Source organism: Edwardsiella sp. A.80236, assembly GCF_044540725.1.
GTDB lineage: Bacteria > Pseudomonadota > Gammaproteobacteria > Enterobacterales > Enterobacteriaceae > Edwardsiella > Edwardsiella tarda.
In genome coordinates, this window is record NZ_JBIUCY010000001.1 from 345,572 (window position 1) to 402,487 (window position 56,916).

51 protein-coding genes, 3 tRNA genes and 1 riboswitch (2 of these 55 only partly in view) are annotated in these 56,916 nt (G+C 58.0%); of the genes, 20 read left to right on the forward strand and 34 right to left on the reverse strand.

Annotated elements, in window-relative coordinates:
- From ACEQFP_RS01540 to phoP, 3 genes are all read right to left on the reverse strand, one after another.
- A protein-coding gene (locus tag ACEQFP_RS01540) for a cupin domain-containing protein (protein WP_109728278.1) crosses the window boundary here: on the reverse strand, positions 1-788 show its 5' portion. It extends 334 nt beyond the left edge of the window; 788 of the gene's 1,122 nt are visible here — the first part of the coding sequence; its start codon is at positions 786-788; its stop codon lies off the left edge, out of view.
- 101 nt (positions 789-889) lie between these two features.
- On the reverse strand, positions 890-2,356 hold the full coding sequence (gene phoQ, locus ACEQFP_RS01545) for a two-component system sensor histidine kinase PhoQ (protein WP_068870855.1): 1,467 nt from the start codon (positions 2,354-2,356) through the stop codon (positions 890-892).
- The gene (gene phoP, locus ACEQFP_RS01550) at positions 2,353-3,027 is read right to left on the reverse strand and encodes a two-component system response regulator PhoP (protein ID WP_005287166.1); all 675 of its coding nucleotides are present in this window, start codon (positions 3,025-3,027) and stop codon (positions 2,353-2,355) included. The genes phoQ and phoP overlap by 4 nt, the downstream gene beginning before the upstream one ends.
- A gap of 334 nt (positions 3,028-3,361) precedes the next feature.
- On the opposite strand from phoP, the gene ACEQFP_RS01555 reads away from it, so the two are divergent.
- Positions 3,362-4,414 (forward strand): ADP-ribosylglycohydrolase family protein, encoded by a 1,053-nt coding sequence (locus tag ACEQFP_RS01555; RefSeq protein WP_047059618.1) that lies wholly within the window; start codon positions 3,362-3,364, stop codon positions 4,412-4,414.
- Positions 4,415-4,454: 40 nt separating this feature from the next.
- Here ACEQFP_RS01555 and ACEQFP_RS01560 read toward each other — a convergent pair whose 3' ends face one another.
- The 7 genes from ACEQFP_RS01560 to rluE form a co-directional block, all read right to left on the reverse strand.
- Positions 4,455-5,213, reverse strand: coding sequence for a GntR family transcriptional regulator (locus tag ACEQFP_RS01560; RefSeq protein ID WP_005293897.1), 759 nt, complete (start codon positions 5,211-5,213; stop codon positions 4,455-4,457).
- A gap of 168 nt (positions 5,214-5,381) precedes the next feature.
- Positions 5,382-6,752, reverse strand: a complete 1,371-nt coding sequence (purB, locus tag ACEQFP_RS01565) for an adenylosuccinate lyase (protein ID WP_005287154.1) — start codon at positions 6,750-6,752, stop codon at positions 5,382-5,384.
- Positions 6,753-6,780: 28 nt separating this feature from the next.
- The gene (gene hflD / locus ACEQFP_RS01570) at positions 6,781-7,407 is read right to left on the reverse strand and encodes a high frequency lysogenization protein HflD (protein ID WP_005287152.1); all 627 of its coding nucleotides are present in this window, start codon (positions 7,405-7,407) and stop codon (positions 6,781-6,783) included.
- A gap of 163 nt (positions 7,408-7,570) precedes the next feature.
- Positions 7,571-8,626, reverse strand: a complete 1,056-nt coding sequence (locus tag ACEQFP_RS01575) for a GGDEF domain-containing protein (RefSeq protein WP_005287150.1) — start codon at positions 8,624-8,626, stop codon at positions 7,571-7,573.
- A gap of 155 nt (positions 8,627-8,781) precedes the next feature.
- Positions 8,782-9,885 carry a tRNA 2-thiouridine(34) synthase MnmA gene (gene mnmA, locus ACEQFP_RS01580; RefSeq protein WP_005293901.1) on the reverse strand — a complete coding sequence of 368 codons (1,104 nt, stop codon included), beginning with the start codon at positions 9,883-9,885 and terminating at the stop codon, positions 8,782-8,784.
- A gap of 89 nt (positions 9,886-9,974) precedes the next feature.
- A complete protein-coding gene (locus ACEQFP_RS01585) occupies positions 9,975-10,421 on the reverse strand; it encodes an NUDIX hydrolase (protein WP_370547376.1) in 447 nt (148 codons plus the stop codon).
- A 34-nt stretch (positions 10,422-10,455) separates the two neighbouring features.
- Positions 10,456-11,085, reverse strand: a complete 630-nt coding sequence (gene rluE / locus ACEQFP_RS01590) for a 23S rRNA pseudouridine(2457) synthase RluE (RefSeq protein WP_370547377.1) — start codon at positions 11,083-11,085, stop codon at positions 10,456-10,458.
- Between the two features lie 242 nt (positions 11,086-11,327).
- On the opposite strand from rluE, the gene icd reads away from it, so the two are divergent.
- Positions 11,328-12,581, forward strand: a complete 1,254-nt coding sequence (gene icd, locus ACEQFP_RS01595) for an NADP-dependent isocitrate dehydrogenase (protein WP_098143090.1) — start codon at positions 11,328-11,330, stop codon at positions 12,579-12,581.
- 152 nt (positions 12,582-12,733) lie between these two features.
- On the opposite strand, the gene ACEQFP_RS01600 is transcribed toward icd, so the two are convergent.
- Together ACEQFP_RS01600 and ACEQFP_RS01605 are read right to left on the reverse strand one after the other, a co-directional pair.
- Positions 12,734-13,063, reverse strand: coding sequence for a GlpM family protein (locus ACEQFP_RS01600; protein ID WP_035596397.1), 330 nt, complete (start codon positions 13,061-13,063; stop codon positions 12,734-12,736).
- A gap of 112 nt (positions 13,064-13,175) precedes the next feature.
- Positions 13,176-13,400 (reverse strand): DUF2594 family protein, encoded by a 225-nt coding sequence (locus tag ACEQFP_RS01605; RefSeq protein WP_005287130.1) that lies wholly within the window; start codon positions 13,398-13,400, stop codon positions 13,176-13,178.
- 556 nt (positions 13,401-13,956) lie between these two features.
- Between ACEQFP_RS01605 and uvrY the strand changes: the two genes are divergently transcribed.
- From uvrY to ACEQFP_RS01635, 6 genes are all read left to right on the forward strand, one after another.
- Entirely contained in the window at positions 13,957-14,613 is a 657-nt protein-coding gene (gene uvrY, locus ACEQFP_RS01610) for a UvrY/SirA/GacA family response regulator transcription factor (RefSeq protein WP_005287125.1), read from the forward strand.
- Positions 14,606-16,438 carry an excinuclease ABC subunit UvrC gene (uvrC, locus tag ACEQFP_RS01615; RefSeq protein WP_005287122.1) on the forward strand — a complete coding sequence of 611 codons (1,833 nt, stop codon included), beginning with the start codon at positions 14,606-14,608 and terminating at the stop codon, positions 16,436-16,438. Before uvrY ends, uvrC begins: the two co-directional genes overlap by 8 nt.
- A gap of 55 nt (positions 16,439-16,493) precedes the next feature.
- Positions 16,494-17,042 carry a CDP-diacylglycerol--glycerol-3-phosphate 3-phosphatidyltransferase gene (gene pgsA, locus ACEQFP_RS01620; RefSeq protein WP_005287119.1) on the forward strand — a complete coding sequence of 183 codons (549 nt, stop codon included), beginning with the start codon at positions 16,494-16,496 and terminating at the stop codon, positions 17,040-17,042.
- Positions 17,043-17,179: 137 nt separating this feature from the next.
- Positions 17,180-17,255, forward strand: a tRNA-Gly gene (locus tag ACEQFP_RS01625).
- Positions 17,256-17,295: 40 nt separating this feature from the next.
- Positions 17,296-17,369, forward strand: a tRNA-Cys gene (locus ACEQFP_RS01630).
- A 14-nt stretch (positions 17,370-17,383) separates the two neighbouring features.
- Positions 17,384-17,470, forward strand: a tRNA-Leu gene (locus ACEQFP_RS01635).
- A gap of 115 nt (positions 17,471-17,585) precedes the next feature.
- On the opposite strand, the gene ACEQFP_RS01640 is transcribed toward ACEQFP_RS01635, so the two are convergent.
- From ACEQFP_RS01640 to ptsP, 5 genes are all read right to left on the reverse strand, one after another.
- A complete protein-coding gene (locus ACEQFP_RS01640) occupies positions 17,586-17,906 on the reverse strand; it encodes a tyrosine-type recombinase/integrase (protein WP_396463769.1) in 321 nt (106 codons plus the stop codon).
- A 72-nt stretch (positions 17,907-17,978) separates the two neighbouring features.
- Positions 17,979-18,179, reverse strand: a complete 201-nt coding sequence (locus tag ACEQFP_RS01645; RefSeq protein ID WP_223931141.1) for a hypothetical protein — start codon at positions 18,177-18,179, stop codon at positions 17,979-17,981.
- Positions 18,180-18,640: 461 nt separating this feature from the next.
- Positions 18,641-19,276, reverse strand: a complete 636-nt coding sequence (locus tag ACEQFP_RS01650; RefSeq protein WP_005287110.1) for a hypothetical protein — start codon at positions 19,274-19,276, stop codon at positions 18,641-18,643.
- Between the two features lie 462 nt (positions 19,277-19,738).
- Positions 19,739-20,401, reverse strand: coding sequence for a fructose-6-phosphate aldolase (fsa, locus tag ACEQFP_RS01655; protein WP_068870864.1), 663 nt, complete (start codon positions 20,399-20,401; stop codon positions 19,739-19,741).
- 10 nt (positions 20,402-20,411) lie between these two features.
- On the reverse strand, positions 20,412-22,913 hold the full coding sequence (ptsP, locus tag ACEQFP_RS01660) for a phosphoenolpyruvate--protein phosphotransferase (protein WP_370547378.1): 2,502 nt from the start codon (positions 22,911-22,913) through the stop codon (positions 20,412-20,414).
- Between the two features lie 310 nt (positions 22,914-23,223).
- Between ptsP and ACEQFP_RS01665 the strand changes: the two genes are divergently transcribed.
- From ACEQFP_RS01665 to ACEQFP_RS01685, 5 genes are all read left to right on the forward strand, one after another.
- On the forward strand, positions 23,224-24,303 hold the full coding sequence (locus tag ACEQFP_RS01665; protein ID WP_068870868.1) for a PTS fructose transporter subunit EIIC: 1,080 nt from the start codon (positions 23,224-23,226) through the stop codon (positions 24,301-24,303).
- A gap of 14 nt (positions 24,304-24,317) precedes the next feature.
- Positions 24,318-24,638 carry a PTS fructose-like transporter subunit IIB gene (locus ACEQFP_RS01670; RefSeq protein ID WP_005293916.1) on the forward strand — a complete coding sequence of 107 codons (321 nt, stop codon included), beginning with the start codon at positions 24,318-24,320 and terminating at the stop codon, positions 24,636-24,638.
- A 113-nt stretch (positions 24,639-24,751) separates the two neighbouring features.
- Positions 24,752-27,049 (forward strand): formate C-acetyltransferase, encoded by a 2,298-nt coding sequence (locus ACEQFP_RS01675; protein WP_370547379.1) that lies wholly within the window; start codon positions 24,752-24,754, stop codon positions 27,047-27,049.
- Positions 27,015-27,893 carry a [formate-C-acetyltransferase]-activating enzyme gene (locus ACEQFP_RS01680; protein ID WP_005293922.1) on the forward strand — a complete coding sequence of 293 codons (879 nt, stop codon included), beginning with the start codon at positions 27,015-27,017 and terminating at the stop codon, positions 27,891-27,893. The genes ACEQFP_RS01675 and ACEQFP_RS01680 overlap by 35 nt, the downstream gene beginning before the upstream one ends.
- A gap of 1 nt (position 27,894) precedes the next feature.
- Positions 27,895-28,251 (forward strand): PTS fructose-like transporter subunit IIB, encoded by a 357-nt coding sequence (locus ACEQFP_RS01685; protein WP_005287086.1) that lies wholly within the window; start codon positions 27,895-27,897, stop codon positions 28,249-28,251.
- Here the strand turns inward: ACEQFP_RS01685 and ACEQFP_RS01690 are convergent.
- The 9 genes from ACEQFP_RS01690 to ACEQFP_RS01730 form a co-directional block, all read right to left on the reverse strand.
- Positions 28,238-29,098, reverse strand: coding sequence for an AraC family transcriptional regulator (locus tag ACEQFP_RS01690; protein ID WP_005287083.1), 861 nt, complete (start codon positions 29,096-29,098; stop codon positions 28,238-28,240). The two genes, ACEQFP_RS01685 and ACEQFP_RS01690, sit on opposite strands and share 14 nt — an antisense overlap.
- 319 nt (positions 29,099-29,417) lie before the next feature.
- On the reverse strand, positions 29,418-29,762 hold the full coding sequence (locus ACEQFP_RS01695) for an McrBC 5-methylcytosine restriction system component (protein WP_005287077.1): 345 nt from the start codon (positions 29,760-29,762) through the stop codon (positions 29,418-29,420).
- 133 nt (positions 29,763-29,895) lie between these two features.
- Positions 29,896-31,080 carry an acetyl-CoA C-acetyltransferase gene (locus ACEQFP_RS01700; protein WP_005293926.1) on the reverse strand — a complete coding sequence of 395 codons (1,185 nt, stop codon included), beginning with the start codon at positions 31,078-31,080 and terminating at the stop codon, positions 29,896-29,898.
- Positions 31,081-31,113: 33 nt separating this feature from the next.
- Positions 31,114-32,436 (reverse strand): TIGR00366 family protein, encoded by a 1,323-nt coding sequence (locus ACEQFP_RS01705; RefSeq protein WP_047059644.1) that lies wholly within the window; start codon positions 32,434-32,436, stop codon positions 31,114-31,116.
- Positions 32,433-33,083 carry a 3-oxoacid CoA-transferase subunit B gene (locus ACEQFP_RS01710; RefSeq protein WP_005287068.1) on the reverse strand — a complete coding sequence of 217 codons (651 nt, stop codon included), beginning with the start codon at positions 33,081-33,083 and terminating at the stop codon, positions 32,433-32,435. The genes ACEQFP_RS01705 and ACEQFP_RS01710 overlap by 4 nt, the downstream gene beginning before the upstream one ends.
- Positions 33,083-33,745, reverse strand: a complete 663-nt coding sequence (gene atoD, locus ACEQFP_RS01715; RefSeq protein ID WP_005287065.1) for an acetate CoA-transferase subunit alpha — start codon at positions 33,743-33,745, stop codon at positions 33,083-33,085. The genes ACEQFP_RS01710 and atoD overlap by 1 nt, the downstream gene beginning before the upstream one ends.
- Before the next feature lie 290 nt (positions 33,746-34,035).
- Positions 34,036-35,418, reverse strand: coding sequence for an acetoacetate metabolism transcriptional regulator AtoC (gene atoC, locus ACEQFP_RS01720; RefSeq protein ID WP_005293931.1), 1,383 nt, complete (start codon positions 35,416-35,418; stop codon positions 34,036-34,038).
- Positions 35,415-37,241 (reverse strand): two-component system sensor histidine kinase AtoS, encoded by a 1,827-nt coding sequence (gene atoS / locus ACEQFP_RS01725; RefSeq protein ID WP_370547380.1) that lies wholly within the window; start codon positions 37,239-37,241, stop codon positions 35,415-35,417. The genes atoC and atoS overlap by 4 nt, the downstream gene beginning before the upstream one ends.
- A 313-nt stretch (positions 37,242-37,554) precedes the next feature.
- On the reverse strand, positions 37,555-38,601 hold the full coding sequence (locus ACEQFP_RS01730) for a LysR family transcriptional regulator (protein WP_370555232.1): 1,047 nt from the start codon (positions 38,599-38,601) through the stop codon (positions 37,555-37,557).
- Positions 38,602-38,831: 230 nt separating this feature from the next.
- Between ACEQFP_RS01730 and xapA the strand changes: the two genes are divergently transcribed.
- The 3 genes from xapA to ACEQFP_RS01745 all read left to right on the forward strand — a co-directional run bounded on the left by xapA (position 38,832) and on the right by ACEQFP_RS01745 (position 41,581).
- Positions 38,832-39,659 carry a xanthosine phosphorylase gene (xapA, locus tag ACEQFP_RS01735; RefSeq protein WP_005287041.1) on the forward strand — a complete coding sequence of 276 codons (828 nt, stop codon included), beginning with the start codon at positions 38,832-38,834 and terminating at the stop codon, positions 39,657-39,659.
- A 25-nt stretch (positions 39,660-39,684) separates the two neighbouring features.
- A complete protein-coding gene (locus ACEQFP_RS01740) occupies positions 39,685-40,944 on the forward strand; it encodes a NupC/NupG family nucleoside CNT transporter (RefSeq protein WP_370547384.1) in 1,260 nt (419 codons plus the stop codon).
- 250 nt (positions 40,945-41,194) lie between these two features.
- Positions 41,195-41,581 (forward strand): hypothetical protein, encoded by a 387-nt coding sequence (locus ACEQFP_RS01745; RefSeq protein WP_373276819.1) that lies wholly within the window; start codon positions 41,195-41,197, stop codon positions 41,579-41,581.
- Here the strand turns inward: ACEQFP_RS01745 and dsdC are convergent.
- Positions 41,547-42,476 carry a DNA-binding transcriptional regulator DsdC gene (gene dsdC / locus ACEQFP_RS01750; protein WP_370547386.1) on the reverse strand — a complete coding sequence of 310 codons (930 nt, stop codon included), beginning with the start codon at positions 42,474-42,476 and terminating at the stop codon, positions 41,547-41,549. The two genes, ACEQFP_RS01745 and dsdC, sit on opposite strands and share 35 nt — an antisense overlap.
- Positions 42,477-42,703: 227 nt before the next feature.
- Here dsdC and dsdX point away from each other — a divergent pair, with 227 nt between their 5' ends.
- The 4 genes from dsdX (at position 42,704) to ACEQFP_RS01770 (ending at position 47,481) form a co-directional block, all read left to right on the forward strand.
- On the forward strand, positions 42,704-44,041 hold the full coding sequence (gene dsdX / locus ACEQFP_RS01755) for a D-serine transporter DsdX (protein ID WP_005287028.1): 1,338 nt from the start codon (positions 42,704-42,706) through the stop codon (positions 44,039-44,041).
- 17 nt (positions 44,042-44,058) lie between these two features.
- On the forward strand, positions 44,059-45,387 hold the full coding sequence (gene dsdA, locus ACEQFP_RS01760; RefSeq protein WP_035597702.1) for a D-serine ammonia-lyase: 1,329 nt from the start codon (positions 44,059-44,061) through the stop codon (positions 45,385-45,387).
- 322 nt (positions 45,388-45,709) lie between these two features.
- Positions 45,710-45,856 carry a hypothetical protein gene (locus ACEQFP_RS01765; RefSeq protein WP_370547387.1) on the forward strand — a complete coding sequence of 49 codons (147 nt, stop codon included), beginning with the start codon at positions 45,710-45,712 and terminating at the stop codon, positions 45,854-45,856.
- A 449-nt stretch (positions 45,857-46,305) separates the two neighbouring features.
- Positions 46,306-47,481 (forward strand): type I restriction endonuclease, encoded by a 1,176-nt coding sequence (locus ACEQFP_RS01770; RefSeq protein ID WP_370547388.1) that lies wholly within the window; start codon positions 46,306-46,308, stop codon positions 47,479-47,481.
- 222 nt (positions 47,482-47,703) lie between these two features.
- Here the strand turns inward: ACEQFP_RS01770 and ACEQFP_RS01775 are convergent, their stop codons facing one another.
- From ACEQFP_RS01775 to ACEQFP_RS01805, 7 genes are all read right to left on the reverse strand, one after another.
- Positions 47,704-49,671: a TonB-dependent siderophore receptor gene (locus ACEQFP_RS01775; RefSeq protein WP_109728262.1), complete on the reverse strand. Its 1,968-nt coding sequence runs from the start codon at positions 49,669-49,671 to the stop codon at positions 47,704-47,706.
- A 69-nt stretch (positions 49,672-49,740) separates the two neighbouring features.
- Positions 49,741-50,547 carry a class I SAM-dependent methyltransferase gene (locus ACEQFP_RS01780; RefSeq protein ID WP_370547389.1) on the reverse strand — a complete coding sequence of 269 codons (807 nt, stop codon included), beginning with the start codon at positions 50,545-50,547 and terminating at the stop codon, positions 49,741-49,743.
- Positions 50,547-51,314 carry an ABC transporter ATP-binding protein gene (locus ACEQFP_RS01785; RefSeq protein WP_370547390.1) on the reverse strand — a complete coding sequence of 256 codons (768 nt, stop codon included), beginning with the start codon at positions 51,312-51,314 and terminating at the stop codon, positions 50,547-50,549. Before ACEQFP_RS01785 ends, ACEQFP_RS01780 begins: the two co-directional genes overlap by 1 nt.
- Positions 51,311-52,303 (reverse strand): iron ABC transporter permease, encoded by a 993-nt coding sequence (locus ACEQFP_RS01790; protein ID WP_005287009.1) that lies wholly within the window; start codon positions 52,301-52,303, stop codon positions 51,311-51,313. Before ACEQFP_RS01790 ends, ACEQFP_RS01785 begins: the two co-directional genes overlap by 4 nt.
- Positions 52,300-53,334, reverse strand: a complete 1,035-nt coding sequence (locus ACEQFP_RS01795; protein ID WP_370555233.1) for an ABC transporter substrate-binding protein — start codon at positions 53,332-53,334, stop codon at positions 52,300-52,302. The genes ACEQFP_RS01790 and ACEQFP_RS01795 overlap by 4 nt, the downstream gene beginning before the upstream one ends.
- A gap of 554 nt (positions 53,335-53,888) precedes the next feature.
- On the reverse strand, positions 53,889-54,482 hold the full coding sequence (locus ACEQFP_RS01800; RefSeq protein ID WP_370547391.1) for a transporter: 594 nt from the start codon (positions 54,480-54,482) through the stop codon (positions 53,889-53,891).
- A gap of 868 nt (positions 54,483-55,350) precedes the next feature.
- Positions 55,351-56,217 carry an L-threonine kinase gene (locus ACEQFP_RS01805; protein ID WP_370547392.1) on the reverse strand — a complete coding sequence of 289 codons (867 nt, stop codon included), beginning with the start codon at positions 56,215-56,217 and terminating at the stop codon, positions 55,351-55,353.
- A gap of 669 nt (positions 56,218-56,886) precedes the next feature.
- Positions 56,887-56,916, forward strand: a riboswitch (cobalamin riboswitch) (it continues 148 nt past the right edge of the window).

Below are 56,916 nucleotides of genomic sequence, written 5' to 3' on the forward strand. Positions count from 1 at the left end.
TGTTCGCCGTCGCTCAGTTGGGCGATCATCATGGCGCGCAGCGTGTCCAGCTCCTGCGGCAGGATCTCGGCCGGATTATCGCGTGCCGCGAGCTGCGGATCGGCATAGTGATTACCGCCAAGGTCGTGCGCCAGCATATGGTCGGCGAAACCGCTGATCAGCTCGCGGGCGTTGGGGGCACGGAAACCGACGGAGTAGTTGAGTGCATTCTCCAGGGCGTAGCCCTCGTGAGGGAAGTGGGGCGGAATATAGAGAATATCGCCGGCGCTCAGCTCCACATCGATAATGGCCTCGAAGGGATCGACCTGGAGCAGATCCGGATGCGGGCAGTGCTGACGGCGTTGCCCCTTCTCCCCGACACGCCAGCGTCGGCGGCCGCTACCTTGTATGATGAAGACATCATACTGGTCGATGTGTGGGCCGACGCCACCGCCGGGAACCGAGAAAGAGATCATCAGATCGTCCACCCGCCAGTCCGGCAAGTGGCGGAACGGCCGCATCAGCGCCGCCGCCGGGGAGTGCCAGTGATCGACCGCCTGTACCAGCAGTGACCAGTTGGTCTCGCCCAGGTGGTCATAGCTGGTAAACGGACCATGGCTCACCTGCCACGCCCCCTCCTCGTGACAGACCAGGCGGCTGTCCACCTCTTGCTCCATCGCCAGCCCGGCCAGTTCGTCCGGTGAGAGCGGATCGATAAAATTCTTGAAACCGTGCCGGATAACCAACGGGCGCTTTTGCCAATACGTTTGCAGGAATTCCTGCCAGTCGAGATCGAGCTGATAGTCCATGATTGCAATCCTGTGATGGTTGGTGGCACAGCGGGAAGTATAACGGATGGCGCGCCGTCAGCCGCCAGAGGCGAGGGCATTTTGTGCCCTCGTCGACGGAATTAATCGTTTTCTAACCGCTGTTGGCCGAAGCGCACGTGCATACGTGCTCCGCCCAACGGGCTATCGTCGATGGTGACGCTCCCCTCGTACTGCGCGACCAGCTCGTCCACTAACGCCAGCCCCAGCCCCTGACCCGGGCGCAGGGTATCGGCGCGTTGGCCGCGAGCGAACACCAGTTCGCGTTTATCGTCGGGGATACCTGGACCGTCATCGTCCACCCATAGCAGCAGGGTATCGCCCTGCAGACAGGCGCTGACCTCGACGAACTCCAGGCAGTATTTGCAGGCGTTGTCCAGTAGGTTACCCATCACCTCCATCAGATCGTTTTTCTCGCCGATAAAGGTCAACTCCGGCGGGATATCCAGCGAGATATCGACCCCCTTACGCTGGTAAACCTTGTTCAGTGCCGAAGCCAAGGCGTCGAGGATCGCCGGTACCGAATGGACTTCACGATTGAGCACGCTATGCTCCGACTGGGCGCTGGCGCGGTGCAGGTAGTAGCCGATCTGCTGGGAGATGCGACTGATCTGCTCCAGCATGATCGGCTCGGCCTGCTCGATGCTCAGGCTTTTACCGTTGCGCAGGGAGCGCAGGGTACTCTGTAGCACCGCCAGCGGGGTCTTCAGGCTATGAGTCAGGTCGGAGAGGGTGGTGCGATAACGGGTGTAGCGCTGTCGTTCGTTGCTTAACAAGATGTTGAGGTTACGCACCAGCCCACGCAGCTCGAGGGGGGGATTCTCGCTCAGGCTATCCCGCTGCCCCTTCTCCAGCTCACGCACCTGACTGGCGACATCCTTGATCGGTTGCAGGCTCCAGTAGGCGGCCAGCCACAGCAGCGGCACCACTAATAGCACGTTGGCGATCAGCACATAGCTAAACCAGCCCCAGACCATATCCGAATTCTGTAGCTCCTGTGGGATGGTGTCGACCACCACGATGGTCAGCGCCGGGAGATGGTCGGTCGCGCTATACTGGCTGACGGCGACCGAGTGGGTCATGGCATCGGCGCTGTCGTCGTCGTAGTCCTTGAGTTGATCCTGCATCTGCGGGTTATCGCCCAGGACCGTGCTACTGAAGTGTTTGTTGCTGTCGATCTCATAGAAGCCGGGTTTCTCCAGCCAGGCGCGCTCGATGCGTTTCTCCAGCGCCGGTACGCGGCGCTGACTCCAAAGCAGGTGTCCCTCGCGATCGTAGATCATCACCAGGGTTGGGGTATTGAGCGCCATGTTGGGCGGTGGGGTGATGGTGAGTCGCCCATCCTGCCAGTGAGCCAGGCTAAAGAACAGATTGCTCTCGCCACGCAGCAGGCGATAGGTCGTCTTATCGAAGCTGACGGCGTAGCCGACCACGGCCACCAGGCCATAAGCCAGCGACAAGAGGAACACCATGGCGGCGGTGGCCAGCATGAAACGGGTGCGTAGCGAGAAGGGGCGAGCCTTCCAGGCCTGCCAGCGTTGGCGCATCATGCCGGGACGTCGAAGCGGTAACCCTGACCACGCACGGTAGTGATCACCTCCGCCGGAAACGCCTGCTGTAGCTTCTTGCGCAGGCGGCCCATCAGCACGTCGATAGTATGGCTTTCGCGCAGTTCGGCATCGGGATAGAGTTGCAGCATCAGCGCATCCTTACTCACCACCTTGCCGTTGTTGCGGATCAACGTCTCCATGATGGTGTACTCGAAGGCGGTAAGTTTGATCAGCGTGTCGTCCACCCGCAATTCGCGGCGCGACAGATCGACCTGGAAGGGCGGCAGGCTGATGATCTGCGAGGCCAGGCCGCTATTCCGGCGCATCAGCGCCTGCATGCGCGCCAGTACCTCCTCCAGATGGAACGGCTTGGTGACGTAGTCGTCGGCGCCGGCTTCGAGCACCGTGACCTTCTCCTGCCAACTTTCGCGCGCGGTGAGCACCAGGATCGGCAGCGTGACCTGCTCGCTCCGCCAGCGGCGGATCAGACTCAGGCCATCTTCGCCCGGTAGGCCGAGGTCGACGATCGCGATGTCTGGCGTTTGCTCACGGACGAAAAAATCGGCCTCTTTGGCATTTTCCGCCGCGTCGACCTGGTGGCCGAGTTCGCGCATTTGTACCGCCAAATGGTGGCGTAGCAGGTTGTTGTCTTCGACGACTAAGATACGCATATTCAAATCCTTCCACTATCGTGCCGGGGTTACGATTGCCCCCTGAAATGCCTGGTTTCACCCTAGCGGAAAGTGGCTAGAGCGTCCATGGGATCTTGTTGACGTTGCCCGCTTTCCTTCAGCCTGTACGCCTCGCGGCATCGCCGACGGCGTTAGATCGGCTAACCATAAACACCCTAACCTCAACGGCAGATAAACTAGGCGCTTGCCATAGAGGCGAGACGCGCCGACAGGGTGTGAGCGAGAGCGCGCCGTGAGGCGGCGGTGATTGCTGTTTTTGGTATTATTAAGGTACTATTAACGCCTAATCAGCGAACAGAATGAGAGAGCGAGTATGACAGAGTTGGCGGCGCAGGCCTGCGTCCAACGCGATAACCAAGCGGAGACGGCGCAGCATATCCTGGGGGCGTTGTACGGTCAGATGTTGGGTGATGCCTTAGCCATGCCGTCGGAGTTGTGGCCGCGCGAGCGGGTTCGTCGCCACTTCGGTTGGATCGATCGTTTCCTCGATGGACCGGCGGAGAATAGCGCCGCCTGCTATTTCCTGGCCGGGCAGTATACCGATGACACCTCGATGGCGCTGGCGTTGGCCGATGCGTTGATCGAGGCCGAGGGGGAGGTGGTGCCCGAGTTGATCGCGCGTAACATCATGCGCTGGGCCGAAGGGTTTAACGCCTTCGAGCGCAATATCCTTGGCCCCAGCTCGCGCCAGGCGCTGACGGAGCAACAGGCGGGGATGGCGATCGCCGCGCAGGAGAATAACGGGGTGACGAACGGCGCCGCGATGCGCGTCTCGCCCTTAGGCTGCCTATTGCCATCGGCACCGTTACCGGCCTTCGTCGAGCAGGTGTGGCAGGCCTCCAGCCCGACTCATAAGTCAGACATCGCGGTGGCCGGGGCGGTGGTGATCGCCTGGGCGGTCTCGCGGGCGATCGAAGGGGCGAGTTGGGCGACGATCCGCCTGGCGTTGCCGGGGGTGGCGGCCTATGCCCAACAGTATCGGCCTTCGACCTTTAGCCCATCCCTGGCGGCTCGGCTTGAACTGGCGTTAACGGTGAGTGAGACGGCATCGGGGTATGAGCAGGGCAGCGAACGGATCTATCAGTTGATCGGCGCTGGCGTCTCGACCATCGAGTCGGTACCAGCGGCCATCGCCATGGTCGATCTGGCCCAAGGCTGCCCGAACCGTTGCGCCGAGTTGTGCGCCAACTTGGGCGGCGACACCGACACCATCGGGGCGATGGCGACGGCGATTTGCGGCGCGCTTGGCGGGATTCAGGCGATCCGTCCCGATTGGTTGGCGACCCTGCAACGGGTCAACCCACAGGATATGCAGCATTACGCCACGGCGTTGCAGCGCCTACGCCATCAGCGCACGCAGCGCTGAGTGTGTGCTGGGCAGGCGCTTGAGCGCCGGCCCGCGCCACTTACTCCTCCGCCGTATATTCGTACATGTCACCCCGGCAGTAGTTGATGCTGTACTCCAATGGCCGCTGGGCCTGATCGCACAACAGCTGGCGGATTACCAGCATGGCGGTCGGCGCCGGGATAGCCAGTTTCTGCTGTAGCGAGGGATCGGCCAGACAGGCGCTGAGTTGGCTGGTGAGCCGACCGAACTGGATCTGACGGGCGCGTAGGTAGGCATAGAGCGAGTCGCCGATCTCGTTACAATTACCGATGGCTTCGCGCACCACATAGGAGATGGCCAGCGAGAGATTCTCGCCATCCACGCTGCGGATACGCTCCAGGCGATAGACCGGCGTGTCGATAGGCAGCGCCAGTTTTTCGGCGATGGTGGCGGAGGCGGGCACCAGCTCGCGCGTCAACCAACGGGTTCCGGGCGTATGACCCAGCATGGCGACCTCATCGGAGAAGCCCTTGATATTCGCGAGTGAGTAGGCCAGCGACGACATCGGCACCTGTTTGATCTGGGTACCAAAGCCGCGTCCGCGACCAATAATGTCATCTTGCTCCAGGCAGGCCAACGCCTTGCGTACCGTGATACGTGAGATCTTCAGCGCCTCGGTGAAGGCGCGCTCGCTGGGCAGGAAGTCGCCCGGTTGCAACATCCCCTGAGCGATGGCTTGGCGGATGGACTCGTTGAAGCGGAGATAGATGGGCATGGATCCAGGTTGAGCGAGGTCATCACGGAGCTTTTGTAGCAGTGGAGTTGGGTCGGCACTCATAGTGTTCGGCATCAATCATAAGCTGTATTGGATGGTTCCAGTGTAATCGCTGGCAGGGCGTGGCAGAAGTAAAAAGTCGGTATGCTGTGACGGAAGGCGCGTCGCGAAGGGAGAGGAGCACCCTCCGCCCGCCGCGGAAGGTGCAAAAGTGAACAATGGGCGGATCGATTACTTCAACTTATCGACCAACTGGACGGCGGCGCCGATGTAACTGGCCGGTGTCAACGCCTTCAGACGCTGCTTCTCCGCCTCCGGCAAGGCCAGGCCGTCGATGAAGCGCTGCATCCCGGCAGCATCGACGCGTTTGCCGCGGGTCAGCTCTTTCAGCTTCTCGTAGGGCTTCTCGATGCCATAGCGGCGCATCACCGTTTGCACCGGCTCGGCCAGCAGCTCCCAGTTATGATCCAACTCCTCCAGCAGATGGTCGTGATTGACCTCCAGCTTGCTCAAGCCCTTCATGGTCGCCGCATAGGCGATCAAGGCATAACCCAGGCCGACGCCCAGGTTGCGCAGCACGGTGGAGTCGGTCAGATCGCGCTGCCAGCGGGAGACGGGCAGCTTGGCGGCCAAGTGACCGAGCAGGGCGTTGGACAAGCCGAGGTTGCCTTCGGAGTTCTCGAAGTCGATCGGGTTGACCTTGTGCGGCATGGTCGATGAGCCGATCTCGCCGGCGATGGTCTTCTGCTTGAAGTGGTTCAGCGCGATATAGCCCCACACGTCGCGATCGAAGTCGATCAGAATAGTGTTGAAGCGGGCGACGCAGTCAAAGAGCTCGGCGATGTAGTCGTGCGGCTCGATCTGGGTAGTGTAGGGGTTCCACTGGATCCCCAGCGAGCTGACGAAGCTTGCGCTGAAGGCGTGCCAGTCGATGTCTGGGTAGGCCGCCAGATGGGCATTGTAGTTACCGACGGCGCCGTTAATCTTACCCATGATCTCGATCTGGGTGAGTTGGCGGAACTGGCGCTCCAGACGGTAGGCGACGTTGGCGAACTCCTTACCGACGGTGGTCGGCGTCGCCGGCTGGCCGTGGGTACGCGCCATCAGTGGGACGTCGCGGTAGGTGTGCGCCAGCCCCTGAAGGGTTTCGATCAGTTGGCGCCAGCTCGGCTTCAATACCTCTTCACGCGCGCTGTGCAACATCAGGGCATGAGAGAGGTTGTTGATATCTTCGGAGGTGCAGGCGAAGTGAATGAATTCGGAAACGGCGTGCAGCGCCGGTTGGGTAGCGACCTTCTCTTTCAGGAAGTATTCGACCGCCTTCACGTCGTGATTCGTGGTGCGTTCGATGCTCTTGATACGGCGGGCATCCTCTTCGTTGAACTCGCTGACGATACGATCGAGGAAAGCGTTTGCCTGGTCATCAAAAGGCGGAACTTCGCCGATCTCCTCGCAAGCAGCCAGTTTTTGCAGCCAACGTACTTCTACCTGGACACGAAACTTCAACAGACCAAACTCACTAAAGATCGGCCGCAGGGCGGTGACTTTGTCGCCATAACGGCCGTCGATCGGTGATACGGCGGTCAGAGAGGATAATTCCATCGGTAGCAACTCCTGGGGTTGGGAAAGGTTAACTATGAGTCAATAAATTCTGCGCCATCTGGAACAGGCGGTTACGCGAGAACATCAGTTGGAGGCGGCTGCCGCCGACCTGTTGCCACAGGATCCCTGCCCGGATACCCGCCAGCAAGGCGGCGCGGACTCGGGCCTGCACCAACGCGTTTTGCAAGATGCTGGGCGAGCCGGTGACCTGGATGCGCGGCCCCAACGGGCTGATGACATCGACATAGATGGCGGCTAAGGCACTGATGATGGTGTCGGATTCCAGATCGAAGTGCGCCAGTTGACGATCGAGCTCGCCGATGCGTTCGGAGAGGGTCGCCAGCGCCTGCCGGTTACCGTATAGCTTACGCTCCAGTAACATCAGGCTCAGGCAGTAGCGGGTTAACTCGGCACCCGGCCCCTGACGGTTAGCATTCAACACGTTGAGCAGTGTCTCCAGCCCCGGTTTAAGCACACGTTCATGGTCGCCGAAGACCGCGAGGGTATTGGGCGGATCGGTTTGAAGAATACTGTGCAGCGAGGTGCGTAGCGCACTGCTGTCGCATTGCCCTTCATGGGCTAACTGCTGAACCAGACGCGCTGACTGACAGATACCGGCTAATGCCAGGGTGATGTCATAGTAATTCTTCGCCACGTTGACTCCTGTTTGCGGGCCGCGAGACACCGACGATGAGGCGCCGGTGCGGGATTCTGACGCCCGATCATGCCATAAACCCGGCGCTAAACCTAGCGGCATGGGCGATCGGAACCGACAACTGGCGCACATCTGCGCAAACGATGACGTCGTCAGCGGCGGATCAGGTGACGATGATGCGGTTTTTCCCTTGGCGCTTGGCGCGATACAGCGCCTCGTCGGCCTGGGCGATGGCGTGTTCGAGATCGGAGTAGCCGTCGAAACGCGTCAGGCCGAAGGAGGCGGTGACCCAGGCGCGTTGACCGTGACCGAGATAAAGCGGGGCATGGCTGATCAGCCGGCGCAGATGTTCGCAGCGTGCGTTGGCTTGACTGAGTTCTAACTCGGCGAACAGGATGATGAACTCTTCACCGCCGAAGCGGGCGATATAGTCTTGCGGCGAGAGGGTCTGGTTGGCCATCTTCGCCAACGTGATCAAGACCTGGTCGCCACAGAGGTGGCCGTAATGATCGTTGATCTGCTTGAAATTATCGATGTCGATCATCGCGATACAGCAGGGGCGCTGCTCACGCTCCAGCGTCAGGATCTGTTGCTGCAGCCCCTGGCGATTGTAGGTTTGGGTCAATTGATCGCGCAGCGCGGATTCACGCAGGGTGAAGTAGGCGTTGATGCTGCGCTGTTTGAGGGTCAGCGTCTGGTAACAGACCAGCAGGCAACAGTAGGCGATGACCTGGTGCAACAACGCATCCAGCAGTTCGATGCGCTGGGTCAGTTCCGGGACGATGATCAGCAGGTGGAACAGTGCGACCAGCGAGATACACAGGATAAACATGCGCAGGGTGTTGCGTTGCCAGATCCGGCTCAGCAGCAGCGGCGCCAGCATCAGGCCGATAAACAGATTATCGAGCACGAATCCACCGGTGGTGATGAAGTTTAGCAGCCAGGCCGTCAGCCCGGCACACCAGCCGCCGAAGAAGGTGACCAAGATCATCGGGACGATCTCGAACGAGTAGTGGATATGCGCGCTCACGGGCATTTTGCTGCCGCTGAGATACCAGGAGAGCAGGCCGGCGATTAATCCCCACAGGATACGGCCCGGCAGCGGCGAATAGGGGCCGAGCGCCCGCTGCTTACTCAACGCGAAGTAACTGACGGAGAGCGTCGCGTAGGTGACGCAGGCGTTGATATACAGGAGATCGAGGGATTGCAGCGGACTCATGACTCACTATCGATCGGGTTCAGACTATTCTGAGTGTAACATAATCGGGACAATGAGCCGCTAGCCGCGGATAGCGTGTGTGGTGCGAAAAGCGTAAAGCCAGCCAGACAGTGGTGTATCGCGTGTCCGGCTGGCAGAGGGAGGCGTCGAGGGAATTAATCGACCAGGCGTGCCTCGATGATGCCGCCGCCCAGGCAGACTTCATCTTGGTAGAAGACAGCGGATTGCCCCGGTGTGACGGCGGCGACCGGCTGATCGAAACGCACTTCGATGCGCGTATCGTCGATCGGTATCACCCGGCAGGGGATGTCGGCTTGGCGGTAACGCGTCTTCACCGTACAACGTAGCTCCGCCGTCAGCGGGCGGCGGTCGACCCAATGCAGCTGCTGAGCGATCAAGCCATTGGAGAACAGGCGCGGATGGTCATGCCCCTGGGCGACCAGCAACACGTTATTGGCCACGTCTTTATCCACCACGTACCACGGCTCTTCATTCCCCTCCTTGGTGCCGCCGATACCCAGCCCCTTGCGCTGCCCCAGGGTGTGATACATCAGCCCCTGGTGTTCGCCGATCTCCTGGCCATCGACGGTGATGATCTTACCCGGTTGCGCCGGTAGATAGCGGCCGAGGAAGTCGCGGAACTTGCGCTCGCCGATGAAGCAGATGCCGGTGGAGTCTTTCTTCTTGGCGGTAGCCAGATCCAGCTGAGTGGCGATGCGCCGCACCTCCGGTTTCTCCAGCTCTCCGACCGGGAACAGGCTCTGCGCCACCTGCTGGTGGCTAAGGGTGTAGAGGAAATAGCTCTGATCTTTATTGGCATCCACGCCACGCAGCAGCTGGGTGGTGCCGTCGATGTCGCGACGGCGCACGTAGTGGCCGGTGGCGATGTAGTCGGCCCCCAGATCTTCCGCGGCGAACTCCAAGAAGGCCTTAAACTTGATCTCCTTGTTGCACAGGATATCCGGGTTAGGCGTGCGGCCGGCCCGGTACTCCTGCAAGAACAACTCGAAGACATTGTCCCAGTACTCGGCGGCGAAGTTGACGGTGTGCAGCTCGATGCCGAGCTTGTCGCAGACCGCCTGGGCATCGGCCAGATCGGCGGCCGCGGAACAATACTCGTCGTTATCGTCCTCTTCCCAGTTCTTCATGAACAGGCCAGCAACCTGATACCCCTGTTGTTGTAATAAATAGGCGGATACGGAGGAATCGACACCGCCGGACATCCCGACGATCACTTTTTTCTGGCTGTTATCTGACATGAGACTCTCGCAGTCTGAGTGGAACATAAACGAGCGTCTAGTTTACCACGTTGCCGCTGGACACGCACCGCCTGTGCGGTGCGCTGACGTCAGTGTGCGGGTGGGTAGGCGCACAGGAGGGCGAGGGGATAACGCTCTCCTCGCTGGTAGCAGCGCAGACTCTCCGCCACCAGCGGCGAACGTAGCTGCGACGAGGCGAGGATCTGCTCGGCGGGGAGCCACAGGCAGCGGTCGATGTCGCTATCGTGTGGTTCGGTCGCCTGGCAGTGGGCGAGGTCGATGGCAAAGGTGAAGCGCAGAAACGGGGTGGCGTCCGGCGCCACCCACTGAAAGATTTGCAGCAGAGACTGCGGTTCGGCGCGTAGGCCGCTCTCCTCCCACAACTCGCGCGCCGCCGCCTGCAATAGGGTCTCGCTCGGCTCCAGATGGCCGGCGGGTTGGTTCCAACGCACCTGACCGTCGATGGTCTCCTCGACGATCAAAAAACGCCCTTCGGCCTGCACGACACAGGCGACGGTAACATGCGGTTTCAACATAGCGGCTCCTCACTGGCCGCCTGGGCGCGGCGCCTCAGGGCCAGTCGATCTCACGCCAGCAGCCCGACGCCAGATCCTCTAGGGTAATGGAGCCCATACTATAACGGATCAGCCGTAGGGTGGGGTAACCGATATGCGCCGTCATGCGTCGGACCTGACGGTTGCGTCCCTCATAGAGGGTGATCTTGAGCCAGCTGGTGGGGATGCTCTTGCGCTCGCGAATGGGCGGGTTGCGCGGCCAGAGCCACTCTGGCTCGGTTACTCGTTCCGCCTGGGCGGGCAGCGTTGGGCCATCTTTCAGCGTCAATCCTTGACGAAAGCGGGCCAGATCGTGTTCCGTCGGCTCGCCCTCTACCTGTACATAGTACACCTTGCCGGTACGCTTGCCCGGTTGGGTCAGCTGCGCCTGGAGTTGTCCGTCGTTGGTCAACACCAGCAAGCCCTCGCTGTCGCGATCTAAGCGCCCGGCGGCGTAGATACCCGTGAGCGGAATGTACTGCTTCAGGGTGGCGCGCCCCTGCTCATCGGTGAATTGGGGCAGCACGTCGAATGGCTTATTGAAGATCACCACGCGGCGCGGTGCTGGCGGGCGTTTATCTATACTGGGACGACGGATCGGGCGTTGCGGACGGCGAACGCGGGATTTTGGGTCTGATTTTGACATTTTTCTGGCCATATAGGATGTTAGCAAGGCGCATGGGCAAAACTGTGCGTCATGACACACGGATTATACCTAAAAATGTATTCCGATTGGCGTTGGCTGTTAATTTAAGTACTATTGACATTGGTTTTACAGTAAGTTAACAAAGTCATTGAGCGTATGCTGTATAATATATATTAAATCAATCGGTTATCGTCAGCCTACGGCAGGCGAGGCCTAGGCAAGTTACGCGGAGGGAGAGGTTAATGGAAAGTAAAGTCGTGGTGCCGGCTGAAGGGCAGAAGATTAGTGTCGACGCGCAGGGCAAACTGAGCGTCCCGGCACAGCCCATTATTCCGTTTATCGAAGGGGATGGTATCGGGATCGATGTGACGCCGGCGATGATCAAGGTGGTCGATGCCGCCGTCGCCAAGGCGTATCACGGTGAGCGCAAGATCGCCTGGATGGAGATCTACACCGGTGAGAAAGCGACCCAGGTCTACGGCCCGGATGTGTGGCTGCCCGATGAGACGCTGGCGCTGATCCGTGATTACCGCGTCGCCATCAAGGGCCCCTTGACGACCCCGGTTGGCGGCGGCATCCGTTCACTTAACGTCGCCCTGCGTCAGCAGTTAGACCTGTACATCTGTCTGCGACCGGTACGCTACTACCAAGGGACGCCGAGCCCGGTGAAACAACCTGAGTTGACCGATATGGTGATCTTCCGCGAGAACGCCGAAGACATCTACGCCGGTATCGAGTGGAAGGCCGACAGCCCTGAAGCGAAGAAGGTGATTAACTTCCTGCGCGAGGAGATGGGGGTCAACAAGATCCGCTTCACCGATCACTGTGGCATCGGGGTGAAACCGTGCTCCGAGCAGGGGACGAAGCGCCTGGTGCGCGCCGCGATCGAGTATGCCATCGCCAACGATCGTGAGTCGGTGACCCTGGTGCATAAGGGCAATATCATGAAGTTCACCGAGGGCGCCTTCAAGGATTGGGGCTACCAACTGGCGCGTGACGAGTTCGGCGGCGAGCCCATCGATGGCGGCCCGTGGGTCGCGGTGAAGAACCCGCGTAACGGTAAAACCATCGTGATCAAAGATGTGATCGCCGATGCCTTCCTGCAGCAGATCTTGCTGCGCCCGGCGGAGTACGACGTCATCGCCTGTATGAACCTCAACGGCGACTACATCTCCGACGCCCTGGCCGCGCAGGTCGGCGGTATCGGTATCGCGCCGGGAGCCAACATCGGCGATGCGTGCGCGCTGTTTGAGGCGACCCACGGCACCGCGCCGAAATATGCCGGTCAGGATAAGGTGAACCCCGGCTCGATCATCCTCTCCGCCGAGATGATGCTGCGTCACATGGGCTGGACGGAAGCGGCGGACCTGATCATTAACGGCATGGAAGGGGCGATCGCCAACAAGACCGTGACCTATGACTTCGAGCGTCTGATGGAGGGCGCCACGCTGCTGAAATGCTCAGAGTTTGCCGACGCGATCATCGACAACATGTGATGCATATAAGTCAGTGAAAACGTTTAACGGGGGCGTGATCGTCCCCGTTTTTATTGGCGGCCCAGCCATGCCAACGCCACGCTGCGAGATACCTTCGGCGACGCCCCTGGGCATCGGCGGCAGCATATCCGCGATGCGCTGCTGCGGTAAAGCTAGCGCTGCCACAGGAGAATCAATACCCCGGCGGCAAGGGCCCAACAGAGGACCGCGCCTAACAGCGCCACGGGGAGCGGCAGATGCCCCGCCAACAGATAGAGGGAGAGGAGGTAGATCAGATAGGGGATAATGGCCCACAGGCCAAACAGGATGGTGTGGCGCAACGCGTCGAGGGAGCGTTCGCGGCCAACGAGGTAATGCGCGATCAGGGCGAAGGTGGGAAACATCGGCACCAGCCCAGCCAGATAGTAATTTTTACTGCGGGCGCAGAGGGCGATCAACAAAACCGCCAAGGCTCCGATTAGCGCTTTGAGCGCGAGTCCCATAGCTGGATCCTGATGCTGGCCGAGTGCCCGACCCTCCCCGGGGAAGGCGTTATTTGCTTAAAACGCCCTGGTTCGCCGGGGAAAAGCCGCCGTCGGCGCGTCAGTCGCTGACTTACTGACGATAGACGTGTTTAATTTGCGCCATGGTCTTTTTGAAGGCTTCAGATTGCTCCTGATCTTCTAACCGGCCCGCATATTTTTCCATATTGATGATCACTTTACCGGCGTCGGCCTGCCCCATGGCCTTGAGCATTTCGGTCAGGGTGGCTTTCAGACAGGTGACCTCGTGCGTCAAAGCTTCGATGGTCGCTTCGGTAGAAAAATCAGCGTTGCTCATAAGTTACCTTTTGTTGATCTGGCGCACCCGTTACCGGGTACGCGGTTGTTCGTTTGACGATCCGTGGCCGGTGCGTTGACGCGCGGCATAATCGGCGGCGAAGTATATCACAATATATCGAATATTGTGCTGTAACATTGTTAGTATTGATTTTATAGCCATGAGGGCTATTTTTCTTATTTTTGCGTAATCCTTGGTTGGCGTTGTCGCCATTCTTGCGCTTGCTGAGGTAATTGGGGTGGCATTAACTCGAATCTATTGCTACGGCTATTTTTGCAGAATGACGAGTATATTCTCGGCCGCTCTTTTCGGCCTCGCCACGGGCGTGTATCGAGACGAGGCGAGTGAGGCGTAGAAAAAGTACCTATTTAACTCGTTGAGTTTTATGATGCTCTTGTAAAAGCAGAAAAAATGTACATGGGCAAAGCCACGCTTTTTTTAGCGAATTTTCTGCATTAAGTAACATTTAATCTATTCATTCTTTCGCTAAAAAACAGTAGACTGGGAAAGTTTGTCATAAAGTATGTTGTTGTTTCCATAGCTGGGAGATTTATCTTTGATTAGCGTTCTTCTTGTTGATGACCACGAACTGGTGCGCGCAGGGATACGACGCATTCTTGAAGATATCAAAGGGATTAAAGTGGTGGGCGAGGCGCAGTGTGGCGAAGACGCGGTGAAATGGTGCCGTAGCAACTGTGCCGACATTGTGTTGATGGATATGAACATGCCGGGGATCGGCGGCCTGGAAGCGACCCGGAAGATCTTACGGGTGAAGCCCGAGGTGAAAGTCATCATGTTGACCATCCATACGGAAAATCCGCTACCGGCTAAGGTCATGCAGGCTGGCGCCTTCGGCTATCTCAGCAAGGGCGCGGCGCCACAGGAGATGATCAGTGCGATCCGTGCGGTCTACTCCGGTCAGCGTTACATCGCCTCCGATATCGCCCAGCAGATGGCGCTGAGCCAATTGGCCCCTCAGAGCGAGTCGCCGTTCGGCTGCCTATCCGAACGTGAACTACAGATCATGCTGATGATCACCAACGGCAGTAAGGTGACGGAGATTTCCGAACAGCTGAATCTGAGCCCCAAAACCGTCAACAGCTACCGTTACCGCATGTTTAGCAAGCTGAACATTAGTGGGGATGTCGAATTGACCCATCTGGCGATCCGGCACGGGCTGTGCAATGCAGAGAAAATTCTAAGCGGTGAGTGAATGCTTTGATGCGGTCGCCTTCCTCAAGACGGTGACCAGCCAACCGGGGGTATACCGGATGTACGAGGCCGGCGGCGAGGTCATTTACGTCGGCAAGGCTAAAGATCTCAAGAAACGTCTCTCCAGCTATTTTCGCCGTCAGCTCGCCAGCCGCAAGACCGAGGCCTTGGTCCGCCAGATTGCCCACATCGATGTCACCGTGACCCACACGGAGACCGAGGCGCTGCTGCTGGAGCACAATTACATCAAGCGTTACCAGCCGCGCTATAACGTCTTGTTACGCGATGATAAGTCTTACCCCCTGATCTACCTCAGCGCCGAGCGTCATCCACGCCTGACGGTGCATCGGGGCGCCAAGCGCGCCCGCGGTGACTATTTCGGCCCATTCCCCAACGCCAGCGCGGTACGCGAGACCTTGGCCCTGCTGCAAAAGCTGTTTCCCATTCGCCAGTGTGAGGATAGCGTCTACCGCAATCGCTCGCGTCCCTGCCTGCAATACCAGATCCAGCGTTGCCTGGGCCCCTGTGTCGCCGGTCTGGTGAGCGACGCGGAGTACGCGCGCCAGGTCGACTACGTACGCCTATTCCTGTCGGGCAAAGACAGCCAGGTGGTGGATGCGTTGGTCGCCCGCATGGAGGAGGCCAGCCGCGCACTGCGTTTTGAAGAGGCCGCGCGCTTGCGCGACCAGATCCAGGCGGTGCGTCGTGTGACCGAGCGCCAGTTCATCTCCGGCGATCACGATGATATCGACGTGGTGGGGGTAGCCTTCGAGGCCGGGATGGCCTGCGTCCATGTGCTATTTATCCGTCAGGGGCAGGTGCTGGGCAGTCGCAGTTACTTTCCGCGCGTCCCCGCCGGGACGGAGCTCGCCGAGGTGGTGCAGACCTTTATCGGCCAGTTTTATTTGCAGGGCAGCCAGACGCGTACCCTGCCGGGGGAGATCCTGATCGACTTCGCGCTGCCGGAGCGGCAACTGTTGGCGGAGTCGATCAGCGAACTGGCCGGGCGCCGCATCCACATTCAGTCGCAGCCTCGTGGCGATCGGGCGCGTTACCTGAAGCTGGCGCGCACCAACGCTGCCACGGCGCTGAGCAGCAAGCTCTCTCAACAGTCGACGATCCTGCAACGCCTGGTTCAGTTGGAGCAGGTACTCCAGCGTGCCGACATTCAACGCATGGAGTGTTTCGACATCAGCCACACCTTGGGCGAGGAGACGGTGGCCTCCTGCGTGGTCTTCGATCGCAACGGGCCGCTGCGTAGCGAATATCGGCGCTATAATATTAGCGGCATTACGCCTGGGGATGACTACGCCGCCATGCGCCAGGTGCTACGCCGTCGCTATGGCAAGGCGCTGAACGATGAGAAGATCCCCGACGTCATTTTTATTGACGGCGGCAAGGGGCAGCTGGCGCAAGCGAAAGAGGTCTTCGCCGAGCTGGATGTCCCCTGGGATAAGACGCGCCCGCTATTGCTGGGCATCGCCAAGGGAAGCGATCGTAAGGCGGGGCTGGAGACACTGTTCTTCGTCCCCCATGGCGAGGGCTTCTCCCTGGCGCCCGACTCGCCGGCGCTGCACCTGATCCAGCACATTCGCGACGAGTCGCACAACCACGCCATCAGCGGCCACCGTAAGAAGCGTGCCAAGGTGCGTAACACCAGCGCGTTGGAGTCCATCGAAGGCATCGGCCCGAAACGGCGCCAACAATTGCTCAAGTATATGGGGGGAATGCAATCGCTGCGCGACGCCAGTGTCGATGAGATCGCAAAAGTGCCCGGTATTTCAGCCGCATTAGCGGAAAAGATCCACTATGCGTTGAAACAATAAGGGCGTTGTAGCAACATAAACGCAATATCCACGAAAGGAAGATAGTCACCGTACTATGCGATTAAATATCCCTACGCTATTGACGCTGTTTCGCGTCATCCTGATCCCGTTTTTTGTCCTGGCCTTCTATCTTCCGTTCACCTGGGCCCCCTTCGCCTGTGCGCTGATTTTCGTGGTGGCGGCGGTGACCGACTGGTTCGATGGCTTCCTCGCTCGGCGCTGGAAGCAGACCACGCGCTTCGGCGCCTTTCTCGACCCGGTGGCCGACAAGGTGATGGTGGCGACGGCGCTGGTGCTGGTGACCGAGTATTATCACGTCTGGTGGGTGACGCTACCGGCGGCCACCATGATCGCCCGCGAGATCATCATCTCCGCACTGCGTGAGTGGATGGCGGAGATCGGCAAACGCAGCAGTGTGGCCGTCTCCTGGATCGGTAAGGTGAAGACGACGGCTCAGATGCTGGCACTGGTCGGGCTATTATGGCGCCCGGACATCTCTATTATTATCGCCGGGATTGTGGCGCTGTATATCGCCGCGGTATTGACCTTCTGGTCGATGTTCCAATACCTGAGCGCTGCACGCGGCGATCTGTTGGATTCTTGAGGCCGCTGCGTTAAAAAGCGGCAAACGCACGTCCGATGCGAAAAAGAGAGTTGACGTCGTCAGTCAGATAAGTAGAATGCATCGCATCGGACGGCAATAATGAAAAGCCAGAAGATACAACTAAATAAGTTGATTATGCGGGAATAGCTCAGTTGGTAGAGCACAACCTTGCCAAGGTTGGGGTCGCGAGTTCGAGTCTCGTTTCCCGCTCCAAATTTTATGGCTGTGCCGATAGGGCAGGGTCATCCGGTTTGGCGCGTTAACAAAGCGGTTATGTAGCGGATTGCAAATCCGTCTAGTCCGGTTCGACTCCGGAACGCGCCTCCATTTTATTTGTCGCCGCCCGGATGGTGGAATCGGTAGACACAAGGGATTTAAAATCCCTCGGCGTTCGCGCTGTGCGGGTTCAAGTCCCGCTCCGGGTACCATGACAAATAATATAAAAATCAATGCGTAAGCATTGCATCTAAACCACCGCAAGGTGGTTTTTTTGTGTCTATAGATCACCTTTCATAATATGTTTTCATAATATTCCTCCGGCTATCACTGCCCATCTACCGTCGGAACGATAGGGATCTTTCGGTTATAACGAGCTGTTTGCTCTACGTTCTTATGACCAGAAATAGCCTGCTTCTCGTCGATGTTCCCTTTCAGGTCAGCGATCCCCTTAGCGTTCAGATCGTGAAAGGTGAAGTTAACGTCCAACTCGGGGTATCGCTCTTTGGCTGTTTTCTTTGCTTGGCGCCAACGACGGTTGAACCCGTCCCGCGTGTACTTATGACCAGAAGACTGATGGATGACATATAGCGTGCTTTTAGCTGAGCTTAAGGGATGGGGACAAGAACCAGACCATTCACGCATCAAAATAATTCTGGACTGATAGCCGATCCGCGGTCGCTGACTCCGTGAATAAAGCCCCCGGAAAGGGGGCGGGGTTTAGTAATAATAGAAATACGGCTTGGTGCTATGAGGGAAGAGGATCCCGTCGGGATCGCTTCCTTTCATTATCCGTTTGATAGCGAGGAACTCTTGTGCCCGGCGTGGTCGGGTCATAAACAGACGTGTCCAGTCGGACGGGCAATGACAGGTGTTCCAGGCCGGCCAGAGTCCAGAGAGGCGATCGCGATAGTGCATCATCTTGCCGTCGAATCCAGGATAACCAACGTGGTAATGTGGTTTCGGTCGACCGTTCCGGTCACGATCTCTGCGTGTGTTAAAAACAGACATGCTAGGCTCCTATTTATAGATAGTTACCTCATAGGCCCTCCTTAGGTATTTTTTGCGCGTGCGCGGCGCTCCTGCATGCCTGGTCCATACCAGTAACGTTGGTGTCCACACATCCAGCAGGAACAGCGACACGGGGTTTTATAATGACGCCCCAGATGTTTTGGACAACCGTCGCCAACCGTATTGTCGTGTCGTCGTCTTTGTTTCATTCGACGCATATGGTGGCGTCTTTCTGCGCGAGTTCGAGCCATGGTGTTTCCTCATATTGAGCGCGGTCATTAACCGCGCGGCTATGAGGATTGCAGTTTTGTTGTTCAAGCTTCGTTCCCGTAGATGTTCAGTTTTTAGCGTTAAGTCGATCACCGCTAATCTTATCCGTATAGCGGAACGGGGGAAGGCACCTCAGAGACCCCGTTTCGCTCGCCGTGAGCAAGAAAATCCTGAATCGTTGCTTCAATTAGCGTCTGACTTAAAAGATCGGCCTCAACGATCATCCCCAAGCCAATTCCGAAAGTAAAACCCGGTAATATGCAGTAGCCACAGTAAACTGCTGGAGGCGCATCCCGAGCAATCCCCTGCGCTCGTTTCGCGATAAAATCATTGAAGGTTAATCCGTTAAATATCGAATAGGTTTGCTCTGCGCGAGGCGTCAATATATGGCCGATGATTGTGCTGTGGCTGTAATCAAAAGGTTCGACTCTCTGCTCGCCAGCGGCCTCTAGTCGCAGCATGGCTTCATTGAATGCCGCTTCTTCTACGGCATCGCTAAAAGCGAAATTAGTGGTGATGATCTCCGCATTCCAGAAGACTGCCGAGTCATGACCGAGAAAAACAATATCACTCCAGACCCAGCCCCCGCTGGCAACAGCTATTGTCCGATCGCATTCATCATAGAAGAGACCGCCCCAGCTTTCCCGCTCACGGTTGATAAGGGTTTTGATTTTGAGTGTTTTAGCCCGGCGCTTACGACGAGAGAGGAATGTGAATAGCGTATATTGGCGCTTCATGGTTATCTCTGCGAACTTCTCGCTGGGAGAAGTCCAGCCAGATAGGTTACGTGAAATCGCACCATAATAGAAGAGATTATTGCATCACCCGATGAGAGAGGCTGTGATCCGCCCGTAGTATTAGCTCCTCCTTAGCGAGTAATATCAGCTTAGTTACCATTAGTTTTTCTATTTACGGTGGTTGAAGCCATTACGGATATATCGGTGGCAGCAGGGCTAATATGCGGGGGAAATACCGCTTCCCTTCCGCTAGTCGGAGGCGGGTATCGGCTCGCGCTGGCGCGCCGTCACCGATCGCCCTAGATCTTTTGCCCGCCTCTCCAGCCGGATGACATTTCATCCGGCCGGATCTGATGTTTGTGCAGGGGGGATATTCCCTAAAGCGCGCGCAGCGTGATGACAGCCATATCTTGGATGTCCTGAACGGCGGATTGGATCAGGCGATCCCTCGCGTGCGCCGTCTTAAAGACTCAGGCTGCCAAAGGCATTCTCCCAGTCCTGTTCAAACTTCTCTGTTGCCGCGACTACCGCCGGAGTATCGAGCATTTGTTGCGCGACATCTAAAGGTAAGGTGATCGCTTGGCATCCGGCGAGTAAGCAATCGAGCGCTTGACGTGGGGTCTTAAAACTGGCCGCGAGCACCTTGCAGGTTGGCGCGTGCTGCTCCAGTAAGCGTTGTAACTCTTGCACAGTACGAATACCGTCACCGCCTTGCGCGTCGATGCGGTTCACATAGGGTGCGACATATTTCGCCCCAGCCAGCGCCGCGAGCAGTCCTTGCGAGGCACTGTACACCGCAGTCCCCAGTGTGGTGATCCCCTCTTTTTTTAGCAGTTTGATTGCCGCTAAGCCCGCCGAGGTCACGGGGATCTTGACCACGATCCCCGGCATGGCGTTGTGCAGCCGCTTGGCTTCTTCCACCATCCCCGCGCTATCGCGGCTCATGGTTTGGGCGAACAGCGTCCCCTCATCACCGATGGCTTGTTGTAACCTTGGCAATACCTCCCAGATGGACACCTTGCCGGCGGCTATGATGCTCGGATTTGTGGTGACGCCCGTAATCGGGAAGATACGTGATAGACGTTCGACCTCCGCCACGTTGGCGGTATCCAGATACAGTTCCATACTCTTTCCTTTATAGTTCCAGTTCATGTTGCAGCAGCGTGGCGATGGCGTCGGCGGAGGCGGCGTTAACCAGGGCGTTGCGGAATTCTTGGTGCATAATGCGGCGGGCGAGACGCGAGAAAATACGCATGTGTTGGTCGCCTGCGGCGTGTTTGTTGAGCGTTAACATGATGATGAACTGCGCCTCGTCCTCCCCCCAGCGTACTGGTGCCGCTAGGCGCGCTACACTGATGGTCGATTGTTCAATATGTTCGGATTTACTGTGTGGGATCGCGAAGCCGAAGCCTAGCCCGGTGGAGAAGACGGCTTCGCGCGCCCACAGGTCGGCCTCTAGCTTGCGTGGATAGCGGCAGCGGTTGGCCAGTAGGAGATTGTCCGTCATCCCTTTTATCACCTCCTCTTTGCTGCGCCAGTCGCTATCCAGCGTGATGCATTGGGCGGTGACCAGCGGCGCGTCCTGCTGGGCCATGCGGAACTGAGCCAAGAGATGCTCGACCTCGAGTGCGGTGCGGCAGGCCATCGCCTGATCCAGCAGGTGGCGGCAGGCGCGGCTATCGAGTCGCGCCATCCGTGCTTTAGCGTTGGGGATTGAGGGGGCGCTCATGCTGATCTCGTCCAGCCCCAGTCCGAGCAGTAACGGCAGGACCGACCCTTTTGCGCCGAGCTCGCCGCATAGGCCGATCCACTTACCCTGGCGATGCACCGCCTGCACGGCGAAATCCAGCGCGCGCAGGAAAGCCGGATTCAGACTGTTATAGTGCCGGGTGACCTTGGCGTTGTCGCGATCGACCGCCAGCAGATACTGCGTCAGATCATTACTGCCGATACTAAAGAAATCAATTTCTTCGCAGCATTGATCGATGATGAACATCACCGAGGGAACCTCCAGCATGATGCCGAGCGGGATTCGTTCATCAAACGGAACATGTTCATGCCGTAGCTGCTGTTTAGCCTCTGCCAGCCGCTCTTTCACCCACAAGATTTCCTCCATAGAGGAGATCATCGGGATCATGATCTTCAGGCTACCATGGGCAGAGGCGCGGAGGATGGCGCGCAACTGCGTGGTGAATAATGCGGCGTACTCCTCATAGATACGCACAGCACGGTAGCCGAGAAATGGGTTCGCTTCGGCAGGAATGTTCAGGTAATCAACGGGTTTATCGCCCCCAATATCCATGGTGCGAATAATGATGCTACGCCCCTGCGCGGACGCCAACGCCTGACAAAAGAGGTGGTACAACTCGCTCTCATCGGGGGCGCAGGCGCGGTCCATATAGAGCATTTCTGTGCGGAACAGACCCACGGCCTCGGCACCGTTAGCAAACGCCGCCGCTGCCTCTACGGGGTGGGCAATATTGGCGGCAATCTCCAGGCGAATACCGTCCGCCGAGCGAGCCTCCCGCGTCAACCAGATGCGTTGCTGTTCGCGCAGCGCAGCGTGGAGTCGAGCCTCCTGCTGATAGTAGCGGCTGACCGATTCATCGGGCGCGACGATAATCGCGCCCGCGTTGCCGTCGAGGTAAACCGTCTGATGCAGCCACGCCGCTAACTGTTCCGTCTCCACCCCAACCAGCGTCGGAATATTGAAGGAGCGGGCAAGAATGACCGTGTGTGAAGTGGTGCCGCCGCTTTTTAACAACAGGCCCTTGAGGAGGGTTTTGTCGAGCTCAAGGAACTGGCTGGGCGTGAGCTCATCCGCCATACAGATCGCGGGTTGCGTGAGTTGACCCGGTGCCGGGAAACGCTGTGCGCCATAAATTTGTTGTAGGAGCTGGCAAGCGATATCACGGACATCCAGCGCGCGCTCCTGTAGATACTGGCTAGGGGAGCGGGCGAATGTGTCGCCGAAGTGGCGGGCGCTCTCGACGATCGCCTGGGCGCAGCTTAACCCGTGTGAAACGCCGGCCATCAAGTGCTGACGGAGGGAGGTGTCTCCCACCAGCGAACGATGAGCCTCCAGAATGGTACGGGCGGAGCCGTCGCTGTCGAGTAAACGGAATTCGATACTCTTCATTAACAGCGTCAAGCCGTTATCCAGTGCGGACTGTTCGCTGTCGACATCCTTGGCCGTTGGAAGGGGACCCAGCGCGTTGAGATCCAGCGCGGCGAGCCGTGTCAGAACACCACTTGCACTACCCGAACAGACGCTACACGCGCGAAAAAATTGTGGGTTGAGATTCGTCAATGAGACAGGAAGCGGCGCCAGTTCGCTATTTTTGACTTCAGCCAACGGGGTATCACAGCGCGGAAACTCATCGCGTAGCCACTGACTGAGGCGCTGGTGGGCCGCCTGCTCGTCGGCGCCAGAGATGGATAACCGGCAGCTATCGCCGCACAGGGTGTCGGTGCCAATGAGGGCGAGTGCGCTTTTAGCGTTCCCTTTACGATCGGTACGCAGGTTATGCCACTCCATGTGCGAGTGGAAGGTATTACACAGTGTCTCAACCAAGCTTGCTGGCCGCGCATGTACCCCATTGGGTAGCTCACAAGTAAATTCCACAATTAAAGCCATCGCCTCTCTCCCATAACGGTTCTCTCGTTACAGAATAAAAGGGGATGGCCGGGGTGTGCCATGTGACAAATCTGCCAAACACTGGACAAATGTAATATAACCATCAAAGTGAGATACCCCTCACAAGTTAATCTGCAGCCATTAATTTCCGATAATTGCTAAGTTATGAGACGGGTCTCATTTTCTTATTGATATTACAAAAATCCAGTAAATGGCCTTTTTGTCCACTGTCTGCGTCGTGGTGGATTGCCTATTATTTGCCGCAACCCCCCATCATTGATGTTGGCTTTAACCAGCCCAGGAGCGACTTATGAAAGAGTTGATGCAGATCCTGAGAAACACCCGTCAGCACCTGATGACCGGTGTTTCGCATATGATCCCCTTCGTGGTGGCTGGCGGAATTTTGCTGGCGATCTCCGTGATGCTGTATGGCAAGGGCGCGGTACCCGATGCGGCAACGGATCCTAATCTCAAGAGGCTTTTTGATATCGGTGTCGCGGGACTGACGTTGATGGTTCCTTTTCTCGCGGCCTATATCGGTTACTCCATTGCCGAGCGATCTGCGCTGGCACCGTGTGCGATCGGTGCATGGGTCGGCAACAGCTTTGGCGCCGGATTCTTTGGCGCGCTGATCGCCGGGATGATCGGTGGCATTGTGGTGCACTATCTGAAGAAGATCCCGGTGCATAAGGTGTTGCGCTCGGTGATGCCTATCTTCGTCATTCCTATCGTGGGAACATTTATTACCGCCGGCATCATGATGTGGGGGCTGGGTGAACCCGTGGGCGCGTTGACCACCAGCCTAACCGCCTGGCTGCAGGGGATGCAGCAGGGCAGCATTGTGGTACTGGCCATCATTTTAGGACTGATGCTGGCCTTCGATATGGGGGGGCCGGTTAATAAGGTCGCTTATGCCTTCATGCTGATTTGTGTGTCGCAAGGCATTTATACCGTCGTGGCCATTGCCGCCGTGGGCATCTGTGTTCCGCCACTGGGATTAGGGCTAGCGACGCTGATTGGCCGTAAGAACTTTTCCTCAGAGGAGCGTGAGGCCGGTAAAGCCGCGCTGGTGATGGGGTGTGTGGGCGTCACCGAGGGTGCGATCCCGTTTGCCGCCGCCGATCCGTTGCGGGTGATCCCTTCCATCATGCTCGGTTCCGCCTGCGGTGCGGTAACGGCCGCCCTGGTGGGGGCGCAGTGTTATGCCGGTTGGGGGGGCTTAATCGTGCTCCCGGTAGTGGAAGGCAAGCTGGGGTATGTCGCAGCGGTCGCCATTGGCGCGGTGGTGACGGCGCTCTGTGTTAACGTGCTGAAAAGTCTGGCGCGTAAAAAAGAGCCTCAGATTAATGAGAAAGAAGATGATCTGGATTTAGATTTTGAAATTAATTAAATGAGGAATGAGCCATGACTAAGATTATTGCAGTGACCGCATGTCCTTCGGGGGTGGCGCACACCTATATGGCGGCCGAGGCGTTGGAAAGCGCGGCCAAAGCCAAAGGCTGGGAGGTTAAAGTGGAGACGCAGGGCTCGATTGGCCTGGAAAACGAACTGACCGCGCGCGATGTGGCGGAGGCTGATATAGTGATTTTAACTAAGGATATCGGCATCAAATTTGAGGAGCGTTTTACCGGTAAAACGGTCGTTCGCGTCAATATCAGCGATGCGGTCAAACGTGCCGACGCGATTATGAACAAGATCGGCGCGCATCTGTCGCAAACGGCTTAACGTTAACATATTCGATGGCGTCAGCTTAGCGAGTCTATGAGGCGGAAGCGTGTAGGCTCGATAAGACATTCATGGCGCCATCCGGCAATCAGTCGGCCCACCAGGGATTCCTCATGAGTAATCGCATCCAACGTTTAAAAAATGCGCTATTTCAAAACCCGCGTGAAATCTCACTTGAGCGCGCGTGCTTGTATACCGCGAGCCATCGGCAGACAGAGGGCGAGCCCGCCATTTTGCGTCGGGCGAAAGCGACCGCCTATATCCTCGATCAGGTTGAGATTTCGATTCGCGATGATGAGCTGATCGCCGGCAATCGCACCGTTAAGCCACGGGCGGGCATTATGTCGCCGGAGATGGATCCCTACTGGCTGCTGAGCGAGTTGGATCAGTTCCCGACGCGTCCGCAGGATCGTTTTGCCATCAGTGACGCCGATAAGCGCCTCTATCGCGAGGTGTTGTTCCCGTACTGGGAAAAGCGCTCGATGAAGGACTTCATCAACGGGCAGATGACCGATGAGGTGAAGGCCGCGATCAGCACCCAGATTTTTAGTATTAACCAGACAGATAAAGGGCAGGGGCATATCATCATTGATTATCCCCGCCTCGTGAATCAGGGGCTGGGGGCGCTGGTAGCGCAGATGCGGCAATACTGCCAGCAGCAGCCGGATAACCCCTTTTATCAGGCCGCGCTGTTGCTGCTTGAGGCCTCGCAGCGTCACATTCTGCGTTACGCCGTGCTCGCCGAGGCGATGGCGGAAAACTGCACGGATGCCTCGCGTCGTCAGGAGTTGCTCGCCATCGCCGCCAACTCCCGCCACACGATGCAGCACAAGCCACAGACCTTTTGGCAGGCCTGTCAGTTGTTCTGGTACATGAACATCATTTTGCAGTACGAATCGAACGCCAGCTCGCTCTCGCTGGGGCGTTTCGATCAGTATATGTTGCCGTTCTACCAGGCCTCACTGGCTCAGGGGGAGCCCCCGGCATTCTTACAAGAGATCCTGGAATCGCTGTGGGTGAAATGCAATGACATCGTTCTATTGCGCTCCACCAGCAGCGCGCGTTATTTCGCGGGTTTCCCAACAGGATATACCGCACTGTTGGGTGGGTTGACGGCGAACGGGCGTAGCGCGGTCAATGCGCTTTCGTTCCTCTGCCTTGACGCGTATCAGCACGTACAACTGCCGCAGCCGAATCTGGGTGTGCGTATCAACACGCTGATTGATACTCCTTTCTTGATGAAAACGGCGGAGACCATTCGCCTCGGTACGGGTATTCCACAAATCTTTAATGATGAGGTCGTGGTGCCCGCCTTTCTGAACCGCGGCGTGTCGCTGGAGGATGCGCGGGATTACGCCGTGGTCGGTTGCGTGGAGCTGTCGATTCCGGGTCGAACGTATGGTTTGCACGATATCGCTATGTTCAACTTGCTAAAAGTGATGGAAATTAGCCTGTATGAGAACGAAGGCAATCATGCATTGACCTACGCGGGCCTGCTGGCACATATTCGCGCCAAAATTAGCCATTTCATCAGGCTGATGGTGGAGGGCAGCAATATCTGCGATATCGGCCATCGCGACTGGGCCCCGGTGCCGTTACTCTCTTCGTTTATCAGCGATTGCTTGGATAAAGGTCGTGACATTACCGACGGCGGGGCACGCTATAACTTCTCTGGTGTACAGGGGATTGGCATCGCTAACTTGTGCGACTCCCTGCACGCCTTAAACGGGATGGTCTTTGAACAACAGCGCCTAAGTTTTGACGAACTGTTGTCGGTATTAAAGGGTAACTTTGCCACGCCGGAAGGGCAAAAGGTGCGCGCCAGGTTGATCAATCGTTTCGAAAAGTATGGCAACGATATTGATAGCGTGGATAACATCAGCGCCGAACTGCTGCGCCATTACTGTAAAGAGGTGGAGAAATACCAGAATCCGCGTGGTGGGTCATTCACCCCAGGTTCATACACCGTGTCCGCACACGTGCCGCTGGGATCCGTGGTAGGGGCCACACCGGATGGTCGTTTGGCCGGCGAGCAGCTGGCGGACGGCGGTCTGTCGCCGATGCTCGGTCAGGATAGAGAGGGGCCAACGGCGGTGCTGAAATCGGTAAGCAAGCTGGACAACACACTCCTGTCAAACGGCACCTTGCTAAACGTGAAGTTTACCCCGGCGACGCTCGAAGGGGAGGGGGGATTGCGCAAGCTGGCGGACTTCCTGCGCGCCTTTACTCAACTTAAGCTACAGCACATCCAGTTTAATGTGGTGAATGCCGAGACCTTGCGCGAGGCGCAGCGGCGTCCACACGATTTCGCCGGACTGGTGGTGCGCGTGGCGGGGTACAGCGCCTTCTTTGTCGAGCTGTCGAAGGAGATTCAGGATGACATCATTCGTCGCACCGCGCATCAGCTGTGAGGTTAGCGCGCCGTGTAGCGATGAGGTCGCGCGCATCTTCAACATTCAGCGTTACTCGCTGAATGATGGGCAAGGTATCCGTACGGTCGTCTTTTTTAAGGGCTGTCCGCACTCGTGCCCATGGTGCGCGAATCCTGAGTCGATCTCTCCGCGTCGTGAGACGGTGCGGCGGGAGAGTCAATGCCTGCACTGTACGCCGTGCCTGCGTGATGTCGATGCGTGCCCCTCCGGGGCGTTTACGCAGATCGGACGTGATATCACGCTGGATGAGCTGGAACGCGAGGTGCTGAAAGATGATATCTTCTTTCGTGTCTCCGGCGGCGGCGTCACCCTCTCCGGTGGCGAGGTGTTGATGCAGGCCGCGTTCGCCGGCCAGTTTTTACGGCGCTTGCAGCGACTCGGCATCCATTGCGCCGTCGAAACCGCCGGAGACGCCCCGATCAGCCGCCTGTTACCGCTGGCACAAGCGTGCGATGAGGTGTTGTTTGATCTCAAAATAATGAATGCGTCTCAGGCGCGCGAGGTGGTTAATATGAACCAGCCGCGGGTGCTGGAAAATTTGCGCGTGCTAGTCCGGGAAGGCATCAACGTCATCCCACGTTTGCCGTTAATTCCGGGCTATACGCTCACGACAGAGAACATGAGACAAGCGTTGACGCTGCTGACATCACTCGGCATCCAACAGGTACATCTATTACCGTTTCATCGGTATGGCGAAGCAAAATATCGCTTGCTGGGGCGGGAGTGGGCGATGGCGGCGGTCCCTGAGCCATCGGCCTCAGTGCTGGCGCAGGCGCGTGAAATGGCGGAGCGCGCGGGTTTTCAGGTAACCCTAGGAGGTTAACATGGCGATCGCACCGGTACGACATCTGGTGGCGGTGACCGCTTGCGTGAGTGGCGTCGCACATACTTATATGGCCGCGGAGCGGTTGGAGAAGCTGTGTCAGCAGGAGAAGTGGAGCGTTAAGATTGAGACTCAGGGCGCACTCGGCATCGAGAATCCGTTAACACCAGAGGAGATCAGCCGCGCAGATGGGGTGATACTACTCACCGATATTGAGCTGGTGGGGGCGGATCGTTTCACCCACTGCGGCTATGTCCGATCAGGTATCAGCGCTTTTCTGCGGGAACCTCAGCGGGTGATGGGCGCCGTGCGTAAACTCCTTGCGGCGCCGCACCAGACCCACCTTATTCTGGAGTGACCGCTTTTTCTGTCAGTTGGCTGTGATACTGGCGACGGTACTCTGACGGTGACCGCTCGGTATTTTTGCGAAACAGGCGGCAGAAGTAGTTGCTGTCAACAAAGCCGCAGGTGTGCGCGACCTCCTTCACCTTCAGGTCATATCCCTTCAGCAGCGCCTTGGCATGCTCTAGGCGCGTGGCGTTCAGGTATTCGTTGAAGCCGATGGATCCTACTTTCTGAAACAAGTGAGATAGATAGTTAGGTGAAACATAAAATACCTGTGCGACCGACTCTCGGGTGAGCGGCAAGGGGTAATTTTCGTCGATATAGTCGCGAATAGCCTCAAATAGCGCCTGACTACGCGATGCCGTCTGGATCTGGCTGCCTAGCAGATCACGGCAATGGCTCAACAGGCTGGCGACAATGAGCCTGGCGGTTTGTTGCTCCTGAGGCTGCATCTGCATCTCATTAAGCGTATGTAGCAGGAACGAACCGATGCGCGGCCCACGTCGGGCGACATGCTGTTTCGTCATATTTTGATGCCGATGGCCATCCCAGTGCACAACGCTGAAACCGAGCTGCTGCTTGCCGAATAAGATACTGAGCGTCGTGACTGGCGTTTGCCATTGCGGGAAGTTCCAATTCCCCGAGGGAATATACAGGACATCGCCCGCGGCCAGCGGCGCGTCAGCCTCGACGAGGCTGCGATCAAAAAATTCGCCCTCCAACACGATCTCCAACCGTGGGAAATTGACCCGGTAAGCCAACTCCGGCGTCGCTCCGTTGGTGTTGGCAAAATAGATCTGGTGCAGTGGCGTGGGGCCGTGAATAAGGCGAGAGAGCAGATGGCTGATGTCGTGATACATGTTAATCCTTTACTTCGCGCAGACAGGGAAACAGTAACGTTGGTTATCGGAAAAGGCCATCTTAAAAGAGTCGTTTATGCTGTATTTATAGATAGCTGAGGGTGGGTTTCATTTTAACTTATTGATTTGTTTTTAATTTAATATAAACAATCTGGTCGTGGTGTCGTGGTGTCGTGGTGTCGTGGTGTCGTGGTGTCGTGGTGTCGTGGTGTCGTGGTGTCGTGCGGTTCGGCACAGGGAAAGACGCCAGGGCGGGTACGGTTGTCCACACCCTCAGGGCGGCCTCTCCCCTCGCATCAACGAGGCGGGAGAGAAACTCTTATCCCTCAAATCCATACGACTTGGTGCAAGCTTGATACAACCGGCTCGCCTCCGGTAACGCCAGGCGAGGATTAACCTTATCGATGACAAAAGGGACCATCCATAAACGTAAAGGCTGTTTACCTGGCGTAGGGAACGCAAAGTGCTGCGCGATCGGGGCGCTAAAATTGGCATGTGCCGGGTACACCAGGAACATCTCCCGCACAGTAATCTGCTGATCAAAATAATGATGACCATAGGCAAACATCTGATAGAAATCGCTCTGTTGTAGCGCATATTGATCAGAGCCATTGGCCAAGATGGGGTCAAGCAGTTTCCACTTGGTATCCAGGACGGCGATCACCGGCTGCGGCGATGGCGGACTGGACCGTGCCCGCGCGGGGTGGGCGCCTAGGCAAAAGTGTGCCGGCTGCCTGGACACGGGGCGGGGAGGTCGGGCAGGCCTATGGGCGCGTCGACGCGCGCCCGGTTTGGTTTTAGTTGATCCTCTCCACGATCAGGGCGATCCCTTGGCCGCCGCCGATGCACAGCGTCGCCAGCCCCAGGGTTTTATCCCGGGCGGAGAGCGCGTGCAGCAGGGTGACCAGGATCCGGGCGCCGCTGGCGCCGATGGGGTGACCCAGCGCGATGGCGCCGCCGTTGACGTTCACCCTCTCGGCATCCAGCCCCAGCGTCTTGCCGACGGCCAGGAACTGCGCGGCAAAGGCTTCGTTGGCCTCAATCAGATCGATGTCGGCCATCTGCAGCCCACACTGGCGCAATGCCTTCTGGGTGGCGGGGACCGGTCCCATCCCCATCAGCGCCGGTGCGACGCCGGCGCTGGCATAGCCCTTAATCCGCGCCAGCGGCGTCAGTCCCGCCGTCCGGGCGGCGCTTTCCTCCATCACCACCAGCGCCGCCGCGCCGTCGTTGATCCCCGAAGCGTTGCCGGCGGTGACGCTGCCAGCCTTATCGAACGCCGGGCGCAGGGTGGAAAGCCCTTCTGCCGTGGAGTCGGTTTTGGGGAATTCGTCGCGCTCAAAGAGGGTGGTTTTTTTACGCGATGTCACGCTGACCGGGACGATCTCGGCCTGAAACGCGCCGCGTTGGAGGGCGCTGGCCGCCTTTTGTTGGGAGTGCAGGGCCAGCGCGTCCTGCATCTCACGGCTGATGCCGTATTCGCGGGCGATGTTTTCGGCGGTGATCCCCATCGGGTAGCCGTGGGTGGCGCACAGCAGACCATCCTGCAGGATGACGTCGGTCAGCGTGCCGTCGCCGAGGCGGTAGCCCCAGCGCGCCTTTGCACTCAGCAGGTACGGCGCCTGACTCATGTTTTCCATGCCGCCGGCGACCAGCGCCTGCGCCTGGCCCGCCTGAATGGCCTGGGCGGCCAGCGCCACGCTTTTAAGCCCCGATCCGCAGACTTTGTTGACGGTAAAACCGCAGACCGCCTCGCTGAGGCCAGCCCGTAGCAGCGCCTGACGCGCCGGGTTTTGCCCCAGACCGGCCTGTAGCACGTTGCCCATGATCACCTCATCCACCCGCTGCGGGTCGAGGCGGGCACGTTCCAGGGCGGCCCTGATGACCGTGGCGCCCAGATCGACGGCGCCCATGGCTGACAAGGCACCGTTGAAGCTGCCAATGGCGGTACGTACCGCGCTGACGATGACACAATTTTTCATCTTCTTTTCCTTCAAAAAGGGGAGAGGGCGCGGTCAGAACAGGGTCAGACCGATGACAAAAATGATCCCGGAGAACAGCAGGGCGGTGATGCAGTAGCCCATGATGTCGCGGACCCCGAGCCCGGCGATGGCCAGGGCGGGGAGCGCCCAGAAGGGCTGCGCCATGTTCATCCACTGCTCACCGTAGGCGATGGCCATCACCGATTTACCGAGATCGGCCCCCAGGGTTTGCGCGGCGGGTAGGACGAACGGCCCCTGAATGACCCAGTGGCCGCCGCCGGACGGTACGGCAAAGTTGATCAGCGCAGAGCTGAAGAAGGTCATCAGCGGGAAGGTGTCCTTATTGGCCACGTTGATGAAGAACTCGGTGATCAGGCCACCGAGGCCGGAGTGCTCCATCATCAGCTGGATCCCGGCATAGAACGGGAACTGAATCAGAATGCCGGCGGTGCTACGCGCGGCGGCGCTGATGGCGCGCATATAGGCCATCGGCGTTTTGTGCAGCAGCAGACCGGCGATCATAAACATCATGTTGACGGTGTTGATGGTGATGTTGAAGCCCTTTTCGACGAAGTAGATCCCCAGATAGGCGATGCCCAGCGCGCCGATGATCAGTGCCAGCGTCCGGCTCTCTTCCAGCTTCTCCGACGGGGGAGCATCGGCCGGTAATCTTTTTTGGAAATCGGCCTCCTCCTGCAGCAGGGCCGGATCGATGCTGACGACCTCCGACGGCCTGGGGGTCATCAGGCGGGTAATAAAGGGCATCACCACGATCAGGGCGAGGGTGATAAATAGGTTAAAGCCGGTGAAGAGGGTATCGCTGACCGGGATTAACCCGGCGATATGCTCCACCGGGTTACCCGGCGTGGCCGCCAGCAGGGGCATTGAGCCGGAAAACCCGCCGCCCCAGGTCAGGAAGCCGATGTAGGCGCAGGCGATCAGCAGTGGGTAGTCGGAACCCGGCACGCGCCGGGCGACCTCGCGGGCAAACATCGCTCCCACCACCAGCCCAAATCCCCAGTTGATGACGCAGGCGACGGAGCCAAAAAAGGTCACCAGCATCACGCCCTGGGCGGGAGTCTTGGCGGCCGACGCGGCGGTGCGCAGCAGGCTTTTCACCGGGGCGGAGCTCGCCAGCGCATGGCCCGTCACGATGATCAGCGCCATCTGCATGCCGAACGCCAGCAGGTTCCAGAAGCCGTCACCCCAGAAGCGCACCATGGTCAGCGGCGTTTGCGGCGTCAGCCACAGTGCGACGCCGAAAGTCAGCAGGGTTAGCAGCATGGCGAAAATCAGCGGATCGGGCAGCCAGCGGCTGACGAAGCGGGCCATAAAGCGTGAGATGCGGCCAATCATGCGTCACCTCGCATGATCAGCAGATCGGCAGCGACGTCAAAATGGGCCTCGGTCTTCGCGCGCAGGGTGGTCAGATCGCACTCTGCGGCGAGTTCGGTCAGCCACATTTTGCCGTCCGTAAAGCGGAATACCGCCAGTTCGGTAACCAGCACATGCACTGCATGGCGGGCGGTGAGGGGCATGGTGCAGCGGCGGAGAATTTTGGCCGATCCATCCTTTGCGCAGTGTTCCATCGCGATGATCACTCTGCGTGCCCCGGTGACCAGATCCATCGCTCCCCCCATGCCCGGCACCATTTTGCCAGGAACCACCCAGTTGGCGAGGTTGGCCTGTTCATCGACCTGCAGTCCGCCCAGTACGCAGGCGTCCACGTGGCCGCCGCGGATCAGGGCGAACGATAGCGCGCTGTCGAACATGGCTGCGCCCGGCAGGATCCCACAGGGCTGTCCCCCGGCGTTCACCAGGTCGGGGTGGGTAGTGGTGATCGGCCCCAGTCCCAGGAATCCGTTTTCCGATTGCAGGGTGATGTGGATGCCCTGCGGCAGATGGTTGGCGACCATTGTCGGCAGGCCAATGCCCAGATTGACGATGTCGCCATCGTGCAGCTCTCGCGCCACGCGGCGCGCAATACGCTGTTTCGCATCCATTATTTATTCTCCTGAGGTAGGATGATATGGTCGATGACCGCGCCGGGCGTAACGATGTGGTCGGGCAGCAGCGTGCCGGTCTCCACCAGTTCGTCCGGCTCAGCCAGGGTGATGTCGGCGGCGAGAGCAATCAGCGGGTTAAAGTTGCGGGCGCTGAGCTGATAGGTCAGGTTACCCAGGGGGTCGGCATGATGGGCGCGGATCAGCGCCAGATCGGCGCGCAACGGGCGCTCCAGCAGCCAGGTTTTTCCGTCGAGCTCTAGGGTTTGTTTGCCCTCGGCGACGACGGTGCCGACGCCGGTGGGGGTCAGGAAACCGCCGAGTCCGGCGCCGCCGCAGCGGATCTGTTCAATCAGGGTGCCCTGTGGAACCAGCTGAACCGCCATCTCCCCGGCAATCATGCGCCGCCCGGTTTCCGGGTTGGTGCCGATGTGGGAGGCGATGACACGGCTGACCCGCCCGTTGACGATCAGTGGGCCGATGCCCGTATCGACAAAGGCGGTATCGTTGGCGATCAGGGTCAGGTCCCTGACGCCGGACTCCAGCAGGGCCGAGATCAGGCGGGGTGGACTGCCTACGCCCATAAAACCGCCCACCATAATGGTCATGCCGTCGCGAAACAGTGTGGCGGCACTCTGTAAGGTAATTAGTTTGGTTTTCATTATTGTTCCCTGTTGCTTACACGAATGTGAGTACGAACAGGGAATAGCAAGCCGAATGCCAGAGTGGCCGGAGGAGAGGATTATTGAATATCTTATTGAATAATATGAATTATGTTTGATGCCGCCGCGCGGCGGTGAGCAGGCGTACTGTGCAGCGCTTTGCGCACTGTGCAAAATTCTGCATAGCAGATTCTGGTCGTGCTCGGTGCGCCGTCGCTATGGGCGGCGCCTAGGGCGAGTCCCGTAACGGGTCGTGAGCGTCGACGCCGCGCACGGTTACGGGTCACGTCCTAGCTCCCGGCCGGATCGATGCCGTACTCCTGCAGTTTGTACATCAGGGCGCGGCGGCTGATGCCTAGCATGAGGGCGGTGCGGGTGCGGTTTCCCTCCTGCTGCTCGAGCACTTCGCTGATGATGCGCCGCTCCTCGCGCTTGATCTCCTCTTTCAGATTGCGCTCGCCGGGCGGGGGAGTGTTGGTACTGCCGCCGCTGACGGGTCGCTGCAGCGGGGTCGGCAGATCGTCGGCAAAAATGACTGCGCCGGTGCTCATCACCACCGCGCGCTCAATGACGTTGGAGAGCTCGCGGATATTGCCCGGCCAGGGCCAGGCGTTGAGCAGCGACATGGCGGCAGGATCGATCTCAATCATATCGCGCTGATTCTCTGCGCTGAATTTTTGTAAGAAATGGTTGGCGAGCAGGGCGATATCCTGTCGCCGTTCGCGCAGTGGTGGCAACTGTAGATGAATGACGTTCAGGCGATAAAAGAGATCGTTACGGAAGCTTCCCTCGCGCACCATTGCCTGCAAATCTCGGTTGGTGGCGGCCACGATGCGGATATCTACCCGAATGGTTTGGTGTCCCCCGACGCGCTCGAACTCCCTTTCCTGCAGGATCCGCAGCAGCTTGGCCTGCAACAGCGGTGGCATTTCGCCGATTTCATCCAGCAGCAGGGTTCCCCGGTGGGCGCGCTCAAACAGGCCCTGGCGCAGGGCCTGTGCGCCGGTGAATGCGCCCTTCTCATGGCCGAACAGCTCGCTTTCCAGCAGCGACTCCGGCAGGGCGGCGCAGTTGATCTTGATAAACGGGCCGTTTGCACGGCGCGAGCCGTAGTGAATGGCGCGGGCAATCAGCTCTTTGCCGGTTCCACTCTCTCCGCTGATCAGTACGTTGGCTTGCGAAAGGGCAATTTTCGCGGTGTCTTTGCAAATCTCCATCATGTGCGGGCTGTTGGTCAGGATATGCCCCCACTGCCAGCTGGTGCTCAGGGCCTGATGCAGGCTGCGGATCTCCTGCTTCATCGCTTGCAGCTGCAGCGCGCGTTGGATCAATAAGTTCAGTTCATCCAGATCGAAGGGTTTGATCACATAATCGAATGCGCCGCTGCGCAGCGCCTCGATGGCGGTCTCTACCTCGGCGTAGGCGGTCATCAGAATGACGGGGGTGCGTGGACGCCGGGTGCGCATGATTTTCAGGGCATCGATCCCGTTCATGGTCGGCATGCGGATATCCATCAGCACCACGTCCGGCGGTGTGTCAGTAAAGCGTTGCAGCGCTTCGGCACCGTGGCTGGCGGTGAGTGTTTCATGTCCCTGGAGCGTCAACGCGGTGGTGAGCATGCGACGCACGTTATCTTCGTCATCCACGATGAGAATACGGTAGCGGGCTTTCATTCTGCTGGGCTCTCCGGTGGATTGCGCGGTAATGTGAGGGTAAAGGTCGAACCGCTTCCTGGCGTGCTGACCACGTCAATATCCCCCGAGTGGGCGTTGATGATGCGCTGGCTCAGCGCCAGCCCCAGGCCGGTCCCCGAGGCCTTGGTGGTGAAGAAGGGATCGAAGATTTTTTTCTGTAGCGCGATATCGATACCGCAGCCGCTGTCTTCTATCGTCACCGTCTGCTGTGTGGGAGTGCGTTGTTGGGTGCGTATGCGAATCTCGCCACGCGCGCTGATGGCCTGCACGGCATTGATTAAGATGTTCAGTAGCACCTGCTTGATCAGCTCGCGATCGGCCACGATCGCCGGCAGTGTCCTATCTAGCTCACAGTGGAAGGTGATCCGCGCCTGAACCCCGGAGGTTTGCACCAGGATCAGCGCCTCTTCGATCAGCGCATTGAGCGACACCCGCTGCCACTGGCTTTGCCGCGGCCGGGAAAAGTCGAGCAGCTGCTGAATAACTTTATTAATAGAGTCAATCTCTTTTAGTACCACGGACAGGTACTCTTGATGTGCAGGCAAGGTAGTCTGTTGGCGGATGATCTGCACGTAGCCGCGGATGGCAGTCAGCGGATTGCGCACCTCATGGGCGACGCCGGCCATCAACTCGCCCAGCGTGGCAAGCCTTTCGGTTTGTGCCAGGCGGCGCTGGGCCTCTTTGCGAGCGGTCAGGTCGGAAAAAATCACCAGTGCTCCCATTAGTTCGCCATGGGGGTTGTGGATGCGGCTGGTGGTGACGCTGAGCTCAATGGTTCGATGACGCGCCGGGAAGCTGACCTCTTGCGCCAGGTGTGCGGTACCGTGCGCCAGGGTATCCAGCACCGGACTGGCGAAATGAGAATTGGAGAACAGGGCGGCGTAGGGCTGCCCGACCAGCTCATCCAGCGTATAGCCGGTAATGGCCTCTGCCGCGGGATTGATGGTGGTGACCGCGCCCAGCCTGTCGATGGCGATTACTCCGTCGGCGGCGTTTTCAATAATCAGATCGTTAAGGGTCTTGGTCTCACGCAGCGTTTGCGCCAGCGCGTTGACACTGCGGCTGATTTGCCCCAGTTCGCCGGGCAGCTCGGGGAGCGGCGCCGACGTTTTATGCGTCAGCGTCGAGAGCCCCTCGGTGATGATGTCGATATTGGCGCTGAAACGCCGTGAAAAGAGGACGATCAGCAGCAGGCTACACAGCAGGCCCGCCGCCAGCACCGCCATGATGCGCAGATCCATTTGCCTGGCTTGGCGGTGAATATCCTGCGTCAACTCATTGGCCCAGATATAGCCCGTCACTTCACCGCCTCGCCGAATGGGGCGCATTGAGTTGAGAATATCGCCGCGCACCTGGCGGCCGGAAAAGACGAGCGGCGTATCACTGCGCATCACTTCGCGTCCAGGGTGGTCGGCGGCAATGGTCACGCCGACGTTGCTTTGATACAGCGCGAAAGGAGCATAGGTAATAATCGCATCCAGCGTTTTGCTGTAGTAGCCCGCGCCGATGCCGGGAAACGCCTGGGTGATGCGCTCGGTGATGGGGCTGAGCTCGGCATTCAGCGCCCGGATACGTTCAGCGCGCGGCAGCGCCGCGAAATGGTCTAGGCGTTCGCCCAGCGCCTGGTCGAGCAGTTGGACGATGGCGGCCAGCTTTTTCTCTTTTTCGGCCAGCACCGCGGAGCGCCCCTCGATCTCGACGATATAGCCAATCGACAACGTCGGCACGATGACCATCAGGATCGCCATGAGTATCATTTGATTACGTAATCGTCGTGGGTATAACCCTCTTAGAAAGCGCATGCAGGTATCCCGGTGGTTCGGCGCAGATAACCCTGATTATCGGCGTTTGCGCCGGCGGTTTCTCAGCGGCGCATCATGTTCCGGCAAGGACGGCGTCTCATTGTGAAGGGTCGCGTGACGGTAGGCAGAGAAGGGGCGCCCGCCGGCCTCTAGGGATTGCTGGGCGCCGAATCAAGTCTCTGTGTGATGGCTATCAGATGCTTAGGGTGGGGCCATTACACTAGAGCGTGTGCCGTAACGGGTCGTGAGCGTTGACGCCGCGCACAGTTACGGGAAATGCCTTAGGTGGCAATCGTTAGATCGCGTCCCGGCGTTACCCTTCATTGATAAGCTCATCCATGGTGTCGATGACATGTCGCAGCGCCGTTGCCGCGGGGGGCGCCTCGTCGGTGGAGGCGTAGAGCACGCAGAGGTCGGCGGGAATGGCTTGTTGGAGGCGGATAAAACGCACATGGGGCCACTTCTGGCGGCTGTAGCTGGCCGGTACCAGCGCCACCTGCTGACTGGTGGCTACCACCGCCATCAGGGTGTTGGGTTCGACCACCTCCTGATTGAGCCGGGGGTAGAAGCCCTCCATCAGGCAAGAGTTGATGATGAGGTTGGTCGAGGCGGAGTTGGTGCGACTCATCAATACGAAGGCTTCCCCCGCGAGCTCGGTCAAGGAGATGCGCTTGCGATCGCGTAGGGGATGTTCGTCCGATACTACTACTATCATCGACTCGCGATAGAGGCTCTCGGCCAATAGTGGGTGAATATTGATGGTGTCGGCGAAGCGGGCCAGGCCGAGATCGATCTCCCTGCTGAGCAGCGCCTGCTTTTGCCGTTCTGGAGAGAGCTCGGTAAAGCTGATCTGCAACTCGGGGTAGCGTTGATGGCACTGACGGATCACCTCACCAAAGCCGGCCCAGAAAACGGTGCTGATCAGCCCGATGCGGATCTGGTTGCGCTCTCTGCGTCCCGCCTGTACCACCCGGTTGAGGCTACTCTCCAGCATGTCGAACAACAGGGTGCATTCGGCCAGCAGCAGATGGCCGGTCGGGGTGAGGCTTACTTGGCGGGTATGGCGATCGAACAGCGCTACGCCCAGCAGGGATTCGAGCTCCCGGATCTGGGCGCTAAGCGGCGACTTGGAGACATTGAGCCACTCGGCGGCTCGGCTGAAGTGGCCGTGGCTGGCCACCGCGTGAAAGTAGCGTAACATCTTGAGGGAGACGCGATCGCGCCAGTGGTTGTCGAGGGACAATGGACGGATCTCCTGCTCTCGTGGATGGGAGACGCCGGTGCGATCCCGGTCAAAGATCACAGCGCCGAGGGCGCCGGTTCGCGGATCGGTGCGCGGGCGATTCCCGCGCTGCCTCACACCGTTGCCTGCATTTTTTACTTAAGTTTTTCTGCAATCTGGGGATAAATGGCCGCCAAACGGCACCCATCAACCTGACCTTAGCGTGTCAATCCCATTTTCGGCCGCTCTCCGTGGCTTTATTGTGCCGAAAATCGGGATAGTTAGACCGATTTTAGCGATTTTTATCTGCCAGTACCTCTCCTAGAGTGAGCTCAACGTCTCATTTACACCCTCAAGAGGTATAGCGTATGTCACACGATCCGGTTCTCAACGCCGTCGCCACCATTCTCGCACACAAACCCGGCTTTGCCCCCCGCGCGGCCATGATCCTTGGTTCCGGCCTCGGCGTGTTAGCCGATGCGCTAGAGGAGAAGGTCGTCATCCCCTATGAGGCGTTGGATGGCTTCCCGGTCAGTACCGTCGTTGGACATAGCGGCGAACTGGTCCTAGGTAAGCTGCACGGGGTGGAGGTGATCTGCATGAAGGGGCGCGGCCATTACTACGAACACGAAACCATGAAGGTGATGACCACCCCGGTGCGCACCTTTAAACGCCTCGGCTGCGAGTTACTGCTAGTGACCAATGCCGCCGGCTCTTTGCGGCCGGAGCGTATCGGCGTCGGTTCGCTGGTCATTTTTAATGATCATATCAATACCATGCCGGGCACTCCGATGACTGGCGCTAACGACGAGGCCTACGGTCCGCGCTTTTTCAGCCTGGCTAACGCCTATGATAAGACCTTACGCGACGAGGCCTTGGCCCTGGCCGAACGAGAGGGGATTGCCGTCAACCAGGGCGTGTTCGTCTCCTACAGTGGCCCCTGCTTCGAGACCGCCGCCGAGATCCGCATGATGCAGCGCATGGGCGGTGACGTGGTCGGCATGTCGGTGGTACCCGAGGTGGTGAGCGCTGCCCATTGCGGTTTAGCGGTATTGGCCATCTGCGCCATCACCAACATGGCGGAGGGGCTCGGCGACGTGCAGCTTTCCCATGAGCAGACCCTCAGGTGCGCCAAACTGGCGGAAACGGATTTTATTCGCCTCATCGATGCGTTTATCCGCCACCACTTCCAGTAGGTAGAGCAAGACAAGGAGGCCAGTTATGTTTGCAGCAGGATTTCTCGGTATTGCGGCGTTAATCCTCATCGCCGTGCTCGCATCGACCAACCGCCGGGCCATTCGCCTGCGTACGGTGGGACTGGCCCTGCTCTTGCAGGTCGCCATCGGTGCCCTAGTGCTGTACGTGCCGCTGGGGCGGCGGGCGCTGGAGGGGATGGCGCATGGCGTCGAGGTGGTGTTATCAAGCGGCAAGTCGGGTATTCACTTCCTGTTTGGCAACCTGGTCAACTTCTCGGTAGAGGGCATCGGCTTTGTCTTTGCCCTGAATGTGTTGCCGCTGGTGGTCTTCTTCTCGGCACTGATTGCCGTGCTCTACTACCTGGGCGTCATGCAAATGGTGATCCGTTTCATCGGCGGTGCCATGGCTCGCCTGCTCGGCACCTCCCAGACCGAATCCATGTCGGCGGTGGCCAATGTCTTCGTCGGTCAGAGCGAGGCGCCGTTGGTGGTCAAGCCCTATATGCCCAAAATGAGCGACTCTGAGTTTTTCGCGGTGATGTGCGGCGGCATGGCCTCGGTCTCGGGTACCGTGCTGGCGGGTTACGCCATGATGGGCGTGAACATGCAATATCTGCTGGCCGCCTCCTTTATGGCGGCGCCGGGCGGGCTGCTGTTTGCCAAGCTGATCGTTCCCGAGACCACGCAGCCGAACTATGTCTTCGACAACAGCATTCAGTTTGATGGACATAAGCCTGAGAACCTGCTGGCAGCGGCGGGCGAGGGGGCCAGTAGCGGCCTCAAGCTGGCGGCCGCCATCGGCGCCATGCTGATCGCGATGATCGGCTTGGTGACGCTGGTCAACACGTTGCTGGCGGGGGCGGGAGAGATGATGGGTATGCCGCTCTCGCTTGAGCTGATCCTCGGCTGGATCTTCTCGCCGCTCGCGTTCCTGCTCGGCGTACCCTTGGCGGACATCGGTATCGCCGGGGCCATGATCGGCAAGAAGCTGGTGGTGAACGAGTTTGTAGCCTACAGCGATCTCGCCCCCTATCTTAAGGAGAGCAGTGTGGTGAGCGCGGCCGGCCTGCAGGTGCTGGAGGAGAAATCCAAGGTGATCATCAGTTTTGCCCTATGCGGCTTTGCCAACCTGGCCTCCATGGGGATCCTGATCGGCGGCCTCGGCACGCTTTGCCCCTCCCGCTCCGCCTTTATCGCCCGTTACGGTCTACGAACCGTGCTGGCCGCCACCTGCTCCAACCTGATGAGCGCCGTCATCGCCGGCATCTTCTTCTCCTTAAGCTAGGCGCGCCATCCTGGACTTTGGGGCGCCTCGTCGCCCCTGTTTATCCACCAGCGGCGGCGGTGGCCAGAGCCGCGGTAGCATGGAGCGCCGCGCCCCTGCATGGGGTCGAGGTCAGCCTTGTTGAATAAATCAGATTAGGGATAGGTCCCTCCATCGCCGATTACCGCTATCGGGCAATACGCACGCTTTCTGGCATCCCTGCCTTCGTTATTTTGATTTTGTTCAGCGACAGGTCTGCGCAAATAACTTGATGCGTGCTCGCATCAATAGCCAGATGCTGTTTTTGCCAGACATGGCGGTGTTCTTTGCCCTATTTTTTGATGCTCCACTCACTTCCGCCAAAGACCGTCAGCCCGCTGGCATCAATCACCCGCTGCGCTACCTCACCTCGGATGGGCGTTTTAAAACTGACATTAACCGACGTAGCCCGCTTGCCGACATGGGTGTAATCCAGACTGCGCAGCGGGATCGCCATCAGGGTAACAATAACATTAATAAAGCCCTATGCGACTCGCAGGGGCGGTCGGAAGACGCGTTTAACCACCGGGACAGTGGCGCTGGCACCAATGCGAATCGTGGCGACGGTCTCATGGCAGCGGAGCTCAGCGCTGTGCCTGTTGCTGTAGCCAGCCGATAAAGGCGTCGATTTTGGGCCACTGGCGGCCCGGTAGGGTGGTGGCATAGTAGTGCTGATGGCACTGCAGCGCCATTTGGCCGAAGGGGGCGATCAGCTCGCCGCTGTCGAGCCGCTTTTGCACCAGTCGCTTACGTCCCATAGCCACCCCAATATGGTTCATCGCGGCGATGACCGCCAGATCGGAACGGTCAAATCCAATGCCGGCGGCGGGCGGCAGGGGAACGGCAAAATGCTGCGCCCAGCCGAACCACTCATCGGTGCCGGAATCATTGCTCCAGGCCTGTCTATCGTGCAGCAGCGTACAGTGCTGCAGATGGTGCGGCGCGTTCAGCAGGTTGAACTGCCGGGCGTAGTCGGCGCTACAAACGGGGAGGATGGCCTCATCCATCAGGAGATGATGGCTCAGCTGTGCCGAGGGGGCGTCGTCAAAATAGATGGCCACATCAACCCCCGACCACTGCAGGTTGACGTTGTCATTGCCGGTCAGGATCGTTAGCGAAATCGAGGGGTAGCGCCGGGCAAAGTCGCCCAGGGCGGGCACCAGCCAGCATTGCGCGATGGAGGGGCGGGAGTAGACCGTCAGGGTGCCGGAAAGACGCTGGTTTTTGATGTCCAGGATCTCCTGGTTCAGGACATCCAGCGATGACTTCAGTGCCCAGTATACCCGCTTGCCCTCCGGCGTCAGCTCGACCTTTCGGTGCGAACGCACGAACAGCAGAATAGCCAGGTCGGCCTCCAACTGGGTGATCTGATGGCTGATGGCGCTGGGACTCAGGGAGAGCTCGGCCGCGGCCAGGGCGAAGGACTGGTGGCGGGCGGCGACCTCAAAGGTATGAAGCTTGGCAAGCTGCCAGCCGTTAAGGGGGCGGTTTCTGACTTCTCGTAGCGATTCCATGGTGTCAATCAGGCAGGGAGCAAAGGGAAGGAGTGTAAATAAATTTGCTGCATATTTCATCATATCGATGAGCATTTCTGACTTACTTTCCATTCCTGGCGTTTTATTTGATGCTGGTCACGCCATTGCATCTATTTTCCTCATGTGAGCCGCCAATTATATCGTTTGTCAGCCGATGCGGTTTCTTTGTTCAATAGTACCGGGTTAATTACAGGGAAAGGTGAGATATGCACTCGCAAATTTGGGTTGTGGGCACGCTGCTGATCAGCATCGTGTTAATCGTACTGACTATCATAAAATGTAAACTGCACCCGTTTCTGGCCTTGCTGCTGGCCAGTTTCTTTGTCGGCACCATGATGGGAATGGGGCCGCTGGATATGGTTAACGCCATTGAGAGCGGTATTGGCAGCACGCTGGGGTTTCTGGCGGCGGTGATCGGCCTGGGCACCATCCTGGGCAAGATGATGGAGATCTCCGGGGCGGCAGAGCGTATCGGCATCACCCTGCAGCGCTGCCGCTGGCTCTCTACCGATGTCATTATGGTGCTGGTAGGGCTGATCTGCGGCATTACGCTGTTTGTAGAAGTGGGCGTGGTGCTGCTGATCCCACTGGCATTCTCCATTGCTAAGAAGACTAACACCTCACTGCTGAAGCTGGCGATCCCGCTGTGTACCGCGCTGATGGCCGTGCACTGTGTGGTACCGCCGCATCCGGCGGCGCTGTTTGTGGTGAATAAGCTGGGCGCGGATATCGGCACGGTGATCGTCTATGGCCTGCTGGTCGGCTTAATCGCCTCGTTGGTTGGCGGGCCGCTGTTCCTGAAGCTGGTCGGCAACCGCCTGCCGTTTAAGGCGATCCCGGCAGAGTTTGCCGATCTGCAGGTGCGCGATGAAAAGACGCTACCCTCGCTGGGCGCCACGCTGTTTACCGTATTACTGCCGATTGCGCTGATGCTGGTAAAAACCTTGGCCGAGCTGAATATGGCGAAGACGGGATCGCTGTATACGCTGTTGGAGTTTATCGGTAATCCGATAACCGCCATGTTTATCGCCGTCTTTGTCGCCTATTACATTCTGGGGCTGCGTCAGCATATGGGGATGGGGACGCTGCTGAGTCAAACCGAAAATGGCTTCGGCGCTATTGCCAATATCCTGCTGATTATTGGCGCAGGCGGTGCGTTTAACGCCATTTTAAAAAGCAGTGGCTTGGCGGACAGCCTGGCTCTGATCCTTTCTAACCTGCATATGCACCCGATTTTGCTGGCCTGGCTGGTGGCGCTGATCCTGCATGCGGCGGTGGGGTCGGCGACGGTGGCGATGATGGGGGCCACGGCGATCGTGGCGCCGATGCTGCCGCTGTATCCCAACGTCAGTCCTGAAATCATCGCGATCGCCATCGGCTCCGGCGCGATTGGCTGCACGATCGTCACGGACTCGCTGTTCTGGCTGGTGAAGCAGTATTGCGGAGCAACGCTGAACGAAACCTTTAAATACTATACGACCGCAACCTTTATTGCGTCGATTATTGCCCTGGCAAGCACCTTCTTGCTCTCTTTCATTATCTAAGTATCACGAGACGTATGATGACGAATATTAATATGACCTCACTTATTGCCCAGTATCCGCTGGTGGCCGATCTGGTGAATTTACGGGAAACCGTCTGGTTTAACCCGGCGACGACGACGCTGGCGGAAGGGCTCCCCTATGTTGGCCTGACGGCGCAGGACGTGCAGGATGCCCACGATCGCCTGGCCCGCTTTGCCCCTTATCTGGCCAAGGCGTTTCCGGAGACGGCGGCGACCAACGGTATCATTGAGTCCGAGTTGGCGGCGATCCCAGCCATGCAGCGGCGCCTGGCACAGGAGTACGGCCAGCCGATCGGCGGTCAGCTGCTGCTGAAAAAAGACAGCCATCTGCCGATCTCTGGCTCCATTAAGGCTCGCGGCGGCATCTACGAGGTGCTGGCGCACGCAGAAAAGTTGGCGCTGGAGGCCGGTCTGCTGACGACGGATCAGGACTACAGCATCCTGCTCACCCCAGCGTTTAAACACTTTTTCAGCCAGTACAGCATCGCCGTTGGCTCCACCGGCAATCTGGGCATGTCTATCGGCATTATGAGCGCCAGCCTGGGTTTTAAGGTGACCGTTCATATGTCGGCCGATGCCCGTGAGTGGAAGAAGGCCAAGCTGCGCAGCCACGGCGTGACGGTGGTGGAGTATGAAGAGGACTACGGGGTGGCGGTAGAGCAGGGGCGTAAGGCGGCGGAGTCCGATCCCAACTGCTTCTTTATCGACGATGAGAACTCCCGCACCCTGTTTTTGGGCTACGCGGTGGCCGGCGAGCGGCTGAAGGCACAGTTTGCCGCGCAGGGGCGTACGGTCGATGCCGATCATCCGCTGTTCGTCTACCTGCCGTGCGGCGTCGGCGGCGGTCCCGGTGGGGTCGCGTTTGGCCTGAAGCTGGCCTTCGGTGACAACGTACATTGCTTCTTTGCCGAGCCGACCCACTCTCCCTGCATGTTGCTGGGGGTGTATACCGGCCTGCATGACGCCATCGCCGTACAGGATCTGGGGATCGATAACCTGACGGCGGCGGATGGACTGGCCGTTGGCCGCGCCTCTGGCTTTGTGGGTCGGGCCATGGAGCGCCTGCTGGACGGCTGCTATACGCTCGATGATCAGAGCCTGTATAACATGCTGGGCTGGCTGGCGCAGGAGGAGGGCATTCGTCTGGAGCCCTCGGCGCTGGCCGGTATGGCGGGACCTGTCCATGTCTGCGCCTCGGCGGAGTATCCGCGGATGCACCACTTCGGCGAGCAGCAACTGGCGCAGGCGACCCATCTGGTGTGGGCGACCGGCGGCGGCATGGTGCCTGAGCGCGAGATGGCGCAGTACCTGGCGAAAGGACGCTGATGCGTGAGCGGCCGTCCGGCAGCGTTTTGTTGCCGGGGGCCGCACTTTTAGGGGGCTACGCCGCAACCGCCGAAATTTCCGTCAGCGAACGGATGGCCATTGCCGGGCGGCATAAAGTTGGGAGCTCCGCCCACGCTACCCCCTCCCGCTATGCTTTTCTCCCACTCGAGGTGGTGATCACCCCCGAGCAGGGGGTTATGACGTAATTAAAAGGTATAGGCGATGCCCGTCCAGTAGTTACGCCCCTCCTCGATAAACCCCTCGCTTAGCGATCTCGCCCCCTATCTCAAGGAGAGCAGTGTGGTGAGTGCGGCTGGCCTCCATGGGGCTCTTGATCGGCGGCCTCAGCACGCTTTGCCCCTCCTGCTCCGCCTTTATCGCCCGTTACGGTCTACGAACCGTGCTGGCCGCCATCTGCTCCAACCTGATGAGCGCGGTCATCACCGGTATCTTCTTCTCCTTAAGCTAGGTGCGCTATCCTGGACTGTGGGGTGCCTCGGCACCCCTGCTTATCCGCCTGCGGCGGTGGTTGTCAGGGGGAGCAAAATGCGTTATGGGGTGCCCACTCTATAATTGTTAGCTGTGATATGGAGTGTGAGGGCTTATGACTTTTCGATAGAGACTCAATTTCATCATTCATCAATTGTCTTTTTTTGGTTTTATTAATGGAATGGACACTTTGCTCAATTAGTAACGATTTATCGTCCCACAGTGGCAAAAAATGTAGGGGCGACCATTTCATTAATTGACTATTGTCTTGGGGAGGTTTTCTTCAAACTTCTTAGCTAAAAATCGCAAACATCTGTTACTGGTTTCTGTTTATGCAACATGGATCTCATTTCTCGAAAAGAATAGTGTTTAATTTGATGATAATGCTATGTTTTTTATGAGAAGTGGATATGGCTTAAGGAGTGGATAATGGAGAATTTTAAATCACGGCTAAAATTACATGTTGATCATGTCAAATCCATGGGGGTTTTCTGCACAACAGAGGAAACGACTAAACAGGCTTTAATTGTGCCATTCTTAGATATCCTTGGATTTAGTGCAGCTGACCCGCGCAAAGTGAAAGCGGAGTATTCTGCTGACTTTCCTGGGGTTAAGGCTAATGAACGTGTAGATTATGCGCTTTTCTGCCATGATGTTCCAGTAATGTTTATCGAAGCCAAATCGTACACAGAAGATATCGATAATCACTGCCCTCAATTATCTCGATATTTTAACTCGACACCTGAGGTTACTATATCTGCTATTACTAATGGTATTGAATGGCGATTTTTTACCGATTTAAAACAAAAAAATATCATGGATCCTACTCCATTCCTAAAAATAAGAATGGATACATTGACTGACTCTGATGCAGAGCAATTATTTCGATTTAGATATGATAAGTTTAAGCCTGAAGCATTAAGAACTTTGGCTGAGGAAAGTGTGTATCTATCAGCGTTTACAAAAACTATTAGCTCCAGTTTGCGTGATGTTGATAGTGAGTTCGTTCGTTATATAGCAAGCAGGTCAAATGTAGAGCGTCAGTTAAATCAACGCTTTCTCGATTCGATTACACCATTAGTAAGATTGGCTGTTGAAAAAGCAGTTAGTGCTATGGTTGTCTCCGGACTTTCAATTCTAGATAAAGATCACTCTGATAAAGCTAATAATGACAGCATCAAGAGTAACTCTGAGGTTGATGATGAGATTGATAGCGTAGATCCAAATAATCCTAATGTAATTACAACAAAAAATGAAGTCGAAATGTTTAATAAAATAAAGCAAATCGTCGGAGATGATATAGAGATAAAGCATAAAGATACAGAGTCATATTTTAGTGTTCTTTATAGTGGGAAGACAAATCGATGGATACTTAGATTCTATGATAAGAAGTCATCATATGTTGTATTTCCAATAGAGTTGTCTGATGTACAAATAAATGAAATATCTAGGGCTCGATTAGAGTATGATAATGGTAAAATTCATATATCCTCACCAGAGGATATCCTACGTATTTCAGGGATAGTTACTGATTCATTAGAGTATGTGAGAAATGATGATAATTTCCGAAAGGGGAAGAAGGGGGCGATATCAGAAGAAGAATGATTTTTATTTAAGATTTTTGTTAAATGTCATTTTAACGAAGCCACCTGCTATGCAGGTGGCAATTTTTTAGGGAGATTTATAGATACTATCTTCTGGAACTTGCTATTGGCTTATTCAGTCGTGTGTAGGTATCTGATATCGGCTCTTGGCACCATCTCCCCTCGCTATGCTTTTCCCCCACTCGAGGTGGTGCTCGCCCCCGAGCAGGGGGTTATGACGTAATTAAAAGGTATAGGCGATACCCGTCCAGTAGTTACGCCCCTCCTCGATAAATCCCTCGCTATAGTAGTACTGGGTGTCGAACAGGTTGTTTACCGAGGCATTCACGCTGAAGCCATGGCCCAGTTCAAACTCGGCGCGTAGGTGGGTGAGGGCAAAACCGGGCGCTTTCTGTTGGCCGCTGCTGTCGCTGTAGCTGGCGGAGCGTGCCTCTTCGGAGAGGGTCAGGGTCAGCTCGGGCAGTGGCTTGACGCTGATCCAGCCGACCAGGGTCTGCGTGGGCAGCTGTGTGATTTTGTCGTTCGACAGATCGCGGGGGGAGGCATGGATCAGGCTATATTTGAGGCCGATATCGCTCATCTCGCTGATCTGGCCCTGCAGGCTGAGATCTACGCCGAGGTAGTCGACGCGCCCGCTGTTGCGGTTCTGGATGAGATCGGCGCTGAGGTTATGGGACAGGATGGCATCGGAGACACGGTTGTAGTAGGCGCTGGCCTCGTAGCGCCAGTCACGGCTGAGACGGCCGTTATAGGTGAGGTCGATGCTGCGCGCCCGCTCGGGTTTCAGGCCGGGATTCACCAGGGCTATCTGGTTACGCGACGGCTTGGAGGTGGTGTAGCGCTCCTTCAGGGTCGGGAAGCGTGAGCGATCCGCGTAGCTCAGGCTCAGCGTGTCCGCGTTATCGAGGGTGTATTTCCCCATGATCTCCCAGTTAAAGGCGCGTTGGTGGTTGGCATCGTAATAGGTAATGTCGCCTTTTTTCTCATACTTCATACCTTGTAGGCTATCGCGCCAGTCATAGCTGGCGCCGGCCACCACGTCCAGATCCTCCAGCAGGCTCCACTGGTACTCGGTTGCCAGCGACCAGGTCCGATCCTTGTACCGATCATAGGGGGCATCGGGTGCGCCCTTTTCGCGATGGACATCCTGCTTCCAGTTGAGGGCAAAAGAGAGCAGATCGCTTTGGCGCAGATCGATGGCGAGTTGAAGCCCGGCGCCATTGCTGTAATCGTCGTAATGGCTATAGTTGCCGCTGCGCTGTTGGAGATCCTTCAGGCTGTTATACATCATCAGGGTGTTTTTAAAGTTATCGCGGTAGAGCCGGCTTTTTAGGGTGTACCCCTCGGCTAACTGGGTCGTGCCCTGGTAGTAATAGCTCTCTTTGTCATATTGCGGCCACTGCCAATAACGCGACTTTTGTGAGCCGGATCCGCTATAGGGCGGGTTGTTCTTTTCCCCCTCTTGGTGAATATAGGTCAGGGTGTAGTTGTCGGTGCCACGCGGGGTGAAGCCGAGCTTGAGGATGGCTTGGCGGTCATCGGCGGCGGAGTTGATCATGCGGCCGTTGCCGCCAGCCGTCGTGTTGTCGTAGCCGTGCGGTAACCCCAAAAAGCGCTGTTTGAGCTGGCTGCCGGTGATCTGGAAATAGCCGAGGTCGTTCTTGGCCGCCAGGGAGGCGTGGGCATCATAGGCATTGTCCGCGCCTCGGCTCCAGCCTTGGCGGTAGCCGACATCGGCCTGTAACGGCTTCTCCGGTTTACGGCTGGTGATGTTGATGGCGCCCCCCATTTGATTAGGGCCTTGTAGGAGTGAGCTATACCCTTTGGAGACCTCCAGTGCGCTGATGTTACTGGTGAGAAAACGCCCCAGATCGAGGTTGCCATCGTAGGGGACATAGATCGGCACGCCATCGAAGAAGAGCGGTACCTGGCGGCTGTTAAAGCCGCGCACATTGACCGACAGTTCGTTGCGATTCCCCGATTTTTGCAGCACGACGCCGGGGATCAGCGCCAAGGCCTTGGCCACATCCTGCTTATCTAGGGTCTGGATGGTGTCATGGTTCACGATGCTGGGGGAGGCGGCCAATGGGCTGGCCCAGACGGTCAGCGAATCGTCCGGCGCCTGAGCGAGTGCGGGGTGGACAAGGGGCAACGTTAACGCTGCGCAGAGGTATTTTTTTTGTAATTTCATGATCTCATTCCGCTGAGTTAGAACGTGGGTAAGTCGAGAGGTAACCGCGCCCGGCGCACCGCTGGGCTCTTAGTCGTGGTCGACCTCCCAGGAGAGCAGTGCCCAGTCGCGCGGCCCACAGCACGCATCGAGCGCGGGAGTGTGCGGCTGCTGGCGGTACCACTCGGCCAGGCGCACCTCCTCCTGCGGGGTGAGTGCGCCGAGCGACCAGGTCACGCTTTGTCTGAGCTGGTCGAGGCTGGCGGGGGCGGCGCGCCGCGGGCCGCGAATAAACGCCACCTGCGCCCGGATCCCCTGTTGGTACAGGAGGTTCAGGGCGTAGATATAGGTGGGCAGCTCGGTGACCTCTCGGCCAATGGCTCGCTGGATCTGGGGAGCGATGAAGCTGGGCGTGACCAGATGGGTGGTATAGACACGTAGCTTGGCCTGGCGATCGAGCTTGAGTAATGCCGGGCTGAGGTCGGCGGGGAGGGTAGAGCGCGAGGCGACGGCGATATCGCAGCGGGGAAGATCGGACCAGTCATCCTCCCAGGCGCGCTGCAGCCAGACGCTGTTACGGATCGCGGCTTGTTGGGCCCGTCGGGCGGCGACCTCCAGCATCCCGTGGCTGTAATCGACGCCATACACCCGCGTGAGGCGTGGCGCCAAGGCGAGGGCAAGGCTGCCGGGCCCGCACCCCATATCGAACAGGGTAGAGGCCGCGTGCAGATCGATATGGGCGATCAGTTGGCACAGGTAATCATCCGTCTCATGGGTGGGGAGATCGCTCAGCCGCGCGGCCCGCTGGTCCCACTGGGCGACCGTTTTTTCACTGTGCCGCGCCAGCGCCATCTGTTGGCGATAAAGTTCTGAAAAATCAATTTCATTGATAAGCATTATGTCGATGACTCCCGCGGATAGCCCAGATGATGATGAATTTGTTCGACGCTCACCCGGTATAGCGCGGCGAGCCGCTCACTGCTCAACTGGCTGGCCGGATCGCCCTGGGTGACCCGGCCATCCGGCTCGATACGCACCACGCTGTCGGCCAGGGCGCGCGCATGTAAGGGATGATGGGTCGCCATCAACAGCGTCATGCCGTCGCGCCGTAAGCGGCTGAGCGTATCCAGTAGGTTGATCTGATGGCCGAAGTCGAGGCTAGAGGCCGGCTCATCCATCAGTAGCAGGCGTGGGCGTTGGGCCAGCGCGCGCGCGATGAGCACCAGTTGGCGCTCTCCACCGCTGAGTTCGCGCCAGCTGCGTTCGGCGAGGTGGACGATCCCCATGGCGTCGAGCTGGGCCAGCGCCTGTGCGCGTTCGCGCGGGCCGGGCACGGCGAAGGGGGGCAGATGCGGGGTGATCCCCATCATCACCATGTCGAGCACGCGAAAGGCGAAGGCCCCCTCGTGCGCCTGGGGGACCCAGGCGATCAGCCGGGCGCGCTCACGGTGGGAGAGGCGTTGCAACGGGATGCCGTCCAGTCGGACGCGCCCCTTCAGTAGTGGCAATATCCCGAGGAGGCTGCGCATCAGGGTGGTCTTCCCGCTACCGTTAGCCCCCAGCAAACAGCAGAGCGAACCCGCCGGTAGGGAAAAGGAGACCTCGCGTAGCAGCGGGCATCGGTGGTAGCCAAGCGTGGCTTGTTCCAGGGCGAGCAGGGTCATGGTCGCCTCCCGCGCAGGAGCAGGGCAAGGAAGAACGGCGCACCGATAAAGGCCGTCAGGATCCCCAGCGGGATCTCGCTGCTACTCAGGGTACGGGCGAGTGTATCGGTGGTCAGCAACAGCAGGGCGCCAAGGGCGATACTCAGCGGCAGTAGGCTCTGGTGGTTGTCCCCTACCAACAGGCGCCCGATGTGGGGGATCACTAGACCGATCCAGCCAATGATCCCGGCCACGGAGACGGCGGCGGCGGTCACCAGGGTGGCGCTGACGATGAGGATCAGGCGCAGGCGTTTAACGTTGACGCCCAGCGAGTTAGCCTCATCGTCCGAGAGGGTGAGCAGGTTGATGCGCCAGCGCAACAGCAGCATCGGGACGCAGCCCAGCAGGATCAACGGGGCCATCAACGCCAGATCGGTCGCGCTAATCGTCGCCAGGCTGCCCAGCAACCAGAAGGTGATCGAGGGGAGCTGAGTATAGGGATCGGCGAGGGTTTTAATCAGCGAGATCCCCGCCCCGCACAGGGTACCCAGGGCGATGCCGATCAACACCAGGGTCAACACCGGGTCCAGGCGCTGGGCATAGCGGGCGATGATCAGGACGGTGCTGATCACGGCCAGGCCGCCAGCAAAAGAGCACAGTTGGATCAGGATCATCGGCATACCCAGCAAGATGGCCGCACAGGCGCCTAGGCCCGCTCCGGCGGCCACACCGAGAATATCCGGCGAGACCAGCGGATTGCGGAACATACCCTGATAGACGCAGCCCGCCCCGGCGAGGGCGGCACCGATGAGCAACGCCGCCGCGATGCGAGGCAGGCGGATCCGCCATAGGACGATCTCGGCGCTGAGCGTCGGCGAGGGGTCTCCCTGTTGCAACAGCAGATGCAGGATCTGCCCCATGCTGAGGCGGTAGGCGCCGGAGAACAGGGCGATACCGATGCACAGCAGCGCCAGGCCAAGCAACAACAGCGTATAACGACCTCGCCTCATAGCGGCGCCGTGCGGGTTAACTGCTGATACTGTGCCGCGCTCAGCGTGGTGTGCCAAAACAGTTCGCTATAGTCGTGCATATCTTGGCGGAAGGCGGAACGTACCGCCGGATCGAGCCAGGCGTGTAGACGCCGCAGGCCGAGTAGGCGGTTGAGGCCGGGTGGGGCATCAAGCCAACCGAAGGGTAACCCGCTTAAGAACAGGATGCGCCGCTGGGCGACAGCCTCGACGCCTTGCCAGGCGGGATCGCTCAACAGCGTCTGGTAGGTGACGGCGTCTTGGACCAGCACGATATCTGGCTGCCAAGCCAGCAGGTTTTCCAGCGAAACGGTGGTCAGCCCATGGCGATCAGGTATCTCGACCACGTTACGCAGGCCGAGGAGTTCCGCCGCCTCGGTATGGATCGACCCCTTGAGTCCGGTCTCCAGCCCGCGTGGGCCTCGGGCCGCATAGAAACGGATCGCCGCCGCCGGCGTGTCGGCAAAGGCTTGGGCCTGGTCGATAAAACGTTGTGCGAGTGCCGCCTGGCGTTGGGCGCGCGGCGCGGCGCCAAGCAGGGCGCCGGCGTTTAGCAATTGGTGAGGGCTCTGTATCAATCGGCCATCGAACAGCAGCCAAGGGATCTGGGTCTGGGTGCTAATGCGGCGGGCGGCAGAGATCCAGGAGGCATCCATATTGCCGGTATCGACAATCAGATCGGGGCGCAGGGCCACCAGGCGTTCCAGCGAGAGCGAGCTGGCGCGCCCGGCCAGACGGCCATATTTAGGCATCTTGCGAAGAGCTTCGGGCAGGAAGCTCGCTGCCTCCTGCCCTAGATCCAAGGAGGAGAACCCCACCATTTTCTCCGGGACTAACGCCATTAACAGCAGATCCGCAGGGGGGCCGGCGCTGACAATCCGCCGGATCCGTTGTGGCGCGGGGAGGTGGCCGACCTGAAATGGCGGCGCACTGGTCTCTGCTCGGCAAAACGCCGTGGGAAATAGCGGGGCGGTAGCGAGCGCCTGTAGTAATACTCGGCGTGAGATCGGCATGGTGGCTTACCTAGAAAGCTATTGCGATAGCGCGCTATATAATCATTTATATATCGATAATAAATTGAGCGGCATCAACATTTGGAAACAAAATGAAATATTAAGAGCGAGTGAGCGGGTGGGGGAGATGGCGATCGTCGGCACGAGGGGAGGTGCATCAAGGCGAGGACGGCGTGATACCCGCGAAACAGACTAAGCGCCCGTCGTGGCGGATGGCGATATAAGGGGACGATTGATCGCGCCCCCTGGGCGATATCGCGCTAGCGTTCACGCCCTATTCCGGAGGCTTATTTGATATAATCCTGATCAATATATATCAATATATATCAATATATTGATACCGCCGCTCACTAGCCGATATGGCATGGCTATTTCCCCTGGCCCGAGCTGTGTAAATAACCGAAGGAAAATACAGCGTTCTTCGTGCAGGGAGTGCGTTGGCTGTAGCGTCTTCTTGCACTACCGGATGAACACGCTTTCCGCGTCGCCCCTGAGTGGGGTGCAGCCAGCACACGGCCAACGTCACGCATTTATCGCCTGTGGAGGCCGCATATTTATTGATGGGTTCGTCGTAGTTGCTGGTGATTCATTATTGTCGCTAGCAGGCATAGCATATAACCAAAAGATTCCACGCCCTCTTCTACGGCATTTTTTACGATGCGAATATAACCATTTAATAGAATATCATGCCATAGACTCCCCATCCCTAATAGACGTGAGAAGAGCAAGATGGTTAGCACGCCACTTACCATAAAGCCATAATAGGATTGTTGGGCATAGCGGTTAATTTGGAATGACACTGTGCGATAATTTTTCACCAGTAAAGATAACGCCAGGAGGACGCAGAGAGCGACTAACCATTGCCAGAGTCCGTCGCAGACGAGATCCAACAGTGCATCTAATTCCCGAATAAACATAGCCAGAAAGGCAAGACCAATCAGCGCGTTACAATAGCGCATCGTACGATATTTTTGTGCGCAGAAAAGATGCATACTGGCGATAAAGCATAAAATCATCTCCTGGCTGATTTCGGTGAGTGAGAGTTCACTGATACCATTAGCCAGCACATGTATGTCGATCCATAGAAAAAGAATCACTACAGCAGATAACATGGCAGAAAAAAACGGCAGTTTTAATTGGTTAAGCATAGCAATAGAGTGTTGCGAGTGTTAATAATCACTATTGTGATAAAAGTTGACATGTTCTTTTTAGGCAATCGTGCGCCAGGTGGTTATCGCCAGGGGGGACGATATAACCGGGGGACGCGTCGTGTATGTCAACGCACGTGGCGAGGCCGTAACGATGGGCGGTGTGCTGGCGATTGATTAGGCACAAACGCCATGATTCGTCATGATCGGTAGCGTGATAGCCGTTTGGACGTTTATCGGGCTAGGTGGTTGGTGCCATGACTTGATGATAGTTGATAATCTATACACATTGTTTGATTATATGGCTTCGAGCCTAATGGGATAGGCTTATAATATGTTAAGGCGACTCACGCATGATTCATTTGGTGAGAAAGTGAGTATCAAAGGAGTCGGTCGACAGGTTTTATTAATTATTTTATTAACGCCATTCAGGCTCTGATATATAAATTGCTCTCATGTAAATTGCTACTAATATATATCCGTCATAGGTTAATAAGTCGCTTATTTTTTATTGTCTTAAGGCGGCGAGGGGAGTGTCATAGGGCGAAATAGTGGTAGGTAGGTTACTGAGATAAAAATAATGCTGTTGTCGCCGATAAAAGAGGATATTTCTGTTTAAACGCACGACCTCGTCGTTTCTCCATCATGGTAAGTGCGCTGAGGGTTAATGCGCGGGCGGGTTTTAAATAATCTCATGATTATATTTGTAATGGCTCGGTAATATATTCTGATGATGGTTTTGCCGCCACGAGGCGGGGTACAGGAGAGGGGGCGGGAAGGCGCGAAGCGGGGATCGCCGCGCGGGTGAATGGCCCGGCTCACCCCGTCTTGGCGCCTGATGGCGCGCCGACGATCCGTCGGCTGCGTCTCAGCGTAGCCTGACGCCGCCGCTGACCAGTTTGAGCAGGTGCTGCGCAGGCCAGTGACGTGTCAACCCGTGTCGGGCGAGGTGGTGCTTCAGCGCCTCGACATCATGCCGGCGGCGATCCAGCAACACGCCTACGACGCTGCCACTGTGCGCCACGTTGACGCCATACAGGCCGTACTTCTCCACCATGGCCAGCAGCGCGGGAAACCCCGCCTTTGGCAACAGCCGCTGGCTGGCGATGGCGCTGAGGGTGGTCGCCTCTCCCAGGCGGTAAGGATCGTGGTGCTGGCAGGCCTCTTGCAGCCGCTGCCAGGCGCGTTGCAGCGCTGCCGCCTCCGCCAGTAACGCCTTTTGGCGCGCGCGGCGATGGTAGTCCGCCGTGCGTAAGGTCAGCGGGCTTTCGAGCAGCAACACATCCACTGCGGGCGCGCTGCCGCAGGCGATCTGGGTGGAGGCATCGTTATGATCGAACAGGGTCAGCTGACGAAACAGGGTGCTGTCGGTCGGCTCCAGCGAGACACACAGCGCCGCCAGCGTCGCTTCGTCTAGCCGCCGTCCGAGATGTTGCGCGGCCGCCACGGCGGTGGCGGCGATATCCGCCGTACTGCTGGCCATCCCCTTGGCCAAGGGGATGGTCGAGTGGATCTCGATGCGTAGCGCTTGGCTCATCTGCGCCGGGTAGCCCCAGTGTTGCAGCAGGCGTTCGACCATCCGCCGGGAGAGTGGGCGCTCCTGCGCCAGCGGCGCGCCGTCGCAGACCTCGACCGTGCTGTACCAGGCGACGGGACAGGAGACTAACTTCTCACTGCCTAAAATCCAGCCCTGAATGAGCTCTCCGCATGATGCGGGGCACTGCGCAACCGCCACCGTATGATCCTATCTCGCTACAACTCCGCCGCATAGTGTCATGGCGATCGACGGATTACCATATTTTTTAGCGGGTTATGCTCTGGTATGGGGGAGAGCGCGTGAGTGGGTTTTTCCCTCTTTGCCTCCAAGCGATCGGTGTGCCAACGGCGCTATCTATCCAGGGGAACGTGCCGCTTACCGGCGGAGCTATCGGTGTAGGGAGGGGCGTCTGTGACGTCAGGGAGCGTATGTAGCCCGCCACCATGTGGATCTGTGTCGTCTATAACGAATGATTATCACTAGGCGATGGCTTGATCCGTCACCCTGTCGACAGCGATGGGGTTGCCCGATGGTGAGTAAGTCGGATAAATAACGGCGTTATTTCATCGGTCGAGCTGGCTTGGTTAATGCAATTGATTTATAAAATAAAAATAACAAATACTGATTATCATTTATCGTGTCATAACCATGAAAATGGCCATGGCCATGCTAAATTTTGCCAGTTTTTATTTGTGTGATGAGATACAGTATGCTGGTAATTATTTTGCTTAGGTTGGCTGCGCGGGAATCGACACCCGTCGCCGCGCCTAGCCATGACTGGATGATGACGAACACGCTTCGATAATGATGTGCGGCTTCAGGCCGCGTAGCGATATGCCGTCAACTCACTGAGTTGCTCGGCTTTCTATGAAAGAGAGACCGACAGGTTTTGCCATC

What these genes read in the sequence shown, in the direction of transcription:
- ACEQFP_RS01790 (WP_005287009.1), bottom strand. Translation starts at nt 52,303, where the DNA reads ATGAGGCGAGGTCGTTATACGCTGTTGTTGCTTGGCCTGGCGCTGCTG.
- ACEQFP_RS01745 (WP_373276819.1), top strand. Translation starts at nt 41,195, where the DNA reads ATGCGTGCTCGCATCAATAGCCAGATGCTGTTTTTGCCAGACATGGCG.
- ACEQFP_RS01780 (WP_370547389.1), bottom strand. Translation starts at nt 50,547, where the DNA reads ATGCTTATCAATGAAATTGATTTTTCAGAACTTTATCGCCAACAGATG.
- dsdA (WP_035597702.1), top strand. Translation starts at nt 44,059, where the DNA reads ATGACGAATATTAATATGACCTCACTTATTGCCCAGTATCCGCTGGTG.
- ACEQFP_RS01765 (WP_370547387.1), top strand. Translation starts at nt 45,710, where the DNA reads ATGGGGCTCTTGATCGGCGGCCTCAGCACGCTTTGCCCCTCCTGCTCC.
- ACEQFP_RS01690 (WP_005287083.1), bottom strand. Translation starts at nt 29,098, where the DNA reads ATGTATCACGACATCAGCCATCTGCTCTCTCGCCTTATTCACGGCCCC.
- ACEQFP_RS01705 (WP_047059644.1), bottom strand. Translation starts at nt 32,436, where the DNA reads ATGATTGGCCGCATCTCACGCTTTATGGCCCGCTTCGTCAGCCGCTGG.
- ACEQFP_RS01710 (WP_005287068.1), bottom strand. Translation starts at nt 33,083, where the DNA reads ATGGATGCGAAACAGCGTATTGCGCGCCGCGTGGCGCGAGAGCTGCAC.
- ACEQFP_RS01740 (WP_370547384.1), top strand. Translation starts at nt 39,685, where the DNA reads ATGTTTGCAGCAGGATTTCTCGGTATTGCGGCGTTAATCCTCATCGCC.
- ACEQFP_RS01700 (WP_005293926.1), bottom strand. Translation starts at nt 31,080, where the DNA reads ATGAAAAATTGTGTCATCGTCAGCGCGGTACGTACCGCCATTGGCAGC.
- rluE (WP_370547377.1), bottom strand. Translation starts at nt 11,085, where the DNA reads ATGTCAAAATCAGACCCAAAATCCCGCGTTCGCCGTCCGCAACGCCCG.
- ACEQFP_RS01785 (WP_370547390.1), bottom strand. Translation starts at nt 51,314, where the DNA reads ATGACCCTGCTCGCCCTGGAACAAGCCACGCTTGGCTACCACCGATGC.
- ACEQFP_RS01560 (WP_005293897.1), bottom strand. Translation starts at nt 5,213, where the DNA reads ATGAGTGCCGACCCAACTCCACTGCTACAAAAGCTCCGTGATGACCTC.
- purB (WP_005287154.1), bottom strand. Translation starts at nt 6,752, where the DNA reads ATGGAATTATCCTCTCTGACCGCCGTATCACCGATCGACGGCCGTTAT.
- ACEQFP_RS01650 (WP_005287110.1), bottom strand. Translation starts at nt 19,276, where the DNA reads ATGAAGCGCCAATATACGCTATTCACATTCCTCTCTCGTCGTAAGCGC.
- mnmA (WP_005293901.1), bottom strand. Translation starts at nt 9,885, where the DNA reads ATGTCAGATAACAGCCAGAAAAAAGTGATCGTCGGGATGTCCGGCGGT.
- phoQ (WP_068870855.1), bottom strand. Translation starts at nt 2,356, where the DNA reads ATGATGCGCCAACGCTGGCAGGCCTGGAAGGCTCGCCCCTTCTCGCTA.
- fsa (WP_068870864.1), bottom strand. Translation starts at nt 20,401, where the DNA reads ATGGAACTGTATCTGGATACCGCCAACGTGGCGGAGGTCGAACGTCTA.
- icd (WP_098143090.1), top strand. Translation starts at nt 11,328, where the DNA reads ATGGAAAGTAAAGTCGTGGTGCCGGCTGAAGGGCAGAAGATTAGTGTC.
- ACEQFP_RS01675 (WP_370547379.1), top strand. Translation starts at nt 24,752, where the DNA reads ATGAGTAATCGCATCCAACGTTTAAAAAATGCGCTATTTCAAAACCCG.
- pgsA (WP_005287119.1), top strand. Translation starts at nt 16,494, where the DNA reads ATGCGATTAAATATCCCTACGCTATTGACGCTGTTTCGCGTCATCCTG.
- ACEQFP_RS01585 (WP_370547376.1), bottom strand. Translation starts at nt 10,421, where the DNA reads ATGTTGAAACCGCATGTTACCGTCGCCTGTGTCGTGCAGGCCGAAGGG.
- ACEQFP_RS01605 (WP_005287130.1), bottom strand. Translation starts at nt 13,400, where the DNA reads ATGAGCAACGCTGATTTTTCTACCGAAGCGACCATCGAAGCTTTGACG.
- dsdX (WP_005287028.1), top strand. Translation starts at nt 42,704, where the DNA reads ATGCACTCGCAAATTTGGGTTGTGGGCACGCTGCTGATCAGCATCGTG.
- ACEQFP_RS01685 (WP_005287086.1), top strand. Translation starts at nt 27,895, where the DNA reads ATGGCGATCGCACCGGTACGACATCTGGTGGCGGTGACCGCTTGCGTG.
- atoS (WP_370547380.1), bottom strand. Translation starts at nt 37,241, where the DNA reads ATGCGCTTTCTAAGAGGGTTATACCCACGACGATTACGTAATCAAATG.
- ACEQFP_RS01555 (WP_047059618.1), top strand. Translation starts at nt 3,362, where the DNA reads ATGACAGAGTTGGCGGCGCAGGCCTGCGTCCAACGCGATAACCAAGCG.
- ACEQFP_RS01800 (WP_370547391.1), bottom strand. Translation starts at nt 54,482, where the DNA reads ATGCTTAACCAATTAAAACTGCCGTTTTTTTCTGCCATGTTATCTGCT.
- dsdC (WP_370547386.1), bottom strand. Translation starts at nt 42,476, where the DNA reads ATGGAATCGCTACGAGAAGTCAGAAACCGCCCCCTTAACGGCTGGCAG.
- phoP (WP_005287166.1), bottom strand. Translation starts at nt 3,027, where the DNA reads ATGCGTATCTTAGTCGTCGAAGACAACAACCTGCTACGCCACCATTTG.
- ACEQFP_RS01795 (WP_370555233.1), bottom strand. Translation starts at nt 53,334, where the DNA reads ATGCCGATCTCACGCCGAGTATTACTACAGGCGCTCGCTACCGCCCCG.
- atoC (WP_005293931.1), bottom strand. Translation starts at nt 35,418, where the DNA reads ATGAAAGCCCGCTACCGTATTCTCATCGTGGATGACGAAGATAACGTG.
- ACEQFP_RS01600 (WP_035596397.1), bottom strand. Translation starts at nt 13,063, where the DNA reads ATGGGACTCGCGCTCAAAGCGCTAATCGGAGCCTTGGCGGTTTTGTTG.
- ACEQFP_RS01645 (WP_223931141.1), bottom strand. Translation starts at nt 18,179, where the DNA reads ATGATGCACTATCGCGATCGCCTCTCTGGACTCTGGCCGGCCTGGAAC.
- atoD (WP_005287065.1), bottom strand. Translation starts at nt 33,745, where the DNA reads ATGAAAACCAAACTAATTACCTTACAGAGTGCCGCCACACTGTTTCGC.
- ptsP (WP_370547378.1), bottom strand. Translation starts at nt 22,913, where the DNA reads ATGGCTTTAATTGTGGAATTTACTTGTGAGCTACCCAATGGGGTACAT.
- ACEQFP_RS01575 (WP_005287150.1), bottom strand. Translation starts at nt 8,626, where the DNA reads ATGAGTCCGCTGCAATCCCTCGATCTCCTGTATATCAACGCCTGCGTC.
- ACEQFP_RS01775 (WP_109728262.1), bottom strand. Translation starts at nt 49,671, where the DNA reads ATGAAATTACAAAAAAAATACCTCTGCGCAGCGTTAACGTTGCCCCTT.
- ACEQFP_RS01680 (WP_005293922.1), top strand. Translation starts at nt 27,015, where the DNA reads ATGACATCATTCGTCGCACCGCGCATCAGCTGTGAGGTTAGCGCGCCG.
- ACEQFP_RS01670 (WP_005293916.1), top strand. Translation starts at nt 24,318, where the DNA reads ATGACTAAGATTATTGCAGTGACCGCATGTCCTTCGGGGGTGGCGCAC.
- ACEQFP_RS01770 (WP_370547388.1), top strand. Translation starts at nt 46,306, where the DNA reads ATGGAGAATTTTAAATCACGGCTAAAATTACATGTTGATCATGTCAAA.
- ACEQFP_RS01665 (WP_068870868.1), top strand. Translation starts at nt 23,224, where the DNA reads ATGAAAGAGTTGATGCAGATCCTGAGAAACACCCGTCAGCACCTGATG.
- xapA (WP_005287041.1), top strand. Translation starts at nt 38,832, where the DNA reads ATGTCACACGATCCGGTTCTCAACGCCGTCGCCACCATTCTCGCACAC.